General features: G+C 33.9%; 61 protein-coding genes and 16 tRNA genes. 7 read left to right on the top strand and 70 right to left on the bottom strand.

Annotation, left to right across the window (positions count from 1 at the left end):
- A partial coding sequence (locus CRN97_RS13545; RefSeq protein ID WP_179670766.1) for a Y-family DNA polymerase occupies positions 1–1175 on the bottom strand: 1175 nt, incomplete at its 3' end.
- A 332-nt stretch (positions 1176–1507) separates the two neighbouring features.
- Here CRN97_RS13545 and CRN97_RS13550 point away from each other — a divergent pair.
- The 5 genes from CRN97_RS13550 (at position 1508) to CRN97_RS13570 (ending at position 4150) form a co-directional block, all read left to right on the top strand.
- Entirely contained in the window at positions 1508–1831 is a 324-nt protein-coding gene (locus CRN97_RS13550) for a helix-turn-helix domain-containing protein (protein ID WP_097077249.1), read from the top strand.
- Positions 1831–2421, top strand: a complete 591-nt coding sequence (locus CRN97_RS13555) for an ImmA/IrrE family metallo-endopeptidase (RefSeq protein WP_097077250.1) — start codon at positions 1831–1833, stop codon at positions 2419–2421. The genes CRN97_RS13550 and CRN97_RS13555 overlap by 1 nt, the downstream gene beginning before the upstream one ends.
- 226 nt (positions 2422–2647) lie before the next feature.
- Positions 2648–3136, top strand: a complete 489-nt coding sequence (locus CRN97_RS13560) for an EndoU domain-containing protein (RefSeq protein WP_097077251.1) — start codon at positions 2648–2650, stop codon at positions 3134–3136.
- Complete coding sequence (locus tag CRN97_RS13565; RefSeq protein ID WP_097077252.1) at positions 3133–3492, top strand: hypothetical protein; 360 nt, start codon at positions 3133–3135, stop codon at positions 3490–3492. Before CRN97_RS13560 ends, CRN97_RS13565 begins: the two co-directional genes overlap by 4 nt.
- A complete protein-coding gene (locus tag CRN97_RS13570) occupies positions 3476–4150 on the top strand; it encodes a DUF4417 domain-containing protein (protein WP_097077253.1) in 675 nt (224 codons plus the stop codon). Before CRN97_RS13565 ends, CRN97_RS13570 begins: the two co-directional genes overlap by 17 nt.
- Positions 4151–4247: 97 nt before the next feature.
- Here the strand turns inward: CRN97_RS13570 and CRN97_RS13575 are convergent, their stop codons facing one another.
- The 8 genes from CRN97_RS13575 to CRN97_RS13610 form a co-directional block, all read right to left on the bottom strand.
- Complete coding sequence (locus CRN97_RS13575) at positions 4248–5276, bottom strand: tyrosine-type recombinase/integrase (protein ID WP_097077254.1); 1029 nt, start codon at positions 5274–5276, stop codon at positions 4248–4250.
- Between the two features lie 35 nt (positions 5277–5311).
- Positions 5312–5725, bottom strand: coding sequence for an SseB family protein (locus CRN97_RS13580; RefSeq protein ID WP_097077255.1), 414 nt, complete (start codon positions 5723–5725; stop codon positions 5312–5314).
- Positions 5726–5952: 227 nt separating this feature from the next.
- Positions 5953–6186: a toxin-antitoxin system HicB family antitoxin gene (locus CRN97_RS13585; protein WP_097077256.1), complete on the bottom strand. Its 234-nt coding sequence runs from the start codon at positions 6184–6186 to the stop codon at positions 5953–5955.
- A 3-nt stretch (positions 6187–6189) separates the two neighbouring features.
- On the bottom strand, positions 6190–6612 hold the full coding sequence (locus tag CRN97_RS13590; protein ID WP_097077303.1) for a putative toxin-antitoxin system toxin component, PIN family: 423 nt from the start codon (positions 6610–6612) through the stop codon (positions 6190–6192).
- A 177-nt stretch (positions 6613–6789) separates the two neighbouring features.
- Positions 6790–9540 (bottom strand): NUMOD1 domain-containing DNA-binding protein, encoded by a 2751-nt coding sequence (locus CRN97_RS13595; RefSeq protein WP_097077257.1) that lies wholly within the window; start codon positions 9538–9540, stop codon positions 6790–6792.
- Between the two features lie 33 nt (positions 9541–9573).
- Complete coding sequence (locus tag CRN97_RS13600) at positions 9574–9729, bottom strand: DUF4186 family protein (protein ID WP_143483274.1); 156 nt, start codon at positions 9727–9729, stop codon at positions 9574–9576.
- Between the two features lie 7 nt (positions 9730–9736).
- The gene (locus CRN97_RS13605) at positions 9737–9949 is read right to left on the bottom strand and encodes a hypothetical protein (RefSeq protein ID WP_097077258.1); all 213 of its coding nucleotides are present in this window, start codon (positions 9947–9949) and stop codon (positions 9737–9739) included.
- 27 nt (positions 9950–9976) lie between these two features.
- Positions 9977–10279 carry a Dabb family protein gene (locus CRN97_RS13610; RefSeq protein ID WP_097077259.1) on the bottom strand — a complete coding sequence of 101 codons (303 nt, stop codon included), beginning with the start codon at positions 10277–10279 and terminating at the stop codon, positions 9977–9979.
- A 210-nt stretch (positions 10280–10489) separates the two neighbouring features.
- Between CRN97_RS13610 and CRN97_RS13615 the strand changes: the two genes are divergently transcribed.
- Positions 10490–11299, top strand: a complete 810-nt coding sequence (locus CRN97_RS13615; protein ID WP_097077260.1) for a PIN domain-containing protein — start codon at positions 10490–10492, stop codon at positions 11297–11299.
- Between the two features lie 163 nt (positions 11300–11462).
- On the opposite strand, the gene CRN97_RS13620 is transcribed toward CRN97_RS13615, so the two are convergent.
- From CRN97_RS13620 to CRN97_RS13735, 26 genes are all read right to left on the bottom strand, one after another.
- Positions 11463–11831 carry a zinc ribbon domain-containing protein gene (locus CRN97_RS13620; protein ID WP_097077261.1) on the bottom strand — a complete coding sequence of 123 codons (369 nt, stop codon included), beginning with the start codon at positions 11829–11831 and terminating at the stop codon, positions 11463–11465.
- A 13-nt stretch (positions 11832–11844) separates the two neighbouring features.
- Positions 11845–12060: an aspartate dehydrogenase gene (locus tag CRN97_RS13625; RefSeq protein ID WP_097077262.1), complete on the bottom strand. Its 216-nt coding sequence runs from the start codon at positions 12058–12060 to the stop codon at positions 11845–11847.
- Positions 12061–12069: 9 nt separating this feature from the next.
- The gene (locus tag CRN97_RS13630) at positions 12070–12510 is read right to left on the bottom strand and encodes a GNAT family N-acetyltransferase (RefSeq protein WP_097077263.1); all 441 of its coding nucleotides are present in this window, start codon (positions 12508–12510) and stop codon (positions 12070–12072) included.
- Between the two features lie 43 nt (positions 12511–12553).
- Positions 12554–13240 carry a hypothetical protein gene (locus CRN97_RS13635; RefSeq protein ID WP_097077264.1) on the bottom strand — a complete coding sequence of 229 codons (687 nt, stop codon included), beginning with the start codon at positions 13238–13240 and terminating at the stop codon, positions 12554–12556.
- Between the two features lie 27 nt (positions 13241–13267).
- Complete coding sequence (locus CRN97_RS13640; RefSeq protein WP_097077265.1) at positions 13268–13915, bottom strand: MBL fold metallo-hydrolase; 648 nt, start codon at positions 13913–13915, stop codon at positions 13268–13270.
- A gap of 178 nt (positions 13916–14093) precedes the next feature.
- Positions 14094–14453, bottom strand: a complete 360-nt coding sequence (locus tag CRN97_RS13645; RefSeq protein ID WP_097077266.1) for a helix-turn-helix transcriptional regulator — start codon at positions 14451–14453, stop codon at positions 14094–14096.
- Between the two features lie 8 nt (positions 14454–14461).
- Positions 14462–14701: a hypothetical protein gene (locus tag CRN97_RS13650; protein WP_097077267.1), complete on the bottom strand. Its 240-nt coding sequence runs from the start codon at positions 14699–14701 to the stop codon at positions 14462–14464.
- 20 nt (positions 14702–14721) lie between these two features.
- Positions 14722–14792 (bottom strand) — tRNA-Gly (locus CRN97_RS13655).
- 82 nt (positions 14793–14874) lie between these two features.
- Entirely contained in the window at positions 14875–15516 is a 642-nt protein-coding gene (locus CRN97_RS13660) for a hypothetical protein (protein ID WP_097077268.1), read from the bottom strand.
- A 113-nt stretch (positions 15517–15629) separates the two neighbouring features.
- Positions 15630–15803 carry a hypothetical protein gene (locus CRN97_RS14200; RefSeq protein WP_179670767.1) on the bottom strand — a complete coding sequence of 58 codons (174 nt, stop codon included), beginning with the start codon at positions 15801–15803 and terminating at the stop codon, positions 15630–15632.
- A 191-nt stretch (positions 15804–15994) separates the two neighbouring features.
- Positions 15995–17515, bottom strand: a complete 1521-nt coding sequence (locus CRN97_RS13665; protein WP_097077269.1) for an RNase H family protein — start codon at positions 17513–17515, stop codon at positions 15995–15997.
- Between the two features lie 206 nt (positions 17516–17721).
- Positions 17722–18936, bottom strand: a complete 1215-nt coding sequence (locus CRN97_RS13670; RefSeq protein WP_097077270.1) for an IS256 family transposase — start codon at positions 18934–18936, stop codon at positions 17722–17724.
- Between the two features lie 107 nt (positions 18937–19043).
- Entirely contained in the window at positions 19044–19181 is a 138-nt protein-coding gene (locus CRN97_RS14205; RefSeq protein WP_179670768.1) for a hypothetical protein, read from the bottom strand.
- A gap of 102 nt (positions 19182–19283) precedes the next feature.
- Positions 19284–19709 (bottom strand): hypothetical protein, encoded by a 426-nt coding sequence (locus CRN97_RS13675; RefSeq protein WP_179670769.1) that lies wholly within the window; start codon positions 19707–19709, stop codon positions 19284–19286.
- A 10-nt stretch (positions 19710–19719) separates the two neighbouring features.
- On the bottom strand, positions 19720–20013 hold the full coding sequence (locus CRN97_RS13680) for a hypothetical protein (protein WP_097077272.1): 294 nt from the start codon (positions 20011–20013) through the stop codon (positions 19720–19722).
- A 1-nt stretch (position 20014) separates the two neighbouring features.
- Positions 20015–20206 (bottom strand): hypothetical protein, encoded by a 192-nt coding sequence (locus CRN97_RS13685; protein WP_097077273.1) that lies wholly within the window; start codon positions 20204–20206, stop codon positions 20015–20017.
- Positions 20207–20415: 209 nt separating this feature from the next.
- Positions 20416–20874, bottom strand: coding sequence for a DUF4357 domain-containing protein (locus tag CRN97_RS13690; protein ID WP_097077274.1), 459 nt, complete (start codon positions 20872–20874; stop codon positions 20416–20418).
- Between the two features lie 374 nt (positions 20875–21248).
- Positions 21249–21932 carry a hypothetical protein gene (locus CRN97_RS13695; RefSeq protein ID WP_097077275.1) on the bottom strand — a complete coding sequence of 228 codons (684 nt, stop codon included), beginning with the start codon at positions 21930–21932 and terminating at the stop codon, positions 21249–21251.
- Complete coding sequence (locus CRN97_RS13700) at positions 21929–22567, bottom strand: hypothetical protein (protein WP_097077276.1); 639 nt, start codon at positions 22565–22567, stop codon at positions 21929–21931. Before CRN97_RS13700 ends, CRN97_RS13695 begins: the two co-directional genes overlap by 4 nt.
- Positions 22568–22581: 14 nt before the next feature.
- A complete protein-coding gene (locus CRN97_RS13705) occupies positions 22582–23163 on the bottom strand; it encodes an adaptor protein MecA (RefSeq protein ID WP_179670770.1) in 582 nt (193 codons plus the stop codon).
- Positions 23164–23169: 6 nt separating this feature from the next.
- Positions 23170–23382 carry a hypothetical protein gene (locus CRN97_RS13710; protein ID WP_097077278.1) on the bottom strand — a complete coding sequence of 71 codons (213 nt, stop codon included), beginning with the start codon at positions 23380–23382 and terminating at the stop codon, positions 23170–23172.
- A 183-nt stretch (positions 23383–23565) separates the two neighbouring features.
- Positions 23566–24264 (bottom strand): hypothetical protein, encoded by a 699-nt coding sequence (locus CRN97_RS13715; RefSeq protein ID WP_097077279.1) that lies wholly within the window; start codon positions 24262–24264, stop codon positions 23566–23568.
- A 27-nt stretch (positions 24265–24291) separates the two neighbouring features.
- Positions 24292–25110, bottom strand: coding sequence for a hypothetical protein (locus tag CRN97_RS13720; protein ID WP_097077280.1), 819 nt, complete (start codon positions 25108–25110; stop codon positions 24292–24294).
- Positions 25111–25124: 14 nt separating this feature from the next.
- Positions 25125–26501, bottom strand: coding sequence for a VirD4-like conjugal transfer protein, CD1115 family (locus tag CRN97_RS13725; RefSeq protein WP_097077281.1), 1377 nt, complete (start codon positions 26499–26501; stop codon positions 25125–25127).
- Positions 26494–26907, bottom strand: a complete 414-nt coding sequence (locus tag CRN97_RS13730; protein WP_179670771.1) for a response regulator — start codon at positions 26905–26907, stop codon at positions 26494–26496. Before CRN97_RS13730 ends, CRN97_RS13725 begins: the two co-directional genes overlap by 8 nt.
- Positions 26908–26926: 19 nt before the next feature.
- The gene (locus CRN97_RS13735) at positions 26927–27541 is read right to left on the bottom strand and encodes a ClpP family protease (protein ID WP_097077283.1); all 615 of its coding nucleotides are present in this window, start codon (positions 27539–27541) and stop codon (positions 26927–26929) included.
- Between the two features lie 257 nt (positions 27542–27798).
- On the opposite strand from CRN97_RS13735, the gene CRN97_RS13740 reads away from it, so the two are divergent.
- Positions 27799–29940 (top strand): RecQ family ATP-dependent DNA helicase, encoded by a 2142-nt coding sequence (locus tag CRN97_RS13740; protein ID WP_097077284.1) that lies wholly within the window; start codon positions 27799–27801, stop codon positions 29938–29940.
- An 18-nt stretch (positions 29941–29958) separates the two neighbouring features.
- Here the strand turns inward: CRN97_RS13740 and CRN97_RS13745 are convergent, their stop codons facing one another.
- From CRN97_RS13745 to CRN97_RS13905, 35 genes are all read right to left on the bottom strand, one after another.
- Positions 29959–30876 carry a hypothetical protein gene (locus CRN97_RS13745; protein ID WP_097077285.1) on the bottom strand — a complete coding sequence of 306 codons (918 nt, stop codon included), beginning with the start codon at positions 30874–30876 and terminating at the stop codon, positions 29959–29961.
- A gap of 136 nt (positions 30877–31012) precedes the next feature.
- Positions 31013–32389 (bottom strand): McrC family protein, encoded by a 1377-nt coding sequence (locus CRN97_RS13750; protein WP_097077286.1) that lies wholly within the window; start codon positions 32387–32389, stop codon positions 31013–31015.
- The gene (locus CRN97_RS13755; RefSeq protein WP_097077287.1) at positions 32376–34202 is read right to left on the bottom strand and encodes an McrB family protein; all 1827 of its coding nucleotides are present in this window, start codon (positions 34200–34202) and stop codon (positions 32376–32378) included. The genes CRN97_RS13750 and CRN97_RS13755 overlap by 14 nt, the downstream gene beginning before the upstream one ends.
- A gap of 78 nt (positions 34203–34280) precedes the next feature.
- Positions 34281–36140 (bottom strand): Z1 domain-containing protein, encoded by a 1860-nt coding sequence (locus CRN97_RS13760; RefSeq protein WP_097077288.1) that lies wholly within the window; start codon positions 36138–36140, stop codon positions 34281–34283.
- Between the two features lie 14 nt (positions 36141–36154).
- Positions 36155–37330, bottom strand: a complete 1176-nt coding sequence (locus tag CRN97_RS13765) for a restriction endonuclease PLD domain-containing protein (protein ID WP_097077289.1) — start codon at positions 37328–37330, stop codon at positions 36155–36157.
- Positions 37331–37338: 8 nt separating this feature from the next.
- Positions 37339–37587, bottom strand: coding sequence for a helix-turn-helix domain-containing protein (locus CRN97_RS13770; protein WP_097077290.1), 249 nt, complete (start codon positions 37585–37587; stop codon positions 37339–37341).
- 183 nt (positions 37588–37770) lie between these two features.
- Positions 37771–38505, bottom strand: a complete 735-nt coding sequence (locus CRN97_RS13775) for a hypothetical protein (protein WP_097077291.1) — start codon at positions 38503–38505, stop codon at positions 37771–37773.
- A gap of 86 nt (positions 38506–38591) precedes the next feature.
- The gene (locus tag CRN97_RS14070) at positions 38592–38777 is read right to left on the bottom strand and encodes a hypothetical protein (protein ID WP_143483276.1); all 186 of its coding nucleotides are present in this window, start codon (positions 38775–38777) and stop codon (positions 38592–38594) included.
- Between the two features lie 24 nt (positions 38778–38801).
- Positions 38802–39833, bottom strand: coding sequence for a DNA cytosine methyltransferase (gene dcm, locus CRN97_RS13780; RefSeq protein WP_097077292.1), 1032 nt, complete (start codon positions 39831–39833; stop codon positions 38802–38804).
- 286 nt (positions 39834–40119) lie between these two features.
- A complete protein-coding gene (locus tag CRN97_RS13785; protein WP_179670772.1) occupies positions 40120–40386 on the bottom strand; it encodes a DUF4177 domain-containing protein in 267 nt (88 codons plus the stop codon).
- Positions 40387–40389: 3 nt separating this feature from the next.
- The gene (locus CRN97_RS13790) at positions 40390–40728 is read right to left on the bottom strand and encodes an HIRAN domain-containing protein (RefSeq protein ID WP_097077293.1); all 339 of its coding nucleotides are present in this window, start codon (positions 40726–40728) and stop codon (positions 40390–40392) included.
- Positions 40729–40999: 271 nt separating this feature from the next.
- On the bottom strand, positions 41000–41923 hold the full coding sequence (locus CRN97_RS13795) for a hypothetical protein (protein WP_097077294.1): 924 nt from the start codon (positions 41921–41923) through the stop codon (positions 41000–41002).
- 49 nt (positions 41924–41972) lie between these two features.
- A complete protein-coding gene (locus CRN97_RS13800; RefSeq protein ID WP_097077295.1) occupies positions 41973–44159 on the bottom strand; it encodes an HNH endonuclease in 2187 nt (728 codons plus the stop codon).
- 32 nt (positions 44160–44191) lie between these two features.
- Positions 44192–46957 carry an AAA family ATPase gene (locus CRN97_RS13805; RefSeq protein WP_097077296.1) on the bottom strand — a complete coding sequence of 922 codons (2766 nt, stop codon included), beginning with the start codon at positions 46955–46957 and terminating at the stop codon, positions 44192–44194.
- Between the two features lies 1 nt (position 46958).
- Entirely contained in the window at positions 46959–48089 is a 1131-nt protein-coding gene (locus CRN97_RS13810; RefSeq protein WP_097077297.1) for an exonuclease SbcCD subunit D, read from the bottom strand.
- A gap of 271 nt (positions 48090–48360) precedes the next feature.
- Positions 48361–48419: transfer RNA gene (locus tag CRN97_RS14210), tRNA-Arg, on the bottom strand.
- 117 nt (positions 48420–48536) lie between these two features.
- A tRNA-Pro gene (locus CRN97_RS13815) sits at positions 48537–48609 on the bottom strand.
- 49 nt (positions 48610–48658) lie between these two features.
- Positions 48659–48931, bottom strand: coding sequence for a hypothetical protein (locus CRN97_RS13820; RefSeq protein WP_097077298.1), 273 nt, complete (start codon positions 48929–48931; stop codon positions 48659–48661).
- 42 nt (positions 48932–48973) lie between these two features.
- Positions 48974–49558 (bottom strand): SEL1-like repeat protein, encoded by a 585-nt coding sequence (locus CRN97_RS13825; protein WP_097077299.1) that lies wholly within the window; start codon positions 49556–49558, stop codon positions 48974–48976.
- A gap of 146 nt (positions 49559–49704) precedes the next feature.
- Positions 49705–50079: a hypothetical protein gene (locus tag CRN97_RS13830; protein WP_097077300.1), complete on the bottom strand. Its 375-nt coding sequence runs from the start codon at positions 50077–50079 to the stop codon at positions 49705–49707.
- 13 nt (positions 50080–50092) lie between these two features.
- Positions 50093–50308: a hypothetical protein gene (locus tag CRN97_RS13835; protein WP_097077301.1), complete on the bottom strand. Its 216-nt coding sequence runs from the start codon at positions 50306–50308 to the stop codon at positions 50093–50095.
- Positions 50309–50501: 193 nt separating this feature from the next.
- Positions 50502–51767 (bottom strand): leucine-rich repeat domain-containing protein, encoded by a 1266-nt coding sequence (locus CRN97_RS13840; protein WP_097077302.1) that lies wholly within the window; start codon positions 51765–51767, stop codon positions 50502–50504.
- A gap of 91 nt (positions 51768–51858) precedes the next feature.
- Positions 51859–51932 (bottom strand) — tRNA-Arg (locus CRN97_RS13845).
- Positions 51933–51949: 17 nt separating this feature from the next.
- A tRNA-Phe gene (locus tag CRN97_RS13850) sits at positions 51950–52022 on the bottom strand.
- 6 nt (positions 52023–52028) lie between these two features.
- Positions 52029–52102 (bottom strand) — tRNA-Met (locus tag CRN97_RS13855).
- 12 nt (positions 52103–52114) lie between these two features.
- Positions 52115–52188: transfer RNA gene (locus tag CRN97_RS13860), tRNA-Met, on the bottom strand.
- Positions 52189–52198: 10 nt separating this feature from the next.
- Positions 52199–52280 (bottom strand) — tRNA-Tyr (locus CRN97_RS13865).
- 11 nt (positions 52281–52291) lie between these two features.
- A tRNA-Lys gene (locus CRN97_RS13870) sits at positions 52292–52364 on the bottom strand.
- Between the two features lie 31 nt (positions 52365–52395).
- Positions 52396–52469: transfer RNA gene (locus CRN97_RS13875), tRNA-His, on the bottom strand.
- A gap of 13 nt (positions 52470–52482) precedes the next feature.
- Positions 52483–52556: transfer RNA gene (locus CRN97_RS13880), tRNA-Arg, on the bottom strand.
- A 26-nt stretch (positions 52557–52582) separates the two neighbouring features.
- Positions 52583–52653, bottom strand: a tRNA-Gly gene (locus tag CRN97_RS13885).
- A gap of 24 nt (positions 52654–52677) precedes the next feature.
- Positions 52678–52752, bottom strand: a tRNA-Pro gene (locus CRN97_RS13890).
- A gap of 22 nt (positions 52753–52774) precedes the next feature.
- A tRNA-Leu gene (locus CRN97_RS13895) sits at positions 52775–52858 on the bottom strand.
- A gap of 24 nt (positions 52859–52882) precedes the next feature.
- A tRNA-Val gene (locus CRN97_RS13900) sits at positions 52883–52955 on the bottom strand.
- A 32-nt stretch (positions 52956–52987) separates the two neighbouring features.
- Positions 52988–53061, bottom strand: a tRNA-Asp gene (locus CRN97_RS13905).
- Between the last annotated feature and the right edge of the window lie 32 nt (positions 53062–53093).

Below are 53093 nucleotides of genomic sequence, written 5' to 3' on the forward strand. Positions count from 1 at the left end.
ACATTACAAGCACATATGCCAAGTCGGCGGAATAGTATTCTATGGTCAGTTTTCTTTATCACATCATTCATGATTGCTTCAATTACAAGCTTAGAAGTGTTTGTCGCATTACGAAGGTTTACTGTGCCATTAGAATGTGCTGGATGGAGTCTACCATACCAATCTATAGCTAGTGGCCCATCGTAGTGAGGGCAGTATTCAAGACTTTTGTAGTCGTAGCTTACCCACCAGGTAAACTTTGACGATACTAGATTCTTCTTGTACATGTCACAACAGAGGATATCAATCATCTCTTTTAGAACAATACATGCTTCTTCGTACTTATATGGTCTAGGCAATACTTGTCCGTTGGAAAGAGAGTGGTTATCGGATTTATAGTTTTTAATATCATGCATTGTAACAGGCTCGATTCCCCAGGCATGATCTATTAGTATCTCTGCATCAATGCCAAAGGTTTTATAAAACCACTCCTCATCTAGTTGAGATCGTTCTGCAACATCGCCCATGGTGTACATCATATTTCGTTCCAAGCGACGGGCTTTACCATTACCTATTTGCCAGAAGTCTGTGAGGGGTTTATGTGGCCATAGTAAAGTCTTATATGAGTCTTCTGTTAGAGCAGCAATACGTACGCCGTCTTTATCGGCAGGAGCTTTTTTAGCTACGATATCCATTGCAACCTTTGCAAGATATAGATTAGTTCCAATGCCAACTGTGGCTGTAATGCCAGTCTGCTTGAGTACATCTCTAATCATTGTCATAGCCATGATGTGAGCGGGGCTTTGGCCAGATTTCATAGCTGCAGTTTCATAAAGATGTAAGTAGGGTGTGCAATCAATGAAACTCTCATCGATACTGTAAACATGGATGTCCTCAGGGGCTACATATTTTAGAAAAATACCGTAAATCTTGGCTGATACTTTCTCATATTCAAGCATACGAGGAACAGCAGTAATATAAAGTACCTTAGTATGGTGGATTCTTTCGTATTTCTCTATGGCTTGTTTTGCCTCAAATAGTCTAGGCCTACTTGGAACGCCTATAGCTTTAAGGGCGGGAGAGACTGCCAAGCAGATGGTTTGGTCGGTTCTACTACCATCAGCGACTAGAAGGTTAGCTTTAAGTGGATCAAGACCTCTGGCAACGCATTCTACAGATGCATAGAATGACTTCATATCTATAGCTATGTAGCATTTGGAGATTAGTAAATGCTTAGACATATCCAGTTGTCTTACCTCCTTGATAAATTACGAACATACTTTCCGAAAGTATGTTTGCTTTTTGTAAGTAGATAATACACCCGAACACGATTTTTTGTAAACCCGAACAAATTATAAAATTTAAATCAGCGATATAAACTTATTATTATTGGACTGTGAAGTATAAATGTCTGAGCATTCCAGAAGAATATAATTAATTTCAGAAAATAAACTTGACGAAGTGATAATTTGGATGTATTATAATTATCGAAATGTGATATCATTATTTCAAAATAGGAGGGAATGAAATGGCAAGAGGTATAACCGAAAGGCTTAGCGAGCTTTTAAGTAGTAGAGGAATGAGCCAAAAGGATTTATCAACTAAAACAGGCATAACAGAATCTGCGATATCTCATTATGTTAAAGGTGACCGAATTCCGAGGGGAGCTAATTTATCTAAAATTGCAGAAGCACTTGGAACGACAACTGATTATCTGTTAGATGGAAAGAGTGCAAATAAAGAAGACGATCTTGCAACGGCAAGGCTTCTTATAGCACGTAATGCAAATGATATGACGCAAGAGGAGCGTATGGAGTTAATGAAAATTTTGATACAGGGGGATAGTGATTGATGGCAACGAGATTATCGGACGAAGAATATGAGGAAATAAAAGAACAAATAGTTTCCCTGTTTTCTGAATATGACATTAAATGTGTGCCTATAAGCTCGTTCGAAATTGCTACAAAACTGGGGATAGCAATTTGGCCATACTCTGCACTTGGGAAAGAGCGACGTAGAGCTGCTAGACGAATTAGTGAAGATGGTTTTTCTGTAGAAACAGAAAAACATGAGTGGGTAATATTCTATAATGATTCTAAATGTTATGGAAGAATCAACAACACTATAATGCATGAAATAGCACATTTTTGGCTTGGGCATATTGAAGAGACTGTAAAGGAAGAGGCAGAAGCAAAATTTTTTGCAAAGTATGCGTTGGCTCCCCCACCATTGATTTATAATATGAGTGGAGAAATAAATGCAGAGACTATACATGATACATTTGATATCAGTTATGAGGCAGCATTAAATGCTTATAAATACTATCTTAAATGGAAGCGTAAAAAATGTAATGATAATGTCATAGATTATGCTATTTATGAGAAAAGAATGCTGAAGTGTTTTGATATTGAAGTGGGAGGTGGTCAAGTTGAATGTTCATAAATTGAAAAAACGCTTATATAATTGCTGGTAACAATTTAATAAGCGTTTCCTCATAAAGATGCGTTAAAAGCACCTTAAACTGTAAAAGCATTTTAACACATCTAAAACATGAGGACAATAGTAACTAATAATCATGTTTGACTGGTAAACCAGTAGAAAGGTAAGGTTAAAATGCATATAAGAATTGTATTAGTTTCTTGCCTGTCATTGACAGGAGGAAACGATTATGGGAACAACTAAGACAGGAAGAACATTAAATACTAAAGGAGCAGCAGGTGTAGCAAGTCAATATTCTGTAGTTCATTCTAATGAGGGTGGATATACGAAACCGCTTAAAGGCAATCAAATACGACTAAAAAGTGGCGGGCATGGTCAAGCAGGACTGAATGAACTGAATAGATATGGAATAAAGTACAATATTGTAAAGACATATTCTAATGGTGTTCGTGTGGGAAATATTCCAAGTCACAAGAATCCTAAAAAGCAAACCGGTACGGGACAAGCATGGTTTCCTAAAAATTGGACTAGTAAAGATATTAAGCATGCTGGTGAACATGTAGCAAATCTTAAATCGAATCGTCATAGTAAAGACGGAGTAGCTGTTTTCGGGATGTGGAAGGGTGTAAGAGTTGGTGTAATTCGAACTCATGGACAAATAGGAACTATCTTTCCAGATTCAAAGCAACCTACAAGTAGAGGGAGGAAAAGAAAATGAATATAGAGAAATTTAGAGAAGTAATTGCCCGTAGAATATATGTTGAAGAAATAAGTCAAGGTGAATGGGCTGATGGTATTGAAGAATGCCAGAAAAAAGAAATTGAACTTCTTACAGAAGATATTCCAACAACAATTGATTTTCTTAAAAATGAATGTACGGCAGATGAGTATTCATGGATAAGCGAAGTTATTGATGATGTCGTAAATATTGTTCCAAGCAAAGAATTTGTTCAGTGCTATAAGGATCTCATGATAAAGTTTCCAGAAGAATGCACTAAGTATAATATTGCTGGAAGTATTGAAAGTGCAGAGGCAATACTTAGATGGGAGGCTGAACATGGGGAAGAAAGTTGATAATTTAGTGGATGAAGGATTCAGAGTTGCACTTGTTGAAACAGCTTTTTTTGATGGTAAATTTGAAATCCCCCACATTGATGCTCCAAAGGAGATAATTATTCCTAATGGGCTAGTGCCATTTTCACTAAGAAATCGTAGCGAAAACAATATGGATTTTGTATGCTGCTATGAACATGACGTCAATTTCAGAGAATTGATTACGAACACTGAGTCTTTGGTAGATGATTTAAAAAGATTTCCAGGAATTATATCTCCAGATTGCTCTCTGTATTTGGATGCTCCTTTATGTGTACAAATTGCAGATATTTACTTGAATAGGGCAGTTGGACATTATTTACAAAAAATGGGATTATATGTTATCCCTAACATTCGTTGGGGTGACGAAAGAACATATACAGATGAATTTTTGGGAGAAAAAGTTGCTTTTCAAGGAGTAGATAAAAAAAGTATTGTTTCAATAGGTACTTATGGGCAGATTAAAAGTGCAGAGTCTAAAAGGTATTTTCGAGAAGGTTTGATAGCAATGCTTGAAGAGTTGGAACCTAACGTGGTACTTGTATATGGTGCTATGCCTGATAAAATATTTGGTGACTTAAAATCTAAGACTCAATTTATACAATACCCTGATTGGACAACAAGAATGAAAAGCAAATAATCTTTAGATAATATATATTCTAATTAAAATTTAAATAGTACATTAAATAATAGTTTTATTGGATAAATATCTACTCATTGGATAATTGCAATATCTATTAGCTAAAGAATGTACTAGCCGCCTCCGCTGCAGCGTCAATTCTAGCTTCCTTATCTGAAATATAATGCTTAGAAGTATCAATATTGCTATGATGAAGGGCATCTTTGATTGCATAGATGTCCTTTGTTTCTGCGTAGACTTTGGTAGCAAAAGTAGCTCTCATCTTGTGAGGAGAGTATTTATCAGAAAGGCCGGCAGCCTTACAGTATTTTTTAAGCATTTTTTGTACTGCATTTACGGACATTCTTTTTCCCTGGGTAGAGATAAAAAGAGCGTTTTTTTCAGTAGAAGAGAGTAGTAGTGGCCTAGAAAATTCTATGTAATCGGCCACAGCATTGTATACAGGCTCAATTACTCTAACCTTGTCATAATCCCCACCTTTTCTAATGATACTAAAATACACTTTGTTTTCTTCTGTAGTATCTATATCTGAAAGATTAAGGCCAACAAGCTCAGAAACACGCATGCCAGTGCCTAAAAGTAACATGATTATAGCGACATCACGGTCAACCATGCGCTTATTGTAGGCTTTGGCATGCTCTGAAATTCCATCTTGTTCTTGTATACAATCTAAAAGAGCTGAAACTTCAGCAGCACTTAACTTAATTACATTATGTTCGTGAAGCTTTGGCCCTTCTACAAGAAGAGTAGGGTTCTTTTGGATAGAACCAATATTTAGATAATACTTGTATAAGGTTTTAAGAGCAGAAAGCTTTCTACGTCGTGCACTTGCACTTAAACTGATTCCATCTTCAGAAATAGAAATGTATTTTTCAATCTGAGTCATTCTGATTCTATCAAGATCCTTAACAACAATATCTTTAATAGACTCTTTTTTTAGTGTTGTAGCCATGAACCTAAGGAATACGTTTATTTCATACATATAGCCAAGAATAGTGTTTGTAGAGCGTTTTCTAGACTCTAAATGGGTATGAAAGTCCTCTAAAAATTCTGGCATAGCATTTAAGAGTTCATTTATTTTTGCATTATTCTTGATGTCTTGTTCATTTCTATATTCGTTACTCATGACTTTATAACCTTATTTGTTAAAATATTATCAAACTATGCAAATTGATTTATATCAAGGATTTTTTGGTATGGTGTTCCAGGACAAACTACAATACCATCAAGATTATCTGATTTGGAGAATTTAAGGGCTGTATCAAAGCTTGTCATGCATAATCGAATGTTTTTGCCGAAAATTTTAGTTATAACTTCATATGAATCAAAAAGCGGAAAAAATCTTTTTCCATCAGGACTCTTAATAGTTTCATAATGCATTGTTTTAGTTGAGGCTGTAGGACTTGTATCAAAGCCTTCTGGTAGATCTTTCATAGCAAAATAATAGCCACCTGCATCGATAATATCAGCCTCAGTTTGACCACCATGTAAGAACATATCAGGTTCACTTAGTGGGCCTTCTTGATCATAGCCAAAAGGCGTAATAAAAATTGCTTTTCTAATGTCGATTTCCATAATTAATTATCCTCCCAATTTTGCCTTTAATGTAAGTTTAGCAAGTATAATCCGTATACTGTTAACGGAAAAACTTAACGGAAAAATGCCTCATGTATATTATATATTAAAACGCATCTTTACGCAAAACAATTATTTAACGGAAAGATAGATATATATGAATAACACCGCCCTAAGTCGCGTTCTAAGGCGGTGTATATCACAATTTGTGCATTTTATTCAGTTGATTATTTATCAAAATCGTTAGCAGGAACGTCGGGTACTAAATCAAGCATTGTTTTAAAGGCATTTGCATCGCCCTTTTGTGCGCGTTTAGATAAATAATCCTCTGTCTCTAAGGCGGTAATTTTTTCCATAATTGCAGAGGATATAAATTGATTAATTGAAATATTATCTTCTGCCGCAAGGCCTTTTACAGCTTCATGTACTGAATTTGGTATTCTAATACTCAATGTACTCATAGGCTATTCCTCCTTTAATATAATTTCTATAAATGCTCCTGGCGTGATAGCTTTGATTCCAAGCTCCTCAGCTCGCTTAAAGTCTTTTAGATTATAAGTGACAATATAATCGCACTCTGATGCAAGAGCAAGCTCTAGCACATGATCATCAAATGCATCTTTTAAATACGGTCTCCAAAGATAATATATTTTAATATGACGTCCTATTTTACACAGATAGTCTATGAATGCTTCAATATGAGAATCCGAAAAGATATTTCTATCAAGTTTTTTCTTTAACAACGCCTCATATTCAAGAATCAATGGAACTGAAATTGAAATTTCGAATCGCTTCTCATACAAAAGCTGTAGTAATCTATAAGATTGACCACGTTTACTTTGTAGGCCCGCAATTAATACATTCGTATCAATAATAATGTTCTTCATATTGGTATTATATATCATACCATTTTTCTTGTCAATTTATGCAAATAACTTAAATTATACGCATAGATATAGATGCAAAGATGATGGCGCCATCTTTGCATCTTGCGTAGAGAACGTGCGCCATCACTAAAAAGTTTTTAATTACCGTAAAATATAAAGCTTTCCATCTATACTTTTCTACTCCTCATATTTCCAGCAAAAACCACCTGCATGTTTCTGTGAACCTTTTGCACATAGCCTTATACTTTTAGCATTTACGCCAAGTGTTTGAGATGCTTCTGTAACAGAGTTATATTTCTTAATAATCACGCCATTATCATCCAATTGTATTACAGGCCTTTTTTCACCATTAGGTTTTTGTTGTGCTTCTACATTAATAACTTCTATTGGTGTTTTTGCGGTATTAAGTAATACTTTTCGCCAATAAAAACCAGCTGCCATTTTTTGTTGGCCATTAATTACTTTACCAACTCCTGTTGTATTTGTAGCTTTATTAGCATTAATAATGCTATCGTATTCATTTACGAAAATTCCATCGCTATCATACTGGTAAATAACATATTGAGGCTCAGACTTTTTTTCTCTATCTTTTATTATATTTTCTATATAAACTTCTTTCCTTTTCGGCAATTTTATGCCGTTATCCCCAAATAGTTTTTGTAAATTCATATCGGTTACATTAACATCATATTTCCATTCAATAAGATACACACCATTTTGTTTACATTTTTCTCGTTTGTCTGTATCTAATTTCTTTCGGTATTCAAAGTTTTCTTCCCCGCCAAAATAGTCAATAGCTTCATAATGTTGCATTCCTTGATATTCGACACCAACATGAATGCTAGGAACAAATATATCTAGTGATTGTGTACCCAGCCATTGTTCTCTATATTGATAAATTGCATCTTCATAATAGCTTTTAATAAGTAAATAAAGCGAAAACTCGCTTTTCCATCTTGGATTTATTGCACCATCTTCAGCTAGCTTTATTAAGGCATCTTGATATTTACGAGCATAATCTTTTTGATGATGGAACATATGAAAGAAATATCTTTTATCAAATTCTGGAGATAATCCTTCTGCATATGTGTGAATGGCCTCTTCATCTAATAAAACTTTACTTGGATAGTTTTGTTCTATCTTTTTATATACGCGATCAAAATCTCTAATATTTCTTATTTTCAAAGAGTCAATAGCATCTTTAAAGCGCATAGAGGTATCTGCAATATGTCCATTGAATGAATATCTGTAAATATCAACCACACGAATACCATTGATTTTAGGTAATTCAAGTTTTCGTATATACATCAAGTATAGGATGAAACATATTTCTTCTTTGTTTTCTTTTGGAACACTGAATCTGTAGTTACATGTAGAATCATTTTTATATGGATTATCAATTAATGTACAATCTTCATAATTAGTTTTTATAAATAATTCTGCAATTGGATCCTCGATTGAAGCATAAAAGAAAAATCTATTACCTTGAATAATTTTATCTTGCTCTTTTAAGCTGCAATTATATTTCTCGATTATTTTCCAATTTTCGTTTTTTTCAAGCTCTTCGGTTACACTTGATTTTACATTCTCATCAGAATAGTATTTGGCAAAACCATTATGAATCTTTATGTATTTGGAATCACTATCAACACATAGAAAACCTTTTGCTCCATGTTCAACTATGTAACTTGACGCTGGATATTTCTCTTTTATGACAATAGCACACTCATTGTTATAGTCAGTATATTTTTCAGTAGTTGCAATGCTATTCGAATATAAATACTTATACTCTCCTACAGGTAATTCAGCTACGCTTCTATATATATGATTTGGTTTTAATTCATCTTCTTCAGAAAATCTATACTCTATATTATCAATTCTTGTAAAGAAGCCATTTTCTACAGAGATTCGTTTGCCAGATTTTAGGTTTAAATAAAAATCTACTGAATCTTCCTCATCGTTGATTTGATCACCATTCTTATCTAGAGCGGCGATATTGTCTCCCCCAAAATAGTATTCACCTGGGTCTAAATTCTCCCCAATAATATATGACCCATCCTTATAAACCTTAGCTACATTAAGTATATTTATGAACTCGTTAACTTGTGTTCCTATATATGTCTTATTTTGATTACTGATCTTTTTAGGCAAATAATATTCCTTATACTTTTCAATAATATAATCCCACTCTTTTGGGCTCATATTATTGTAAGCGTCCTCAGATTCAGGAGAGTAAATTTTCCAAGGAAAAGAGGTATTAAGATTAATTTCGGGAAACTTTTTAATTATTTTTTTTGCATTTACTGTAGGAACATAAAATCTTATATTAGTAGATGAACGCAAATCATCTTCTGTCATCTGGTGGCGAATAGCTTTTCTTATTTCAAAAGAGTCCTGAGATGCTAACTCTAACTTATTCTTTTTAGCAATACTTCTTAGAGTATTATTATTTAACTTTTCTAAATCATCAAAAGATAAAGAATATTCAACTAGACCTCTACTCTGCAAAGACTTAATCCCGTTTTTTATATTTTTAATATCGGGGCTTATGGTAAGACGTGTATTTCCTATTTCTGATAAAGTAATTCTTGATAAGAAATACAATAGAGCAATTTCATGTGGAAACACTCCATCACTAGGTTCAAAATAGATACATCTTTCAAAAACCTCTTTATTATCGATATAAGTACCTAATTCATTTAATCTTAAAACTTTATTGTCTATGTCTTTATATCTCATATTAGCATTGGGATATTGCGTTGTAATATTCTTTTTTTCAGCATTCGTATCACTAATTGATTCCGATACACCAACGTTATCATTAGTGTAATCTGTATTAGCACTATCAACGTTTGACGCAACATTATTATTGGTTTCAGTAAATTTATTATTTCTATTTACGTGTTTAAAAAGACTATCAAATAGCATTTAATATTCCACCCCTTCAACATGAGTTATAGCTTAATTTACAATTAAATCAGCTGCATGTTCCCTAATAGTTTCTAGTCCCTTTTCTTCTATATAGTCTAAATCCTTTTGTTTTAAATGAAAACTTGTCCTAAATTTAGAATTGCCCAGCCGTGTAAACAGCTGAGCAAACCACTCTTCTCTTGTCATGTTCCTATTACTTAAATATTCCTCCAGCGATATCCTTGATTTCTTTCATATCAATCTTTCCATCTGCTAGAGCATCTTTTACTTTTTTTACGTCTGCTTCATCAACCTTTACACCAGCTTTGTCTAATAGCTCTTTTGCCTGATTAACATCTGCAGACTTAAGCTTGTCTAAAAGGTCCTCGTTACCTGCTACCTTAGTAATAATATCCTTAACATCCATTTCAAAAACCCCCTTTTTAAAATGATTTTATAGTTCATATTCCACATGAGTTGTTGTATCCACGAAAGGTACAATAGCATCCTTTGTGGCAGCGAGACGAAGCTCGTGCTTTTGATATTGTTTTAAAGCCTCTTCACTCTCAAAGATGGCTTCTGCTGTTACATCGCCATTTGATGAGCTAAGACATTCTGTGCACACTACAATGCTTTCAAGTCCTGGAATATTACCATTTAATTCTTCAAGCTTTGTCTTAATGTTTGCCTTAATAGCCCCTAAGTTTGGGCCAAAGCACTTGTCCTGTAACTTCCAGATTATAACTTGTTTTATCATTTAAATAACTCTCTCCAATTTCTATCTCTAATGGCTATTAGTTTATCACTTAAGTGACTTTTGTTCCACCTAGTACACCAGCCTATAAATATTTACTATAACAAATGGAATTATAAATTTTTTGGGTATGAGTATGCGATTATACAAAAAATTTTTACACAAAGCTGTGATACAATAGGTCTGTTAACTATAGAAATATGCGAGGTTAATATGGGATTATTTAATAAGGATGTTAAGAACGAAAATAAAGCATTAGATACAAGCACTACAGCTGTTGAATCAAGAGTCAATAAGAGATTATATCTTGTGGACTATGAGAATGTTTCAGATGCTGGACTAATTGGTGTTGACCAATTAGCAGGTAATGATTTTGTTGTAATCTTTTATGGTTCGAAGGTAAAATCTGTTGCCTATGAATCGCTTATAGCTATAACTAGCTCCACAGCAAATATAGAGCATGTAAAAGCCGAAAAGACTGCAAAGAATTATTTGGATTTCCAACTAACAACATATCTTGGATATAAGTTGGGCCAAAATTCATATGATGAAATATATGTTATTAGTAAAGATTCTGGATTTGATGCTGTGGTAGATTTTTGGACAGAAAAAGGATATTCAATCAAACGCCAGGAGGCTATTGTAATAAAAGAAAAAGTGGTTGAAGAGAAATCTGAAGAACAGCCAAAGTCTAGATCAAGAAGAACTTATACAAGAAGGACAGGCAGTTCAGGAAGGACAACTACAAGAACAGGTAGACCTAAGGTGGTAACAAAAACTCAGACAAAGAAACCTAGAACTACTACTCGACCTACTGTTACAGAAAAGCAAAAAGCTGAACTCAGAGCTGCACTTAAGGGTGCTGAGCTAAGTGCACCAGACTATAAGAAAGTGTACGATGCATTTGCATCTTGCGAGAATGCATCTGCTTACAATAATAAACTTCAAAAATCACTTGGTAATGATAAGACTAGTGTAGTTTATAAGGCTACATCAAAGATTTTTGAAAACGCTAAGAAGTAAAATGGGCTGCCTTATTGGCAGCCTTTTTGGGGAGAATGACGTATGAAAAAGTTTTTATTAACGCTCTTGCGATGATGTTATATTAATCTTCCAGTGCGTTAGTGCGGTGGAAACTCTGTGAAATGTAGATGAAATCTATTCTAAGTTTTTCTACGGTGTGTTTTTAAAACCTCATTCCACACTTAGGGCAAAAATCAAAGTCTTCTGATGTCTCATAGCCACAGTTATTGCAGTGTTTAAAGAAGCCTCTACCATTGCCTACTTTAGTGAGATCTCGAGGCTTGATTTGTAGGTCTTCTCCTGAAGCTATTCGCTTACCTATTTCAGGATTAAGTTCGTATATACTGCCACAGCAGCTCATCTGAACATAATATCTTTTATTCCATTTAAAAGTTGGGATAAAGAAAAGAGATAGAACTGTATAGAGCATGAAGACCTGATATCTTCCATATTTTCCGCAACTATCGCATATGATGGTCTGACTAAAGTCAAAGTCTTTGCGGCCATCAGTTATTCCCATAATAAAAAACATAATTATTCTTCCTCTAGTAAATCTTTTCTATTTCTTCTTTAATATCATACATTGCCTTAAATGCAGCCAAATCTTCTTGGCTTTTAATAAGCATTATTTCCTCAAAGGCGCCTGTGGCAATACCCCTAAATCCAGCTACCTGCTCACCTGTACATATGCTAGCTTTAATAATAGGTTTCTTTGTGGTTTTATCATATGCTTTCTTTTCAATCTTTTTCTTGAAAAACATAGTATACCTCTAGATAATCTTTTCCATCTTTACGTGAGGGATTCCATCCTCTAGGAATGGCTCTGAAACAACCTCAAAACCCTCTCTAGCATAATAGCCTTTAGCGTATTCCTGGGCTTCTAGATAAATCTTCTTTGCCTTGAACAGGTTGATTGCAAGTTCTACTCCAGCATGAAGTAGTTTACCGCCAAGGCCAGTACCATGTTGTAATGTCACTACTCTTCCGATTTGAGTGACACCTTCATTTTCATCTTTCCAAAAGACTCTGAGGCAAGCTGCCACTCGATTATTATCATTCCAACAGAAGATATGAATTGCATCTTGGTCTTTATCGTCTAAATCCTGATATGGATAGTTCTGTTCGACTACAAAAATCTCTGCTCTTGTCTTTAATATTTCATATAGTTCTATGGTTGAAAGCTCGTTGAAATGCTTAACTATTAAATCCATTGGTCATCTCCGAGTAATCTTTATATATAAGTAATCTTATTATTTATTTCTTGTCCTTGGCATAGAGATTCTTTACAAATTCTCTCGCTTCTTTATAAGGGATGATAGAAAGAATTTCACCATTTTCGTCTGTAAAATAAGAGCTTTTTTCTTCATCTCTTATATGATATACAAACATACTCTCTTCTCTATTTGGATTGCGTTCTTTTATGATGCTGTATTTACCATCTATTGTTGTCTTCATCTTCGCGTCACCAGTAAATCTAACTTTGTCTGGTGAAGAAATCCTCTTTGACTTCTTTGGTTTATTTATTTTTTTCCAGTCAAAAACAGGATTGTTTTCTACTAAACGCTTATAAACCAAATAGTCATAATAGAACCAGAGGCTAGTCTTTCTACTAGACCGTATCGTTGAATTAGGACTTACTGGTTGAGCATACATTCTTTTTGGTTTACTTGGAGAAGATACGTATTTGTCCAATATTTCAGGGGTTAAATTTGACAAATGAACTAGTCCTATCGCTTTTATATCATCAATACCTAATTCGCTTGCTAATACCTGATAGAAAAGTCTTATGTTACGTATACATTCATAAATATAGCTAAGTTTCTTATGGTTTTCGAACTCCATATACTTAGCAAAATCCTCTACCGTATCCGGCAACTCTTTTACTATATTTGTTATTGTTCTACTTACTTTTGCTTCTGTATCTGAAAGATAATAACTCATAATAATCCCCCTGCATTCCATATTTCTTTAGAATGCTAGTTTTATTGCTACACTTATCGTAGGATTTACCTTGTCCTTAAATATGGTAGCATCATTTGCAGAGCCCACAATACTGCCATAATGAACAGGTATTACAACCTCTGGTTTTAATTCATTTATATACTCTGCAGCTTTCTTTGAATCCATAGTATATGTGCCGCCTATAGGAATAATAGCTATGTCGCAGTCTACCTCTTTAGCTTCTTTGGTGGCATCAGTATCTCCTGCTATATAGATTCTCTTTCCATCAATTTCTAGAACATATCCAACCCAGCCTGCAGACTTTGGATGAAATGGCTTAATAATATTGTAGGCAGGAATGGTTTCAAGCTTTAGACCTGAGAAAACAAATTGATTTTTGGGTAGTACAGTCTCAATATTGCCTAATTGAATACTAAGATTTTTAGCACTAGAAGCCATCTTTTCTGGAACGACCAAAATAGTATCATCTTTAGCCAGTTTACTTATGTCATCAACTGAGAAATGATCATAGTGGTCATGGGTTATTAGAATAAAATCAGCATCATGACTGGCTTCATTGATTTCTAAAGGATCAATATAGATAATACCAATGTTAGATGCGATTCTTACGCTATTCTGTGTGTTTACAGTTATTCTCTCTAATAATGATTCCATTAATCCCCCTCCCATTTTACGAAGATAGTTATTACTGTAACTTACGGACAGCGTTCCTACAACATTCGGGAAAATAACAGTCAGTCCTAATATACATATAATACTGTATTTACTAGTGTTTTTGTGGATATTTTAAAAGACCCCAAGGTTTTTATTACCTTGGGGTTAGTATCTTAGATTATGATGCATTCTTCTTATAATATCCGTGTTGCTCAGCTTCAATATTAACAAGTTCCTTTGCTCTAACAAGAAGCAAATGCCTATTATCTTCGCTTAATGAATCAAAGTACTCATTGAGCTTTTTCTTTTGTATATCCTTATCGCGGCCTGCATATCCAAAGCCTAAGAGTTCTTCTTTTCGGCAATGTAAGGCTACGCATAAACCTTCAATTATATCTGTGCTTGGGGCTGTTCTTCCTGATTCCCAGGTTGAGACAGTCACATATGAAACACCAAATATTTCTCCAAGCTCCGCCTGAGTTAAGCCTGCATGTTTACGATAAAACTTGATATTGTTTCCTATACTCTTTTTATCCATAAAATCTCCTATCTTAAAGCTTTACATCGTTCTAAAATATCTTCTTTTGATGGAATTTCTAGTCCTTCAGTAAGAGTCTTTATTGATGAATCAAACTCATGTAAAGTGATAATGTTGTTTTCATAGTCATTTTGAAGAGTTTTCTTTTTAGATTTCTTTTCTTCAATTTCATCTGGTGAAAGCATTCCCCAAGTATCTAGCTGTAGTAGCTTTAAATCGAAATCCTTGCAAATTCTCTTAAACTCCATATTATCCCCCTTATGAATAAAGCAGAGTACAGAAATCGGACCCGCCTCCTCAGCTTGGGAAGCTGACGTACTACCGATGTACTAACTCTGCAGTGAATATGTATCTTATTATAACCATTATACACATTGTTAAATGACATATTCAATAATATGAGCAATAAAGGAACTACATACTATAAGAGTTTATTATTTGATAAATAGTCAGATAGTCTGAGCCAGTCTATCACTACACGTCTTGAATTCCATTCGTTTGACAACGATTGAAATTCATCTGTAGTAATCTGATTATCAGACAGGTTTGCTTCCGAATCTATGTCGTCAAATGGATGGTCAATATGAATATAACTGTCCCAAACACCTAAAAATGCTTCATTCGAGAATCCAGTTTTTTCCCAACCATCCCAGTTACTGTCGATATTAGAAGAATTAAAGGTCAATTTCCAAGTTCCACTATTAGCAGCTCCGCTACTTCCGCTTTCATAAGTGTATCCGTCGTTTCCAAGCCAGAAAAGAACTCTGCTTCCTCCTTCTATAAATCTAACTGGTTTATTATCAATTAAAGTATAGGCTCTTTCAAAATAATCATAAGGAAATTCCCCATCGGGAACCTCATTCATGACACCGAATATGAGCTCAAATGAACCATCGCTATTAAGATCTACATAGGTGTAACCCACATTGTTTAGGTCGAAACCATAATCCATTTCAAAATATGAGCCCACATTAATAAATGCGGTGTTAGGTATTTCTTTAAAAGCAAGGTTAGTGACTGTGGCAGGCTTACTGAAATCATATCTTTGATTCTGGTAGGACATTACCTCTTCATAACTGGCTACTACTTCCTTGAATGCAGGAGCATAAAGCTCATTATATTTTTTGATCAGTTCCTCATCTAAAAGGCTGTATTTATAATATCCATCAACATCAGTTAGGTACGTTCTATTATATAAGCGTTGTAGCGTAATTGTTGTCCATTCTCACGCAATTCAATGACGATATCCTGCCAATAGTCTCCACTACTTACTGCATATCGAATTGTATTAGGAAATTTTTCATCAAGAATCTCATTTAATAATTCATTAAACTCATTTATATTTGCCATTTCTTCTACCTCCCAATAATGACCTAGCATTCATGATAGATTCATAATTTAATTATTCCAAGTATATTCTGTTCCAGAAAATGTTATTCAAAAACAAAAACCACCACTCCAAGACAATTATTAAAATTTATCTCAAAGTGGTGGTATTGTATATTTTATACGTTTAAAGCCAATGCTTTCATCAATATTATTTATTTTTTTGTCTTAAAACTATCAGAAAATATCCCTTCGTTGGCACACACTATTTTTCTCTTTTCAAAATATCCTGGAGCCACTTCGTCATCTTCGACCTCTGTATTTTCGACTTTGGCGATTCTATCAGCGAATTCATTTCCGAATATCTTACAATGTGCATCAAGGTGTTCAAATACTAATTTTATGCTAGGATGATTTTCTACAAATTTATCAAGAGTTTCTTTGTATGCTACAACATATTTATGCTCATCATCTTTTTTTTGTTCTTTCCAATCAAAGAGACCATGTGGGTAATATCCTACTGCTGTATTATCAAAGAAAATTCTAACTGTTGTATCTTCATCAGACATATTGCTTAGTTCTTTCAATAATTCAGTAACAGCTTGAACTTCCCCAATGAAATTTGACCCTTTAGCAGCGCCTTCACTATGGCAGAATCTAACAGTATTGTTTTGAGACAGTACTACACCTGTGCCATATGATTCTTTTTCTTTACCAGTTTTTAAGCTTGAGCCATCTACATAGGCAAATAGTCCATCAGATAATGCTGGTATAGGTAGATTCTTTGTATAACAAGAAAATTTGAATGTGTAATCCATCTGGCCATCATATAAATAGATAGTTTTAATGGATTCATCACTTTCGTCTGTAATCTGCAATTGATTGAAATCATCAATGGTCATATTGTTAAAGTTTACATATCCTTTTGAGTATGATGCATCCTTGTTAAATATCAGATAGATTTTTGTATCAATATCTGTAAGAAATCCCTTTTGCATTTCATCTAACTGCAAATATAGCATTCTTGTAGACATCTGGCTTGGTAAGACAAAGGAGATGTCATTACCTGAGTTATCTACAAATGTGTATGTAGTGTTTGTATCAGATTTATCTTCTCCAATATAAGGTAGAAAAGCATTAAAAACAGCACCTTTTTTCAGGTATTTTAAAACAACATTATCATCATATATTCTTTCAAATTGGATAATGATCTTTGTTCCATTTATGCGCACACTACTTTTATCTAGTTTAAACAGTGTAGGAATCACTGAACAATTCTGAGTTCTATTCTCCTTACCTGTAAAGGTTTTATTAGAAACGAAATTATCAAGCATATTTTTATCTTGATTTTTTGCTATTACAGCATTGCCATACTTTCGGATAAGATGAGAAAAGCTAGTGTGTAAAGATTCTATTTTCCCATACTCGCTTCGAACAATAATGTAATCATCGAGTTTTTCAACATTTTCAGCCAATGATGCTTCGGCCACATCATAGTCTTTTTCTTCAGAATCAATTACTACAAAGTCACAGTCAGAGATTAGTTTTTTAAAAATATCTAACTCTTCTTTTGATGTAGCTAATCCTCCGTAGACATATTCTTTGGATTCATTAACTTTTGTGCTATATGGATACACGCTAATTATTTGATTACTGTATTTTTTATTATTCTTTACGTTAGTTTCTACAATTGCCCATTCTGTTTTTGTAGTTGCCTTCCAAACAAAGTAGTTCATTATTGTTCCTCCGAGCTGTAGATTTTTTAATCAGAGATTATTGACATTTTCTTTAGTATAACATTATCAATAGTCACTTGTCCTATACAAAACAGGATATTCTGCTCTTCTAAGCGCCAGGAACCGATGACCATCCATAGAAATCATGTCTTTGAGTCAAGTCCATATTTGTGTGTAAATTCATCTTTCAGCTAAAATAATATTCCTCAGGCCGCTCTCATTTTTATGAGCTCCTTTTGTATTTTATTGAGGTTATCGTAATACTCCTGCATATCAAAAAGCCTGTGAGCTACGCTCCAGTCATTATGATCATCGTAAAGAATTGCTCCAATAAGACGAATGATTGATTCCGTATTAGGAAAAATTTGTATTACTCTTTCACGTCGCCTTATTTCTCTATTTTCACGCTCTATGATGTTACTAGTCCTTAAAGCAATGCGATATTTTGAAGGTAAGGCCATGATTGTTATACTGTCTTCAAACCCTTCATCTAAAATAGACATAGCTTCTGATGCAACATCTTGATATTCATCGTAAATGCTTGATTTTAAGCGCCTGGCTTCTTCAATTGTTGATGAATTAAACATATCTCTTAATTCAGAAGCTAAGCCGGTGCTATATTTCTTAGGGCATTTATCAATGATGTTTCTTGTAAAATGAGCTTGGCAGCGTTGCCATGATGATCCGGTAAAACATTCTTTTATTGCTTCTACAAGTCCAGCGTGTGCATCTGAGATAACGATATCAACGCCTCTTAATCCACGGCTTTTAAGGCCTTCAAAAAAGTCTCTCCAAGTGTTTGTTTTCTCTGAGTCATAGACTTCAAAACCAAGGACTTCTTTATGGCCTGTATTATTGATTCCTATAGCAATAAATAATGCTTTAGACTTAATCCTATGCTCTTCACGAGCTTTAAGATAAATAGCATCAACTATAATAAATGGATAGTGTTCAGGTAAAAGTCGCTCTTTGAAATGCTTGATTGGAACATCTAATTCCTTGCAAATCTCAGAGACAGTAGATTTTGAGAAAGATTCCCCGCATAATTCTTCAGTTACTTTCTTTACATTTCTAGTTGAAACACCTTGAATAACCATTTCCATCATAGTAGAAATCAAAGCTTGTTCATTGCGCTGATAGTTCTCAAATAAAGCTGTTTTAAAAGGCACATTTCTATGTCTTGGAACCTGTAATTCGATTTTTCCAATCCTTGTAGTTAAACTCCTAGTTCGAGTACCATTACGATAATCAGAACGATTAGAAGAACGTTCATAATTTTCCGCGCCTAGTTGTTCGGAAGATTCCGCTAAGAGTACCTGATTGAGCAAAGCTTCCATAAGCTTTCCAAAAGCTTCATCTTTGCTTTCAGAGAAAAGCCCTACAAAAAAATCGTAATCCAATGTAAAATGTAATTGAGCCATAGTGTTCATCCTTTCAATTATGTTTTGTGTGGTAACTTAATTTTAACTGAAAGATGAGCTCCTGGCTCTTTTTATTTAGTTTTTGAATTTACACCATTATATGGGCTTTATCTGTCTTTGAACACTATCCCCCTTTCTTCCTTATATTTTGCAAGAATATCCTCAATATATGTTTTTAATTCTTCATTGTTTACTTTTTCATCCCCCAAAATAATAAAGATTCTCAAAATCTTCCTTAAACTCATCCTTTATTTTTATAATCGCAACTTCGACTCCGATGTAACTCATTTCTTTCCTCTCTTTTAACCTTTATAAATTAAACTACCAATAATCGATGATCATGGCATCTAATACATCTTCGTAAACCTAACACCATCTTCATCAACAGTGCCCGCAAAAAAGATGCTAAAGTGCACACCTCTGTTGCTGGCCACGCGAAGATTTGCTACGAAGTTGCCTTCCTTACTCATATTAATATACGCCTCTTCCGTACTCAGTGCCAATTTCTGTGCATCTATGTGTCGTACGGTGTTGCCGTCTAGTGTAGATGTTGGTTCTGGCGGAAACAATTCTCCCCAGACTTCTTCATCGGCAAACTTAGGAAGATAATCTTCTCTCAGAGTGGCATAGGATTCTGAGCTATCAAAAGATATGCCCATTAAGGCATCTTCAATCATTTGATGATGAACTTTTGCCATATTAGCTTCGTGCCAAAACCAAAGACCTAAAATAAATGCCGACAGAATTATCCATATAAAAATAATATTAATCACTTTCAGTATCTTAGTCATTTTCGCCATTCACCATTTCCATTACTTTATTAACAATTTCATCCATTTCCTGTTTTTCTTTTTCTCTGGCAATTGCTTGCTGCTTACGTTCTTCCATCCTTTCGGCATAACGCTTCTCATCTAACATATCTAAAAGCTGCTGAGAATCGTACTGCGCATTGTATGCATCTATCTGCTTCACACAAAACTTTACAGATAATGGCATTGCTATGCAGAGTAGATATGTAATCAAAATTTGTCTAACCGAGCCTTTTTCAGTTTTATCACTTTTCTCAAACATCTTCATACTAGGCCACATCTCTTTTCATCAATTTGCTGAGGCAATCGGATACCTTAGTCACACACAAACCACCTTCAGCAATCTTCTTAATCTCATCAAACGATGTGATGTCGAAATATTCAGGTCTATCAGTCATACCAACAAGTTCCTTCGCCGTTTTGCCAGTTCTTTCTTCAATGCGCATTATATAATTTTCCATATTTATAGTTCCTTTCATAATTGGATTCTTAGTTTGCGTTCAACGATGCATTTTCTTCTTTATATCTTTTCAATTCATCAACCAATTCATCATAAATCACTAATACCTAATCAATAGAATCAGATAGAAGGTTCAATAAACCTAGATTAAACGGGGTCTCAGTTGCTTTTTCATTTAAGGCCTAAATATCACTCTCTTTACACTTGACCTTACTTACCGTATGTTCTTCCGTCGAGCAGCGTCCATTCTTTTCGACCATTTGCTACTCTACCAAGTACAACAGCAGCTGCAGCTGATGAACTTGAGAATAAATAATCTTTTACGAAAACACCATTAGAAATAGTGCCATCTTCCATTAAGGACTCTCTTAATTCCATGTATCCATCCTGAAATCCTTCGGTTACGTCCTTGGAAATTTTACTTCCAGCAACAACTACGAAGTTATCATCATCAAGCGGATAACCCGAAGCATTTCCTCCTCTACCCGATAGAATAAACTTATCATGTACTTTATTCTCTGTATCTTTATCAAGATCCAAATTCTCAGAAACCCTATTAGTTAAATCCTTTTCAAATTCCTTATCCCTTATCTGCTGTATGATAGAACTAAGTTCTGTGTCATCAACTGTAAATGCCTGACCACAATGTGGACATTTTAACTCTGCCATAATAATCCTCCTTTTATGACGCTAATATGAATAAACATGTTTCTTTATAATATGCTCAGCCAAAAGATTATTCCGCTAATTTCATATTATGAAACACCAAATAAACAACCAAACTATTATTTTTTTTACATAATTACTACCTCATTATTCATCAACCTGTAATATAAATCATTTTATCCCCTTTCTGATGCAGTTTTCTTTGGTAATGATTGTCCCGATTTTAATAGTCTAATCACATGACCATAGCCCGTTGATTCATCTACATAAAGAAGCTGCTTGATCAAATCATTGCAGGATGCAGCTCCTTATCTTTGATATATTCATTGTATCAGGGCAAAAAAAAGACTTCGTAATATTTACGAAGTCCCATGTAACTAATTTCTTTCCATTGCTTGTTGCACTATAGTCGTCCCCCTATTTTCAATATATTTCACATCTTTCTCTGCGGTTATTAAAGTTCCATTTTCCTCAAAGAACTTAATTGCCTTATCGATTTCATCTATATTATTCTTATAATCACTCTCACCACCACAAGCATTTTTAAAGGCATGTTGAATATCATGAAGGTCATTTCCTAGTACGTAGGTGTATTTCAGTGAGTATCCAGTTTCAGGCTTGCCGCTAAAATATATATAGAAATAGCCATTGGTTCCATCTCCGGCAAATAAATCATATTTCAATTCGCTAGGTTTTTCTTCATATCTCTTTTTATTTCTTCCCCAATTTTTGATAACATGTTCTACTGAATCTACCCCCAAATCAATGATTCCTTGATCCATGAAAACATCAAATGCCGTTTTAATCTCTGTTAGATTCGAAGTTCTTCCTGTTCTATAGTGGTCATATAAATCCAAGCTTGAATGATCAAATCTTTCCATAAAGTATCTCATGCCATAATATGCATGTTTTACTATTCCACTTTTTCCAGTAGCGTCATAGTGCTTTACTATTATTCCTTGTGTTTTTTCGCGTTCAGCTTCACCATCTTCATTCCAAAAATCCCATTTGAAGTCCCACTCATAATCATATAGAAAAACTACTGTTCCCCAGTCACTCATTCTTTCACCTCCGTATATTCTTCTTCATCAAAACCATCATCTTCATCCCAATAATCGTCTTCGTCAGAACATTCATCATCGAATGAGCAAACAGGGTATTCGTCCCATTCCTCATCAGGGTCATTTCCCCAATATCGATCACATGGAACCTCAAAAAGCTTATTCTCTAATTCCTTTGCTCGCTGAGGCTGGTCTAGAAGATTTACAAAATCATTTCCTGAAATCCAAAATTCTTCTGTATCACCAACACCAATCATTGTAATTGAATGCTTACAAACGACATTAGAACTTGAGTTATATAGAACCGAAAGTCCAATACATTGAATTCGTTTTATTAATTCGCTGTCCCTTACTTTCTCATTTAATACAACAAATATATCCCCAGCATATAGCGTCTCAAAGTCATAATAAACATCAAACTTTTTATCTTTAATAGCCTGAATAAATTCTTTGCTATCTACATCTGCTTCCCCATTAATAGGATCAACTGCAACTTGGGCCGCCAAGACACAGCTTTTTCCGCCATATGCATTCTTCTCAAATTCATCATACGCCGGATTTGCATGATGCCATGGTTCCAAATTATCCATTGGTTCCAAATCATAATCACTAAAAAGTTTATCAATAGCTTTCATAGTATCTTTCCTTTCTATATTTCAGCTAACATGAACAAATCGTTACATATTAATTTACCGTGCTCAGATAAATACTCTGGAGCAAAATTTACAAATTCCTGCACTCGGATTTGGTCGTAATCGCCGAGGTGAATCAAGGTTGCCTTTAATGTTTTTAATTGATTTGCATCACTTGGCAATGAAAAACCAACAGCATAATCTTTGGTCATCAGATTCTTGTAAACTGTAAGATTACGATTTTCAAAGACGCTTGCAATCGGCTTCATTTGCTTGGCTGTTGTTATTACAGCATCTAATGTGTCGCAAATGATGTACGATGTGTTCAGTGTTGTATCCCATTCGATGGATATCATCACGTTGTTATCATCTAGCTGACTTGATTGAAGATTTGTCACTTCAGCATCTGCTGGTATATATTCTTGGTTTTTCAATTGCCCCATCACCACATCAGCTAGACCATTTAGTGTTTTATCAATTGTTTCCTGGTTTGCAAATTCTTCTTCAAAAAGAACTGTTTTAATCTGAAATGTTCTTTGTCCTGTTCTTGCAACATTCATTTCCCTAGGTTTAATATTTTCCATATGTAAGTACCTCACTATATTTTATTCATTTAGTCTTTCGACTAGTTCTTCGTAACTATAAGCTTTAGCAAGCTTCGCATATGTTTCATCCATATGATTCATATGCCATGAGCTATAGTAGTCACAGTTTTCCATTAACAACTCGTTGATTCCCCAACCAGCTGTTTCAGCGTTGATTTCCTTTAAAACTTCAATCTTATTTTCTAAAGTGTCGTTCTTAAATGTATTTGTCATAATATTTTTCCCTTTCTTAATAGAAAAATAAGTTATCATTAAGCATGTACACATTATACATGGATACAAAAACGTCCTTCGTAAAATTTACGAAGGACGTTTTTACATTTTTCTTCAAACTTTCTTCTTCTAAAATCTATTATTTCAAAGTGTTCAAACATAATTGTTCTTCCTTTTTTCAAATCAAATATCACTAAGACCTATAAGGCTTGTATCGGCATAGCAATTAATTGCATCAAACCATTTAACCTTGTCCCACTGTCCTTCCGGTCTGCGCAGTACATTTCCTTCCATCAACTCATAGTTCCTACGTAGGCGCTTTAAGGCTTCGTATGGGGTTGCGCCCTTGGCATAGCATTTATCACTTGGAGGGGTTCCGAAATACCACGGAAATTTATAACCGTTCTCATCCTCACAAAGCACAATTACCATATTAATAAACGAGCCCTTACATTTCTTTTTAATAGTTTCATCCGCATGATGCTCAAAAGATAAGTTATGCATATCCATATGATATATAGACATACATCTGTACTCATCATTGTATTTTTCAAAATATAATTGCAATTTTCTTGAATATACAGGCCCACCAACTTCATCCAGCCTTCTTTCAATAAAGCTATTGATAAACTCTATTTCATACTCTGGTTCCTGATATACCTCAAATTCCTTCGAAAACTGGTCCATATCTGCCACAAGGTTTTCGTTGTTTTCTAGATTTGAAAAAATCACACATTCTTCAGGTAAAATCTCATAGCCCTTTGCCTTACCCTTGATTCTATATAAGTGCGCCAAAGGGCGCTGTTCTATTTCATCACGCGTCATTGAACTACGTGCACTGTGTTCTACAACCATTGGTGCATATATTTTCTTTTTATCCATATTTTTCGACCTCCAAAACCAATTTTATCAGCAAACTGTTTTTTTTTCATAAATTTTACTAAGTCCTTCGATGTCCTTGCAAGACTCTTCTGCAATCATTTGCCTGATAATGATCGCTATAAATGCCCACAGGCAATAATCATAATCCCTCACTGTACAGTTTTTATATACTTCATAGTCTTTGGATGCCATATTCATGGTATTCTTGTATAAATCTTCATCTCTGCTGCAAAGAGTCAACACTTTCATTCCAAAGGAGCGAAAGATGTAAACGTATCGGAAGTAATCATCCTTATCATTTGGTGAGACTGAAAGCGTCGATAAATCACCCACAACTATTTTAATAACCTTTAATTGCTCATCAGAAGTTAACCTTTCATTCATTGTTTTAACCTTTAAATTGGTCTTCCGAAATGTATGGCTAAATGGCTCGCAAATTTCAGTGCCTACTTTGATATACTTACTATAATCTGGTAGCAAGATTTCCAGAACTTCTTCAATAGTTTTTATTGCCATAGCTAACTGCTTTGAATTTATGTAGCAACAAAAGGTAAAGGTAATTACATATTCATAATCCCAATTCGGGTCTACTACAAAAAGAAATCTTCCTGATAGGAACTTCAAATAATAGTAAATCAACTCGAAGCCCACATCATCAATCTGCTTTGCTTTAACCGCCTCTTCGAGGTCTATGTATAGCTCCGTGCATACATTAGGGCGCCCCTGTTTTATGGCGCCATTTATTACCTTATTTCTTAGCCAGCTATACTTTTTAATAACCAGTTCGTTATCGTAATTGGTTAGTAACGAATCAAATATGTATTTCGCAGTCATTCTTTGTTCCATTTGAAACTTCCTTTCTATGCGCCAATTTCTATCTCAGATTCCTCCTCTGGACTAAAGCCATAAGAAGGAATCTTCTTAATAAGTCTGCCCAGCTTACCTGACTCTAGAAGATATTCAGATTCTCTATCCATACAAAGAATGGTCTCCGGAGCTTTGTTAACTCGGGTTCCAATAAATTGAGCCGACTCCAAATCATTGCTTCCAAGATAAACAATGTGGTCACAGTTATTGATAATTGTCTGTGCCTGAGTGTGTGAATACAACGACTCCAGCTGTGCAAAAGACTGAATGCACATGGTAAGCCAAATATCTCGGCTTCTGACTACCGAAATAATCTTGTCAAAATCAGGAATAACTGCTGATGAGGCAAAATCATCCATGATTATTCTTACAGGAACTTTAAGCTGTCCGTCAGGATTTGCATCTGCCTCTGATATAAGTGTCTGAAGCGCTTGTGTATAAAACAGATTTACAATATGATCCATACTGTGGTCACAATCAGAAATATTTAAAAACAATACTGTTTTCTCTCTGCCAAGAGAGGCTATGTCTACCACCTCATCACATAATGTAAGGATACCATCATCCTCTTCGTCGATTTTGTCCCACAAATCCTCATCTACATAATCCCATTCGTCGTCATCCTTATCATTTCCAAAATTTATTTTGTATTCATATCTTCTTTCATATCTATATTTAAATAATTCTTCATACTCAGCGTATTCAAAGGGCGCAAGTGCCATCGATACAAATGTCAGTATACTTGCCCTTGTTTTGTCTGCTGTTTTCTCCCCGCATATTTGTGCATGACGCTTGGCCACTAAAGAATTTTGGTGATGCCTTATAAATTTATTAACGTATTCACTATTATCACCACCGCCTACATAATAGGCATAAAACTTTGCAACCTCAGACATATTGTGTTGTGTTTCAGGCAGCTTCATAAGTACAAATGCAATAAAAAATTCCAAATATCTTCTGGCACTACGAGGCCAAAAAACTTCAGTATATGCAGAGTCCGGAATAAGTGCAGCAGCCACCTTGGCTATGTCCTGTTCTCGGTAACTTCCATCTTTATTTTTTCTGATGTAAGACAATGGATTATACTTACAGCTGTTTTCAGGATTTACAAAATCAAGTACCTTTACCTTATAACCTTTTTCCGTGAGCTCATCCCTAAACATCTTTTCCAAGCGTCCCTTCGTATCTACTACAATAAGGCTGGAATCCTGTAATGATTTAAGTTGAGGATAAACAAGAGAACCGGTCTTTGATGAGCCTGAACTTCCAACTATTAAATCATTATTATTTAAATGAGTGGCCCAAGTATCATTGCTTACACTAAATTCTTCCCCTAAATACCTTTTATTATATCTATCACTTCTATTCATTGTTTTCCCCTTTCGTTTTGTTGATGTTGTAAGCCTTCTTCACAAGGCTGATAAGTAATTCTTTATTCCAGTCTTCATTTTCTTTATATAAGACTTCACCTAAGGCATTTTCACATCTGTACTGTTGACTGGAGCAGATAATAACTGGGATATCGTAGCCACGCGCTTTAACAGTTTCAACAAGTTCCAACCCACACGGTTCCTCTAGACCAAGATCTTCTCTTGGATACCACATATCTGTGATAATTACACCATATTTATCATCTGATTTTACACTTGATTCAATGGTTTTTAGACCATCTTCAAGGTTCTTTTCACTATCAATTTCTATGAATCCTGCATTCTTTAAAACTCTACTGATTGAAGCAAATTTTAATGCAGTATCTTCTATAATTAGTATCTTCATTTTCATACCCCTTTCATATTTAGTTATCCTTCTTCAGTATTTCACTTAAACAATCTGAATCGATTATTCTAGAAGCTAGGCCAAACTCTATTGATTCTTCAGCATTAAAGTAACTATCTGACATCGTTACTTTGGAAACTTCCTCAATAGTCTTTCCTGTACGCTCCGCAATAATTGAAATAAGTCTTTCATTTGTCTTTTTAAGATCATTAAGTTCCTGTTCAATTTCAAATGGTTTCATTCCACCCATTTCACGCTTGCTCCAGCTACAATCATGAATCATTACTTTACTACTAGGTAACATTAATCTGTTGTCCTTATCACATGCTAGTAAAATGATGCTTCCCATGCTTGCTGCAATACCTGTTACAACAGCGCGAACTGGACTTTTAAGCAAACGGATTGTGTCATATACACCAAGACCAGCGCCAACACTACCGCCTGGAGAATTAATAAAAAGTGTAATAGGCTTTTTATTATCTTCTGCTTCCATAAATAAAAGTTGCTTGATGAGTTCATCACAAGACTGATCATTAACTTCGCCTACTAGGAAAACCTTTCGATCTCTCAAAAATACATCATCAATTGGTGCTAACTGAATGCCTCTTACTGATTCTGAAATAATGTTTGTCATAGTATTTCACCTTTCTGTTATTAGTATTAATCTTTCTAAAAAAAGATATGACTGCGCAAGCAGTCAAAAATTTAATATAGATTTTTTATCTATTCTAAAAATAAATTAACAGCGCAAGCTGTCTTATTATTTAATGACGTTTTTTTATTTTTTTGTGAACCCTTTGTAATTGCGCGATTACACGATATTAGTTAGAACATAATCCCCTTTTAAAATTTGATTTTGTGATATATACTTTTCTAAGAAGGAATTGAAATATGAAAAAACAAAAATTTACCGAAAAGCAAATATTAGAATTTCTAGATGAATATTTTCATTTTGAAGGTTTTAGAGAGCATCAATTAGACATTATTAAAGCAATACTAGATGGTAAGGATACTCTATCTGTTCTTGGGACAGGCTTTGGAAAATCACTATGTTACCAATTGCCTGCCCTTGTTATGGCTGAAAATGGATATTCCACTATTATTATCGAGCCTATCATCTCCTTAATGACTGACCAGTGTGTTCGAATAAATAAATATCTAAGTAATGCAAAAATCCAAGCAAAGGCAATAGCTTTACATAGCCAGTCAGACGGGGAAGCAATTAAGACTTTTAAAGAACATCCAGAAAATTATAAAATCATATTTATTTCTCCAGAAGGATTTACTAGCCCATTGGCAAAAGACCTTTTTGTAGATAGAGAGGTTTCTTTCATTGTTATAGATGAAGCTCACTGTGTTTCTTTATGGGGACATGATTTTAGACCTACTTACAGTATGATTAGGACAACAATAGATACCTATTGTAAAGTTGCACCTATTATAGCTGCTTTTACTGCTACTGCTACTGTCCATGTTATTAAAGATATAATTAAGCTTCTTGGGTTAAACATTTCTATTGATAATAAAGACAATAACTTATTTGTTGGGAAAATGATTAGAGATAATTTAAATCTCTTAACCCATAGATGCAGTGAGACAAAGAAGCCAGAGTATATTTATAAATATGTTTTAGAGCATAAAGAAGAGCTTGGCATTATATACTGCAATACCAAGAAAAATGTTAGAGATTTATACGATAATTTGTCTTCAAAAGGGATTATCTGTGGTAAATACTATGGTATTTCAAAAGATGAGGCTGAAGAAAAAGACTCGTTAAGTCAACGTAAGGAGAACGCTACCACATTAAGCAAGTTCTTCAATGATGAAAGCAAACTATCATGTGTTATTGCAACTTCTGCCTTTGGAATGGGTATAGATAAGCCAAATGGCAGGGATGTAACATATGTAATTCACTATAGTCTTCCACGTTCTATAGAAAACTACTATCAGGAAGTAGGCCGTGCTGGGAGACATGGTGATTCTGTGGCAAATTGTATTCTGCTTTATAGCGAAACAGATTTATTCTTGCTTAAAGCCTGGATAAACGCCAATCCTGAATATACAGCTGATTCTACAGAGTATTTACTTGCCATGGACCGCGTAAATATGATGATAGAATATACTCATCTTAAAACAGTTCAGGAAAGAAACCAGTTTATAGATGATTATTTTAGAAACTACGAGCCTACTATAAAACAAGTAGACCCTACAGCATATATATATCTTAATAGATCCGTTTATGGCTGGTTTTTAATAAAGAGCAAAAATCTTAGAAATGAGACCATGCCAGACTTTTTTGATGTAATGGTCTTGGATGCATTAAGTTCGTTCGTTTTAAGCGGTAAGTATAACATTACATATTTGGATATTCTTAGACTTCTATCTGGAAAGGACTATTTTGATTCAAAATCACCTTTGAAAAAAGAGGTAATAGAGACAATAGATAGTTTGATTAACAGGGAAATAGTTTTTCCTTTTGAAGATGATAAGGAATCTCACTTTTTGCTTAAAGAAGATACTTTTGAAAAAGTGATGATAAAAAATGGAGTTTCGCTTAAGTTTAATCAAAATGCTTCATCATTTTACTTTAATCAGGCAAGCCGATTCTCCAAAATGGCAACTCCTCTACTGGCGTTACCTAATAAGGAACAGCAAAAACAGCTGGATCTTTTGCCTATGCCGCATACTAAAGAGGGATTAATGATTAAATACTACCTTCTTTCTAAGATACACTATTGTAGATCCATGTATCTAAATGGTAAGAAAATCAATTGGAGTATTAATCTAAGCGACATGATGTATGATTTAAAAATCTCATTTCCTGCTACTGAAAAGGGAAAAATTGCAAAAGAAAAAAGGCTTATGAGATATATCGAAGACTATCTCAAAGCCCTTGTTGATTCTAAATATATAAAAACCTATAAATTCGATAATACTAAACGTGCATCTGCAAAAACAATATTTTTACAGGATGCTTCTGGAAAAAAATATAATCGAGTTAATGTGATTTATTTTAATACACGAAATGTTTAAGAACTCTTTTGGGAAAGGCTATAGCTCAATTGGTTCTTTATAGCCACAATCACATTCCCAGTATTCTATGAAAGAACTATTTTTTTGATGCAACTTTTTACCACATTCTGGGCATTCACGTTCAAACAAATCGCTAGAATGCTCAGTTTCGGTTCTTTCAGTTAAAGTAAAACTATCGCTTAGTGGATGCATTTTGCCGGTTTGATAATAATAATTTTCTGCATCCATCTTTGTACTTCCATTAAGCATAGCTTCCTTTGGAAGTATTTGCTTATCTCTTATCATTTTTACCAATTCTGTGTAAAAGATAAATCCAGGGAAATCATAAGTCCAGTTTACATTTCTTATTTTTTCAATCAGAATGTCTTTTATATCTTCAGGTATTTCTTCGTCCTTTTGGTATAATAGTTTGTTCTGCTTCATTAAATCTTCGCCATCCGGTTTAAAACGAACTAATACTGTATAATCGTATTTTGATGCACCACTCTCTTTATTAGGTTTATATTCACCTTCATCATTCCAATCTGCAGTTTCCAATAGTAATAAATTCCCATATGATTTGGTAGATTTGACTGATATATGTTTACCTTGACATTCTAAATCAAAACTATCCCATTGCCCTAGCTTAAATACCGATGTATCTGGTTTTTTCATATAGATATTCTTTTTTTCATAATAGCGATATAAAGCATATTCAGCTAGTTTTCCCTGAAATGCATTTATAAATATTTCACCCATGGCTCGTACATTCGAACCACCTGATCGATGGGCTCTATGCGCACCTTTTTTCCCATAAGACATGTCATATGCAAACTCAAAAGATTCAAATTTGTCAACATTAGAAATAGTTCCATAAGGAACAAAATCTCTGGGATAATTAACATAATAACTATTTGTTTCAGGTGTAAGAGCCAATAGATTATCGTTATTAGCCATTTATAAACCTCCTATAAGGCAAAAATATCCCTTATTTTAAATAATAATTGTCTACACTTTTCAGTGCCACCTCAAGTTAGAATAATAAACTATTTTTATATATTCACCACGGATTATTATATCAAATATACAAAAATCACATTAACTTCAATTCTTTTTTTAATATTTTCCTTAAATCTTCTTCTGTTTTTTCTTTTGAGTTTTGATAAATAAATGGCAATCTAATGAAATGTATATTTATTGTTTCTCCGTCTCCTTCACTATAAGCGATGGGATACGATGACTCAGGTTCCTCATTCATATACATCGGATATAATAAATATACATCTGAAACTTTTCTTTTCCGCGCATACTCACAGATTTGATATAAATCATTTTGACTAATAGCTTTTGTAAGCATCTGTCCAAATTTATTTATATCTTTACAGTTTTCAAACCTTGGAATAACTTTGTATTTTGTATCAAGTATATAAGTTAAACCATCGATTTCGATAAATATATCATGCTTCATAACAAAAGCAGATTGATTCAGCTTTACACCATTATAAGCAATATTATTTATAAGGCTCATATCACTTTTTTGTAAGTGAGTTTTTCCTTTATACTCCTTAACTAATTCCTTTATAAATCCACCAATAAATCCTTCAAACAAAACGTCTGCAGGGAATAAGAAACAATAATTACTCATATTTCCATCATTCGTTGAGGAAGAAGCATTAGATAATAATAGCTTACTTAGATTAATGATATATCTATATTTGTTATGTATCTCATTAATATGTACGGTATCACAATCATATGGAGTACATTTAATATCGTCTACTTCAGAATATTTTGCCAAGATAATATTTAATTTATTCTTATTTTTTCGTGAAGCAGACGGATATATTGATCTGCATGTGTATTTAATGATTTGATTAACACGGTTATTGCATTTATATTCTGAATAAGTGCATTTTACTGTGTTTATGTCTCCCCTTGGTAGCTGATGAAGATAATAATCTACTAAATCAGGTCTTCCTTTTATAAATTTACAAGTATTTGTTTCATCTTCATATTGATAATACAAACCATAGTCTATTTCTGACTTAACAATATTAATGTAAAGAGTCTCTAGTAAATCTTTTATATTGGTTGATTCTTCTGATGCTGACTCAATAGAAATAAAAGGATAGTCAGCTTTCTTACAATAACCCAGCCACCAAATCAGGTTTTTCATTAGGTGTCTGAAATCCATTGTATCGCCTAATGATTTATAAACTTTAGGGTATATATTTAGTTGCTCACCATTAAACATTATTGTTCCAATATATTGATTTGTTCTTACATTATTATGACTCAAGAAGGTTAAGAACTGTTGCTTTGTATTTTTGTCATCTTGGTAAAAAAGTTTACGTTGCTCCCAATTATATTCAAGAAATGTTTCTAAATCTAACAGCGCTTCTTCACTTCTCCAAGAAAATGGTAATTGTTCATTTTTTATTACAGATTCTTCATGTTTATTTATTATCATCTTTTAATTCAATTTTTAATCTACCCATTTTTTTATCTATAATAGTTACCTTATCATCCAAAACCTTTAAAGATTCTTCTAAAGCCTTTTTTACTTTGGATTTTTGATCATAAAAATATTCATATAGTAATGGAATAATAGAATTATTAAAAATACGTGGGAGATCTTCCTCTGTCTTATCTATAAAGAAGGAATGTCCAACTAATAAATCAGAACTTTTAAGCTGTTCTTCTAAATACTTATTTAGGTTATATAGAACATCTTTTATTACTTCATCATGAATCAAATCCAAATCCGGTGTTAGTTCAATAAAGTCAAATCTGCGTCGTAATGCTACATCTATTAACGAAATAGATTTATCTGCAGTATTCATTGTTCCAACAATATATAGATTGTTAGGTATTGTGAAAAGTTCATTATTTTCAGGGAGTTTTACACACATTTGATACTTTTCGCCCCATCTTTTATCTTCCTCAATGAGAGTAATCAATTCCCCAAAAACTTTTGAAATATTTGCTCTATTTATTTCATCAATAATAAATACATATCTTTGCTCAGGATGAGATAAAGCATCATCTGCAATCATTTTAAAACATCCATCAACTGGAATAAATGCAAGTGTATCTGAATCAACATCAGGTCGTAATCCCTGTATAAATTCTTCATAACTATAATTCTGATGAAATGTTGTAAATACGATTTGGTCATGCTTTAAGTATGTTTCATACTTTTTTAATGTATCATCATAATCTCCAAGCTCTTCTATTGCAATATCTTCAATTATTGCAACAGCATATTCAGGGGTAGAATATGTTTTTCCTGTCCCAGGTGCTCCATATAAAATAAAATTTAATGGGTAGCGTTTGGTATTTCTTGGAGACAGTTTTATATCAACACAAGTTTTTTTCTCCTGTTTCACAGAAAAAGAATCTAGATATTCGCTGTATTTAAGAATGGCATTCCTAAATGTATTATTATTCTTTTCATCAACTTCTTTATAATTAGGACAGCTTTCTATTATGGCTTTAATATCTTTAAATTCTGCATATATAATATAATGAAATAAATTTGTGTTTTCGATATTTAACATTTCTAATTTTGAAGCGTCATTTGCTAATGAAGAAGCATAATTTCCAGCTGTTTTTGTTGTGTAATGTTTACCTGTATCTGGTCTTATCTGATGTACCATCCATTCTTGGAAATATTTTCTTCTTTGCTCAAGAGAAGCTTCTTTATATGTTGATATATCTGCTAATTTATTTGTTTGAAAATCATCATAGCTTATCGACTTTTCAAAAAACATTGGTATATCACCAAATATCTCAGCACACACATCTTCATCAAATATATTATGTATTGTATCTGCTATATCGATTTGTCTATCTGCCATAGCTCTTAATAAAGTATATGCATGCTTTGTATTTAATGATTTAATTGGTTGATTAGGTTCACCTTTTGTATTTGGACCTATACCTCCTGCATCGTAAGCATTAGGATAATATACAAAGTCAGACCTTTTTATAGCATTGTTTAAACGAAGAATCATTTTAACATCTATTTCAAAATACTTGGGATCTGATTTATCATAACCTTCATTATGTGGACCTTTTGTTATAGATGCTAGACCTATTAAACCTTTATCCCAAGATACTTTATCTCCACCTAACTGTATAAATAGATACGTCCCTACCGTTAATTCATCTTTAAATTGATATATTTGTGATATTGTTATGTCTTCATCACTATTTTTTAATTTATTAACTACGCCTGAGCTTGTTGGATCTGAAATTCGTAATGCAAAAAATTTATTCATAGTTGTTTGTCTCCTAACAATACCAATTTACCTAGTCTAAAAAAAATAATTAATTATATTCAATAAATATTGGATTAATTAGATGTCATAATAATTAAGATTTCCAGGTAATTTAATGTTTGGTACCCATACATTGTCCTGTGCCCATCCGTGAGCCCCAGATATTTGGTACATTGTTAATACTACTTTGTCATTAAATTGTTCACCAAGCTCTCTATCATTAGGTGATAAAAGAGAACCCGTTCCTTGTGTAACTTCACGATTTGTTCTGACTATTAATATTCCCTGAGCTGATGGGTTATTTGCTAATTGGGCTTTGATTACAGCGATAAAACCTTTTAGATTAAAGTCATCAGAAGGAATAATATGGTCTAATAATTGATTTATAAATATTAGACCGACTTGAGAATATGATTCTCCTACGAATGGAGACAACATTGTAGTTATAGCTTCCACTGAATCATTGGTAGGATTATCAGCATAGTAGTTTGAACCACCTGTCAATAATGAAATGCTCCTATTGTCGATAACGTTTTTTCTTGTTGGGTTTAATCCTTCAGGATATATGATTTGAATATTATCGATGCCCTTTTCAATCTGTCTAATCATCGAATTATTACCTTCATTTATATCCATAAATAGTTTATATAAATGCTCAGTGATAAATACGGCCATCATGCCTGGGTCACGATCATAGCCAAACATTCTGGAATGTTGCCACATTGTGTCGGCTTGAGGTTTTTTTGCAACACGAGTGTAATATATAGTTTGCAATTTAGGGAATGTGACTCCTCTACCTAAAATATTGCCACCTATAATTATATTGTAGCCACTTTTATATTCAGTATCTTCCACTGTTGCGTGGCTACCATTCATTACTAGTATTTTTAAATCTTCACTTTCAAGAATTTCTTTTGTTTTATCTAATATCTGTTCAAACGGCTGTTTTGGACCGTTTGCTGGCAAAAGCTTATCATATTCAATTTTTATTATTTCTTTATACTCTGCAGAATCTTTTATACTTCTACATTTAGAGATAATACTTGTAATTTGTTTTTTGGCGTTTGAATGAGATTCATTTCTAACACCTGGATGTATCACAAAATTGCACACTTTTTTGCCGGTTAGATTAAATTGAGCTGAGCATAGTAGGTGATGAATGAATGCATCAAACATATCATCCGCATCATCGTCAGTAGCACTACTCTTTTCATTAATAAATCTTATAGACTTTTTATCATCTCCAAAAAAGAAATCTCCACCTAAGTATTTTTTACCAGGCTTAAAAAATTTTGTGAATGCAGGTTTAAAGCCCGAAACCTTTGTCTGCAGAAATACTGCCTGTGGAGTACCAGTTACTTGTAAATAAATGCTGCCAATAGATGCGTCTCTGATAGTTGTAATTCTTTTATTGATAGTGGATACCCGATTACTATTTACTAATGTGTTCAATGATGCTGCATCTGCCTCGTCATCTATTATTAATAATGCATTGCCCTTTACAAAAGATGAAGAAGCCAAAGCATTGCTCCATTGTAATAAGACTTTAGAGTTTTTCTTTAAAACAATTACTGCAGGTTGCGCTAAAGCATTATCGATAAATTTTTGTATATCAGCCTCTCCACATATGCAAAATTCGCATGGTGCTAAGTCTTTGACAATTCGATCATAAGTCTGTTTTTGTAGTGCAACATTGTCAGTTGTAAGAACAATAAATACTGGGAAGCTTCTATCTGCAGCTGCACATAGTATACCTAACATTTGACCTGTTTTTCCCGCTTGGACATTTCCAAATAGTAGTCCAACTTCATGTTCAGTAAATGTAAATTTATCAAGATAATCTACTGCAAAATCATTAGCTGTATCGCTAACAGAATCAGCAATATCTTCATCTCCTCTATTTTTTAGATTTTCAATATATTTTTCTAAATATCCCATTTTGTATGTCCTCTTTAGTTAGGTAAAAAAGATAATAGCCATACATCTCTCAAATTTCCTTCGCGATCTTCTTTTTGAATAGATGTCTTTTGCAATGTTAAAGTTGTTTTTCCATAATCTAACAATTTTTGATAAGTAATAACACCTTTACACAAATCATATTGTCCTGGCTTATCTACTATTTTCTCTAAGTCTTTGCTAGGACTATCTACAGGTGAAACTATTCCTGCAGCTACCAAACGGCCTTTTAGCCAATAGCCCAATATTTTCAGGTCATAATGTGATTCAAAATTCTTTTTGTGATCACCGCTAGCGTGCATCGTAAGTTGCCAGCCATCATCTGTAATTGCAATAAATGGTGTGTCTTTTTCAGGATAGTTAATATCGTTAGTTATTCCTGTCCCAACGATTACTTCTGTTTCCCACCAACCACGCTCTTTTATTGCTCCTGTTCTTTTATTTTCTCTTCCCTTTGCGTAGCATTTATTAATGTTTGAACCCATGAATTCTTGTGATGTGTTTGGCATGCCAGGAACCTTTAGTGGCAATTCAAATTTTATATTTACCAATGAATCTTTTGTCTTCTGTACTTCTAACTCTGATACTTTGCTTACAAATTCCACATTATCCAGCTTATGGTTTTTCTCCCTAATAATATTAATATCAGTCATATCCTGAATATTAAAAGATATAGGTTCATCTATTAAACCTCTAACATGTTCATATATTTCATCACACTCAATACCATCATCCGTAAAACAAGACAACTCATATTGACGTCGATTATTTGCATCAATTGCTAGGGCGCTCATATTATGGGAGCCAATAATAGCTGCAAAAGGTTTATCATCTTTTATAAAAACGTAGACTTTTCCGTGGTATTTTAAAGATTTAACTAAACGAATTTCACCAATATTATCTTTCATCCATATAGAATTTATTCGCCTAGAAATGTTATATATATTTTCAGGTATTCCTTCTATACCATACATTCCAAGCACAACGACTATGTGTTTTAGGCAAGATGCTTCTACTAATTCCCCAAGTTTTTCAATTCCTCCTTGAGAACCATATCCAGAAGCAATAATAACTTCATCCGCTTTCTCAATATTTTCATTAAACAATTCTATTAAAGATTTTGCTCCAGGTATCCTCTTTATAGGTGGAACATCTGAATAGACTACCCTCATAATAATTCTTACTCCTTTTTCATATCCATTAGTTTTGATGGATTGATTTTTAATGCATCTGCAATATCAAAAATAACTTCAACAGAAACCGACTTTGTTGCATTTGGAGCCTCAATATTACTCATGTGAGTTCTACTTATTCCTATAGCATCAGCAAGCTCTGCTTGAGTCATATTTTTTTGTTTTCTTTCATACGCAATGTTTAAACCTAATGTTTTTAGTTTATCTTGGTGTTTTTTTCCCTTTTCCACACTCATATTAAAGCCTCCTAAAAGCCCTTTTAAATAATATTAGTTGAAAAAATTGCTTGAATAAACAATCTGTAATTTTGCATTTGCATATATATAGGGTATGTTTACAAATTTACAGTTTGCAAAAAAGGGATTCACCTTCAGAGATGAATCCCTTCTATTCATAATTTTAGCGAGCATTAAAACATACTAAAAAACACGAGTAAGAATTTGAGTATTAATTATATAATTGTCTTTTTGGAGCCATTTTTTGTCATTTTCAATGAAATCCGGTCGCATAGCAAGAAAATTGCCACCCCATACTTCATTTAAATCACTCAAATTGGCATAAATCCCACGATTGGCTTTCTTTTTTAATCTCCAGAAATCTTCATGAGATATAAAACCTTTCAAGTAACACCAAAATACTTTTCTTTTTTCTGGTACATCCTGCCATGTAGAATTTCTGTCATTAACCCCCATGAACGCTATTCCATCAGTATATTCGGTATATCCCGTTTCGTCCTCGTCTCCTATGCCTATATTTAGGAACGCATAATAGTCTACCTTAATTTCGCTACCATCATGATTTTTGTAACTATAAGTACCGTCGGCGTTAAAGCGATGTGTCTCTATCATTAAATAATTAGCTTTTAATCCTGATGATTTAACACTAATGTTTATATTCTCATCAATTATTAGATCATTCTTATCCCATTCGCCTCTATCATATATTTCAAAATCTATATTACTTACAATATGCCTTTTTCTTTCAAGATATCTTTTTAACGCAATTTCTGCCAGTTTGCCCCTAAAATCATCTATAAATATTTGGCGATCTCCACGTTGTCGCACCATATTATCATTATGATGTCCCTTCATATCTCTAGCAAATTCATAAGCTGTGACTATATCAGCTACATATAAATTTAATCTTTCTTTCATCAATATTCCCCCATTGAAATTCAATCTCAATAATAAAGTACAAAAAAATAAGAGCTATTTCAATATGAAATAGCTCCTATTATATATCATTCATCATCTTCTGTATCTGATTCAGAAATTTCAACCATCGCCCACCCAGGACTTTTATGAGATATTCGGCTTGAAACTGTTTCAGGTGTTGTGCCAACCATTTTTGCTAAAATCGTTCTTGATTCGGCAACAGCAACAGGCAGTTCATATTCGTCATTGGTAACTTTCATGTATATTTTCACTTACAACACCCTACTATTTTTTTACTATGCATTATCTGCTAAAGGTATTTGATTATGCTCTTCTGCAATAATTACGTCCCTTTCACCAATTGCTATAGCTATATTTTCTGCAATACGTCTAATAACTGGAACACATACAGAATTCCCTGCTTGTTTATACAGTTTTGCATCACTTAAATCATTAGGTAAAACAAAATCTTCTGGAAATCCTTGAGTATTAAAACATTCTCTTGGGGTCATCTTTCTAATTCCAGTTCTCGTTTTTACAAGACAAACGTTATGTCCTCCTTCACCTTGATTTGCAGTAAGTGTTGGAACAACACCGCTCTTATTCTGTCTAACGTACTTTCTACGCCATTGATAAATTGCTGGATTATTTATATCATCGTTTTGCGTTGCTATAACTAATTCGTGATATATATTTCCTTTATATTTACCTTCTGTATAATAATATTTTTCATCAACAGGATTATCAAAATCAATTATATCACGTACGCTTGTTTCTAATGGAACTGGTAATGGCCAATGAAATCTTGCGTAATCTTCCTCATCCCTAAATGCAACTATATATATTCTTTCTCTATTTTGAGCCATATTGCCATAATTCATTGCATTCAGCACTTGATACGTATAGTGATACCCCAATAAATCTAACTGCTCGCATATAACTCTAAACGTATTGCCATTATCATGACTAACTAGATTCTTTACATTTTCGAAAAACGCTACCCTTGGTCTATGACTTTCAACCATTCGTATAAGCTCGAAAAATAATTCTCCACGTCCTTTTTCATCATCGAATCCCTGCCTATATCCAGCAATAGAAAAAGCCTGGCATGGAAAGCCACCAACAATTACATCTACATCCGGCACTTCATTATTTTGTACTTCATGAATATCTCTTACATCAACATGTATATTGGGAAAATTTGCCTCGAATGTATGGGCTGGGTATTTGTCAAATTCGTTTGCATATACAGTTTCAAAAACACCCGTTTGTGCAAAACCTAAATCAATACCGCCTACACCGGCAAAAAAAGATGCTACATATGCCATATTCTATATTCCTCCCTTTCACTAATAATTATAATAAAAAAAGCGGCGCGCCGCAATTTATATTTCATATACTTCTAAACTAGTTAATAAGAAAAAATATTATAGATTTTTGCTAACCTATTTTAGAAATTTAGCAATTGTCACCTTTACTGTTTCTAAAAAATACCGTCGTTTTTACATTCTTTGAAATACGGACAAGTCATGCAACACTGTCCACATGACCTTTTCGCTATCCTCTTTTTTCGTTGTAACCAGTATATGATTCTACTCATAAGCCATCTCCCTTTTAGAGTACCTTCTCAAATACCATAGTCGCCTGAATCTTGTCTCCACCCATGAAACCTTTAGTACCAGAAGATGTAGTAGAGATTGTATGAAGTCTATAACCCTTTGCTGCCTGCTCATTAATTGTTTTCTGTAAATTTGTAAGACTAGATACTCCTGATCCTGTTCCAATAAACTTCTCAGTAAGAACTACCTGCACAACTACGTACATGTCTCCTGCCTGTCCTGCTGCTCTAAGAGCTCCTGCATCAAATCCAAATCCTGCCATTTCTTATTCCTCCTCGTTGTCTATAGTTTCATCTGTATTTTCTTTCTTCTCTTTAACAATTTTGCATACAGCCCCATTAGGCAGTACATATACGATTTTAGCCTTAGCTTTCTTTCCAATTTTGTCGTAAAGTCTACCAGCGCTCATTGTATCGCCCTGAATTGTATATGGGCTGTTTCCTACATATCCAATCTTTCCAATGGCTTTTGCCTTTACCATAATGGCTTCAGAATCATATTCATTCTTTGGCTCTTTCTTAAGAGTAAGTTTCATCCCCTTTTCTAAGAACTCTGTACCAAAATAGTGATTACAACCTACAAGTGTGAAATACATCTTACCCATAATGCTTCCTCCTTCTACGTCTCCCTTGCTGATTATAATTCTACTCGAGACTATGGTTATAAAATGGACACCTCGGAGCCCTTAATTTTACAGTGTTTGGCACTCACAAAGCGCTAAAAAAGCACTGAACCATAATAATGATCCAGTGCTTAGGAATTAATATTTTGAACCTTTAGTATATAAGTATTAGTCTCTTATAATTTTCTCCTCTTACCCAAATGGTAAGATGCGTATAAATGACAATTTGAATCTGAACTACCCGAGGCTACTTTCAGATTGAAGCCAATATCAAATCTTTAATCTCCTTTTTTGTAACATGCATATACCCCCTCTTCCCCTCGGGTTCAACTATATCATAATAGTAAGCCACTTTATCATTTAGTTTCGATCCCTTTATGTTAGGGTCAATATTGTCTGATTTTAACATTTCTTCAATAAGTGCCATTGAATCTTTATGGTGAGCAATTCCGTTTATCTTATTCTTGTCAGGCAAATTCAAAGACATTCTAAATTCTGTTAGGGCTCTATGGAATTTCATTTTAGCCCTTCGAACTTCCGATTCTTTATACTTTTCCCTATCAGTCATTCCTGATAAATAGAAATTGCCCTCGTCATCATATTCTCTATCACCTTTAATACTTTCTTCACCTATAGAATATATATAGTATGTTCCATTATCTTCAAAATAAAGCATTATAGCATACCCATCATTTTTTGTGTATGGAATAAATGGTTTTGCTTTAGAAGGTAATGATCTATTAACCAAATCTACCATCTTGTTTAGAGTAGTTAATGTCTCATCTAGAGTCTTTTCACAAAATTCATTAAAAGACTGTTGCATTACGATTTTTTCATCTTTAGGAATATAATCATAAATCGAAGAAGGATCTATATCTATAACAGAAGCCTCATCTGAACTTAATATATCCTCTTTTTTACAATACTCTACAGGTGATATATCGTCTAATTTCATAGGAGTATAATCAACATGTATTCTATAATATTCTTCTTCTGTTATAGGTTCAGCCCACGTATAAGAATATAATGTATGACCTTTTCCCTTACTACAAAACTCATCTGCATCTTCTATATCAATTCGATAATCAAATATTTCATCAACATCTATTTCTTGTTCAATAGGTGTGCCCAACTGCCTTTGAATTTTTGCAAATATCTCTTGTTCTTCTTTGTTCATATATATGCCTCTCCACTCAATATATTTTTTCGAATTGCACCATCTATGATTAATATCCTGACGTTTTGTATATGTCACGCAGAAGTTGCTCCTCAGATATGTCTAAACCTGCATCATGAAGCAAACTTTTTCTTTTTTCAAACAGTTGTTTTATCAATACGTCATTATCAATACCATAATGAATCTTGTTGTGACAATTACTACATAAACAAACTATATTTTCTTCTACATCTAACGAACTATTAAAATCCTCATGAAATTCCATAGGAATCAAATGATGTGACTCCACGTATTGTCTATTAGTACTTCTACTTATAAATGTTTCATGTGTAGGATCAATTTCGCATTTAAAATCAGCTAATACCATAGCATTTAATCTCTTCCTAGGATCTCGCTTTGGTATATACCTTCCCGCGTTGTCTTTTTCTTCTACGTACTCCTTGGGTTGTGGTGTCCGTTTATATGAGACTTCATCAGGTATACTTTTTAATTTAGAAATCTCTTTTTCATCAGATGTATCTAATGATTCATATTCATCTATAACATCTGGTTCTAATGCATGAATAACCGTATTATTTCCTTTATTAGTTATGTTTAGAGTAAAAGAATCTCCTATCATATCTTTTACAGCTCTAACAAATATGTAATTCTGCATGTATGGATTTTTTGTATATAATCCAAGTTTTTCACCCACCCAGTTCTTCACCTGTCGTTGTCTCAACAAAAGATTATGCCCTTCTATTGACGGGATAGATAACTCATCTATAATGAAATCTAATGTTTCTTCGTCGGAAACCGCAACATATTCGTCTGGATAATATAAAGCTAGTATTCTTGATATAACCTCTCTTAAGTTTTCAAATCCTTCTACAACTTGCTTTCCGAGAATTAAGTTCATGGTATAAAATGCTAAATCATTTTTTTCATAGTTTGATATTGATGAAAAATCAATATTTTCACCATCTATACAATTTAGGCATTCTATATTTCTATAGAATAGCAATATACCATCATTATTAAAACCTGCCTTCAATGAATTAATATTTAATGGATATGCCGCCAAAAAAGCATCTATTTCTTCTTTGTAAGAACTGAACTCTGCTTCGTACCTCTCATAGTTATTTTCTATGATTTCATTTAATTCATTATTGCTAGTATAAATACTATAAAATCGTTTATATATTAAAACCAATATTTCAGGCTTACTTATCGCCTTTTTTCTGCTTCCTGTATAATTGATTTTGTCATCTTTTAAAAAACATGCATGCCATTTCCCATATCGTATTTCCGTTTTTTTTGAATCTTTTTTATAATCTAATGAATCAAAAATTCCTAAAGGAGTATCTTGATCCATTACAACAAATAAATGATTTTTTTCATCATCTTCACTAGTTTTAGCGCTGAATCTAGGATTATCCCATAAATCATAAAAATCATTTATGTTTATCTCTACATTACTTCCTGGCACCCAATTTTTTATCTTTTCTAATGCCTCTTCACGAGCATTTACTAAATATACTTCGGAACGTCCTACACCAGGAAAATTTTTATACATTACCTGGGCAAACAAATAATAATCATCTATATTTGTTCTTTTCTTGATTTCATAAAGTTGACCAGCCATACCATAGAATGAATCATTAGGCACTATACCTAATGCACATAATATGTCTCGCTTAAATTCTGATGAATGAAACTGAGAAAACTTATCTGGAAAAAACATATGTAGATATTTGTGAACCCACATTTGTTTACCTCTTCCATCAAGATTATCTTCAAGAATCTCTCCAAGCTTTTCAAAATCCTCTACTGATTCAAGTGTACTATTTTCAACATATGTTATACACTGTATAAACTTATTTCTGTATTTCTCACCGTATGCAAGAGCTTCTTTTTGCCCAATAATTTCATTATTTTTTCCAGCATAATAGTTTCCTTCTTTAGTTTGATGCATAGGCAGTCCGTGTGTATCCTGACTCTGAGCAGAACCAAAACATCTAAATTTATCATCATTTCTAAGAGCATAAATCATTCCACCTGGACCATGCTGCCATACCTTATTCCATACTTCTATTCCGTTATATTTTTTCAACTCACCAGGATTATATAATTTTTTAAAGAGATTCCTATAGCTGACTTGATCTTGAGCCTCCTTTTCTCCTTCATTAATTCCATTTTTTAAATACAAAAAATCTATTTTTTTAGCAGCTTCTTCAAATTCAATAAATGAACTCATTTTAGTAAATCTCCTCTATAAAAACATATATATTAAATAATCATCTTGATATGACTTCCGCCACTTTTTTCCTTAGTAACAACAACTTGTTTATCAATTCTTTCTTTCAAATCAGCAACATGCGATATGATTCCAACAAGTCTATTACCTTCTGTTAATCCAGCAAGCGCCTTATATGCCATATCTAAAGCCTCGGGATCAAGTGAACCAAATCCCTCATCAACAAACATAGTATCAATCTGAATGCCACCAGCAGAAGATTGCACTTCGTCGGAAAGCCCTAGTGCTAAAGATAATGATGCCATAAAAGACTCTCCTCCAGAAAGCGTTTTAACACTTCTCTCACTTCCGTTATAATGATCCTTTACACCTAAATCTAGCCCACTTTGGCTTTTTGCATTAGCAGCTTCTTTCATTCTCATGAGCTCATACTGCCCGCCCGACATAGTTAATAATCGTAGATTTGCTCGGTTAATTATCCTGTCAAAATATGTCGTTTGTATATAAGTTTCTAGTTTGACTTTGTCTTTACCTGATAATTGTCCATTAGCGGTTTCAGAAAGTGCTCTCACCCACTGTAATTTCTGTTCAATCTCAGCAATACTACTTGCCTCATTTTTAATATTTTTTCTTGCTCTTTCATTATTTTCGAGACGACCTGCAACAATTTCTTTTTTGTTATAACAGTCAGTTTGCGATTCCTTTAACTCTGCTTGTTTTTCTAGTTCTGCTTGCAGGTCTGTTGCCTTTGTGGACTTAATTGTGCTTTCATTTTCAGCAATAGCAGCCTTTATACCAGCCACAATCTGCTTCTGGGAAGATAAGTCTTTACTCAAATCATCAAAAGCCTTTTGAATAATACTAGACTGATCCATTAAAGACTTTCTTTCTTTTATAGCTGCTTCTTTACTTTCAAATTTAAGACTCTTCTTTAGAGAATTAAGCTCTTTCTCATTCTCTTTAACTTTTGCTTCTCCAGAAGATACTATCCCGTTCAAATGCTCAATTTCTTTGCCTAATTCAGATATCTCAGTCTCTAATTGTGGTACTAATTTATCTAATTCTTCCTTCCTCTTAATCTTTGCATTCTCATCTTTTAGTTTTTTCTCCTCAGATAATTTCTTTGTCTTATTATCGGAAATAATAGATGTTATTTTCTGGTTAGCGTCAATTAAGCTCTCTATCTTTAAATGCTTTTTGCATTTTTTATTAAGTTCTTTTTCAACAGCCTCAAGCCCTTTAATCTTTCCGCTTATATCATTTGCAGAATTATCGCGGATCTTTCGTGCATCATCAGCCTTCTTTTTTGCATCTTTCAATTGTTTATCTGTTGGAACTTTGTCAGAAAGCATTGCAGGTTGAGGATGAGAGGTAGAGCCACATACTGGACATCTTTCACCATCTACTAACTGTTTAGCGAGGAGGCCAGCTTGTCCAGCTCTGTAATGACGATCCATTTCCTCATAAAGATGATTTAATTCTGTAAATTTTTTTTCATCTTCCTTATATTGATTCTGAGAATCTTCTAATTCTTCATTAGAAACAAAAAAAGCTTCTAGTTCATTTGAGAGTTCATCAAGAATATCAGCTTTCTCTTTAAGTTTCTCTATATTACTCGATATTTTTTGAATACGTACGCTGGTATCTGTAAACGAAGATTGCTCCTCCTTATCCTTCTTTAACTGAGATTCCTTTTTTGCTCTATCTTTCTTTTTTTCTTCTAGTTCCTCTCTAAATAGCTTATTTTGCTCTTTCGTATTATCTATATCATTCTGTTTATTTATAGCTATATCATAATTAGGCAATTCAGCATCTATTTTGCTAGCCGTATCGTCTAATTTCTTTCTTTTTGACAAATCCTTCTTTGCTAATTTGAGTTTTCCCTCTAAATCCTTTACTTTAGGCTCCTCAACTTTTAGTTTATCTTTTGAACTTTCCAATGCTTCCCGTGCAGTCTTTACAGTTTGTGCCACTCCTATTCTAGTAGAAACTTCCTGTAGTTTATCACTAATCACTTTAAGATCATTTTCCAATTTGGTATTAAATTCGCCATCTTGTTCTATAAGTTTATCTAGTAATAAAATAACTTCCTCTGTTGTCATCCTATCTGAAACAGCCTTTTCAACTTCAATAGAGAGAACATCGTCTTTATCAACTTGAATTCCCTTTATATACGCGCCTACCTTAGTTCTTCCAGCAATAACTGATTTAAGCAAATCATGCTGCTTTGAATCTAAGTTTTTTTGCAATATAAGATAGTTTTCTGTCTTAAAAATATCTCTAAAAATCTTAATTCTTTCTTCCGTTGTAGCTAAGAGTAATTTTAAAAAATCACCTTGTGCAAGCATTGAAATCTGAGAAAACTGCTCTCTATTTACGCCAAGAATACTTTCGACAGTTGCAGTTACCTCTTTCACTTTTGTTATTACGCGACCATCAGGCATATGTAGTTCGGCTTCCGCAATTTGTTTTGTTGTACCACCGCCCTTTTTAGCAGGTCGCTCGTAAGCTGGATTACGCTTAACGGTATATATTTCACCCTTATGCGAAAAGACAAGTTCAACTTCCGTAGGTGTATCAGGCGCTGCATATTTTGATCTAAACATGTCAACTGTCCTATTTTGACCACTTGCTTCACCAAATAATGCAAAGCAAATTGCATCAAAAAGAGTTGTTTTACCCGCACCTGTATCTCCAGTAATTAGGTATAATCCCTGATTTCCCAAATCATCCATATTGACTTCTGTATATCCTGCATATGGACCAAAAGCAGAAATTCTTAGTTTTAATGGTCTCATATTATACCTCCCAAATACTCTCTATTTGATCTTGAACAAATTTTCTTTGTTCATCTGTCATTGATTGGTTATTTTGCAGTTCAAAGAATTCTTCAAATAATTCTAAAGGTGTCTTATTGTCAATATCCTCAACATCTGAAACAGTCTGTTGGGTCTGCGTACGCTTATTGTCGTAACTTAGCTTCATCAAATTCGGATATATTATTCGAAGCTTTGCAATCGCATCTAAAACGTCATTTTCATCAGTTAAGATTGCATGAATATAATCATCTGTATCCGTATTCTCATAATTCTTCTTTAAAGAGAGTTCATCATATGTTCCTTTGATTTCTCTCATATCGTGTAAAGGAGTTAATGGGATTTCTGAAATATTTACCTTCGATTTCCCATTTATTTCCACAACAGTTATAGATTTTTCATGATCTTTCTCTGAAAAAGAATATTTTATAGGTGTTCCACTATATCTAACTGTATCTCTCTTTATTTTTTGCTTACCATGGAGATGCCCTAAGGCTACATAATCAAAATCATCAAAAACAGAAACATCTACAGCATCAAGTCCACCAACAGATACTTCCTCTGAATCACATCTTTCCGACCCTATTATCATTTGATGAGCGACAAGAACATTTATTTCTTCCTTATTAATTTCCATGTGACTAATAGCCACTCTACAAGCATCTGTATAATCTAATATTTCTTCATCCGGAAAATAGTTTCTAACAGTTGAAGGTTTAATAAAAGGTAAAAGATATATATTAACAGTATTCTTTTTGTCATTAAGCTGATAACATTTTGCTTTTCCTTCATAAACAGGTGAAAGATGTATCCCTGAAGCCTCAACAAGTTCACCATGATCAGCAAATCTAATAGCAGAATCATGATTACCGCTAATAGCAAAAACTGGAATCTTCTTTTCTGCAAGACTAATTAAAAACTCATCCCATAATTTCATTGCTTCTTCTGAAGGAATAGATCTATCATATACATCTCCTGCGATAAGGATACCATCTGGTTTTTCTTTTTTTACACAAGTTAGAATCGATTTAAGAATATATTTTTGATCTTCAATCATCGAAAATTCATTTACTTTTTTTCCAAGATGAAGATCTGAAATGTGAAATAATTTCATGAGATACCCCCTCGTTTATACTAGTTATATTTTATGTTCTCATATTACAAAAGAAGCTGTCCAATAAAATGTCAGCAATTAAATTCATTTTTATCAGGAGTTTTTTAATGAGATTTTAGATATAAATAACAGAAATCGCCCCATTCCCCTCTAAAAAATTATAGCATATCTAATACCAATGCAAATTATAAGAATACTTCTATTTTCTTACTAATATTTACATAAAAAAAGCACTAAACCATAATGATTCAGTGCTTACTTTAGCGTGCGTGAGAAGATTCGAACTCCCGACACCTTGGACCGTAGCCAAGTGCTCTATCCAGCTGAGCTATCTGGTCACGATATTTCAAGGGCAGCCGTTTTCATTTCTTAATGTTTCTACTATTTCTTTTAATCTGTCGATTTCTGCTATGATTACCTCTATTAATTATGAAATATTTATAATAATCGGAGTGACGCGATTTGAACGCGCGACTTCTACATCCCGAATGTAGCGCTCTACCATCTGAGCCACACCCCGTTTCTATATACTTTAGCATATCTCTTTATATAGGCACAGATTTACATGATTATAATCCTAAAATCAACTTGGCCCTTTCTTCATATGGGACTTCTCGATTCCAAAGAATTTCATATATCTTATTAATAGATTCATCCTCTCCGTTATAAAGAGGAGAGAATCGCTCTATTAACCTATATAATTGATAAACCTTTCCCATAGCAGTATCTTCTGTAGGTTCTTCAGATAAATACTGTTTTCCAAATACTCCTCTAGCAGAATCCAAAAATTCTTCATATCCATCAATTGCTTCTATAATTATTGTCATTGCCTCTAAATCCATATGCTTATCCTCCTTTAGAATATTATTTAATAAATTATTAGACTAACTTGCTCTCATTTCATAAAGCTCATTTGCAGCAATTAATGCATAATCATCAATTATCCCATGATCGCTCCCAACTGATATTGCTTTTGAAAAGAATTCTTCTGCCGTCTCTAAATTGAGTTCACCATGATATCCATACTTATACATCTGCCCTATTCTGCAAAGACTCATAGGATTAAGTGTATTTGCATGTTTCATTCCTAGATGAAAGAACACAAAAGACATATCAAAATCTCTTTCAACATAATCACCTTTAAAATATAATTCTCCAATGCAATCAAAACCCATATTGTCGCCAAGCGCTGCGGCTTTAAGATAGCATTTAAGTGCTTCATATACGAAGTATTCATCCCCTTGAGTCCTTAGAAGCTCGTCCCCTTTGTATACCCATGCATAAGCTTCACCCTCATCAATTAACTTATCAATATAAGCCTGGCGTAATAGTTTTATTAGCCCTGGATCATTATCATCATCTAGATTTACTAAGAGATGATTAAGCATATTTCTAACAGCTGTGATATCTCCTTCTCCTGCTTTTTCAAAGGCTTCACTAAATTCTTCATAATCATTAAAAATTTTCATGTGATTACCTCCTGCGAATTTTTTCAGAATACACATTTCACGTTTTTCTAATTATAAGTATACTCAAATAGCTAACTATAAAATGGACACCTCGGAAACCGTGATTTTACTTGGTTGTTTGAGCTGTTTGAGCTGGTTTGAGCCATTTAAATACAAATAAAAAATAAAAAAAGCCCACTTAGGGCTTCATTAAAATAAATTTTGAAGTTACTTTTTTTTACAGTACAATTTGTCAGCTTGATAAAGTCACCCTTTTTTAACTCTATTGTCGTTGGCTTATTAATATAGTGAGCCTCTGTTGTTTCTTCTATACTCATTGATGAATCCATGGCAATCTGATACCCACAAAAGCTGTTGTTCTCTACGGGTGTAACTATATATCTACCCTCAGGTAAACCTTGTTCTCCCACTTTATATAGCTTATTATCTACCGAGTTTACTTGGCTTAGTGAGATTGGTCTAAAACAATAAGCAATCATAAGAGTTAAAACTAATAAAAACCTTAGTACTTTCTTCTTCATGTTGTCTCCCTCTCTAGTTATGTACAAAAATACTATATAGAATTAGCAATACAAATAGGAAAATTTTAAACTTATCTTCTCCTGTTAGACTATTTGATTTTTTGTAATCACTTGAAGAATAACCACTTCCACAAGCGCCACATTCGTTCTCATCATCTCCCGTTACCATATCATAGAATAATGCCTCTTCAGCAGCATCAATATGTCCATCACCGTCAAAATCTATCATTGTATTTACCTCCTTAGCTGTTTCTGATTTTAAGTATAAAAATAAAGGTGCCTATAAAAAGTACACCTTTATTGCTTAATGATTATTCTATTTTGCTTGCATATTGTAAAAGGGTTTAAAAGGGTTTAAAAGCGGTTTAAAAGGTTTAAAATGTTGTAAAATGTTTTAGCGTATCTTTACTATATGATTTAATCTATAAACCACGTGTTCTTCTGCCTTTTCTTGTAATTTGCTCTACAATTTTGCGCGGATAATCATTAAGCTTAAGATTTTCAATATATTCTCTATCCTTTTCCCATTTATTAATTGCTACCGCATATTTCTTTGAATTATATCCGCGGTTATTTATTAACCAGTCTAAATGACTACATATTTCAACTTTAGTTAAAACACCAGTCTCAATAAGTAACGCAAGTATCGACTGTCTCTGAATATCCGAAAGATTATTTTGTTGATTAACATTGTATCCATATTGTTTTATTACAGACTCTTCCTTTAAATCTGCAAACATATTGCCCGTAAACTTGCTATTATTACTTATATAAGAATAATCTACAACTCTACATAAAATTGTATAAAACTTTGTTAATCTCTCATATTCACGTTCTAAAATATAATATTGATTACAAGTCTGACAGTACCCAGCCATTACTTTCTGCTCAATAATATTACCTTTTCTATCCATGCAGAAAACTACTGCTGTAACTTCTTTTAGCACATGCCCATTATTCTTGCAATTATAAACATTAGTTTTAACTATAAAATCATCGAATGTAATAATGTTATTTCCTGAATAAGTACTCTTATCTATATTCTTTTGTTTCTCTGGTTTCTTTTTAGTTTCTTTTACTATAATCTTTCGTTCAGTAATTTTATCTGTACCGATAGTTCCATAACACTTTTCCCTTGCCTTATTTAAAGTTGATGTTATATCGGTACATGTTTCTTTTTGTATATCAGTTCTTAAATTATACTTATTATTTTCTGCTACTTTCTTTGGTTTATTAGAAGCAAAATTATTTATCGAACTATAATTAATTCCAATTTTCGTAGCGAATATCTCAGCAACAGAGCCTTTGTCACAATATATTGTAAATCCATGTATCTGCCCAAAAGCATTATTTGCTATAGAGGTTATTGTCGAGGGAATAATAACCTTCTCCAAATTAGAGCACATCGAATAACAGTCATTTTCTATACTAGTAATATTTATACCTCTAACTGCACATGGCACTTTAAGCTCAGTTATAGATTCAGACTCTAAGTACTTTATAAGGCTTGCGTGTTGAGGAGTTGCAAAATTAAAGATGCGATATTTATAATATCCGTCGTCATAAATATAACTTTTTGAAGATAATGGCTCATAGCCAGAATATTTCTTGGTAGGAACAGAGCTTATTCCGTCTGATATATATGCCCAAATCAACATGATGATTCCTATAAATCCTAAAAGTCCCATTTTTTATCTCCCGAAAAGCTTTATTGCTGATAACCTATTAATTACTTCATAGAAAAAGCACTGAACCCATATGATTCAGTGCTTACTTTAGTGTGCGTGAGAAGATTCGAACTCCCGACACCTTGGTCCGTAGCCAAGTGCTCTATCCAGCTGAGCTACACACACATAGTAATATATTTAAGTGCCCAGAGTCGGAATCGAACCAACGACACGAGGATTTTCAGTCCTCTGCTCTACCAACTGAGCTATCTGGGCACAGAGTTGCGGGAGGTGGATTTGAACCACCGACCTCCGGGTTATGAGCCCGGCGAGCTTCCAGACTGCTCCATCCCGCGATAATAATAAAGTAGCGAGAGGGGGATTCGAACCCTCGACACCGCGGGTATGAACCGCGTGCTCTAGCCAACTGAGCTATCTCGCCAAATTAAAAATGGGTGGTGGTGGATTCGAACCACCGAAGCAATTAGCAGCAGATTTACAGTCTGTCCCCTTTGGCCACTCGGGAAACCACCCATATAGAAAAATGCGCGACCAGGGGTTCGAACCCTGGACACCCTGATTAAGAGTCAGGTGCTCTGCCAGCTGAGCTAGTCGCGCAAGTTACAAAATAAAATATTTAGTTGTATAGGGTGGGTAGAGGGGTTCGAACCCTCGACCTTCGGAACCACAATCCGACGCGCTAACCAGCTGTGCCACACCCACCATATTAAAAACATGTGCCAGAAGGGATTCGAACCCCCGACCCACGGCTTAGAAGGCCGTTGCTCTATCCAGCTGAGCTACTGACACATATTCAGCTGTAATTGGATGAAAAAAGCGGGTGATGGGAATCGAACCCACGTATTCAGCTTGGAAGGCTGATGTTCTACCATTGAACCACACCCGCAATAGGTTTTATTTAGATATAAAGTCGGGGTGACAGGATTCGAACCTGCGACCCCCTGGTCCCAAACCAGGTGCTCTAGCCAAACTGAGCCACACCCCGAAGTATTTCGATTTTTAAAGAATGCCGTAGACCGGAATCGAACCGGTACGATGTCGCCACCACGGGATTTTAAGTCCCGCGCGTCTGCCAGTTCCGCCACTACGGCACGTTATCAATAAAGATAACAAAGTGGGACCTACAGGGCTCGAACCTGTGACCCCCTGCTTGTAAGGCAGATGCTCTCCCAGCTGAGCTAAGATCCCACAATTATAATAGTAATATATTAGAAGTTAAACGACCCCAGAGGGACTTGAACCCTCGACCTCCGCCGTGACAGGGCGGCGCTCTAACCAACTGAGCCATGAGGCCAAAACGCAGAGGGTGGGATTCGAACCCACGCG

The organism is Pseudobutyrivibrio ruminis DSM 9787, from assembly GCF_900218035.1.
GTDB classification, from domain to species: domain Bacteria; phylum Bacillota; class Clostridia; order Lachnospirales; family Lachnospiraceae; genus Pseudobutyrivibrio; species Pseudobutyrivibrio ruminis.

Bases quoted from the DNA above. Each gene is read 5' to 3' on its own strand.
- CRN97_RS13550 (WP_097077249.1), top strand. From the start codon at position 1,508: ATGGCAAGAGGTATAACCGAAAGGCTTAGCGAGCTTTTAAGTAGTAGA.
- CRN97_RS13555 (WP_097077250.1), top strand. From the start codon at position 1,831: ATGGCAACGAGATTATCGGACGAAGAATATGAGGAAATAAAAGAACAA.
- CRN97_RS13560 (WP_097077251.1), top strand. From the start codon at position 2,648: ATGGGAACAACTAAGACAGGAAGAACATTAAATACTAAAGGAGCAGCA.
- CRN97_RS13565 (WP_097077252.1), top strand. From the start codon at position 3,133: ATGAATATAGAGAAATTTAGAGAAGTAATTGCCCGTAGAATATATGTT.
- CRN97_RS13570 (WP_097077253.1), top strand. From the start codon at position 3,476: ATGGGGAAGAAAGTTGATAATTTAGTGGATGAAGGATTCAGAGTTGCA.
- CRN97_RS13575 (WP_097077254.1), bottom strand. From the start codon at position 5,276: ATGAGTAACGAATATAGAAATGAACAAGACATCAAGAATAATGCAAAA.
- CRN97_RS13580 (WP_097077255.1), bottom strand. From the start codon at position 5,725: ATGGAAATCGACATTAGAAAAGCAATTTTTATTACGCCTTTTGGCTAT.
- CRN97_RS13585 (WP_097077256.1), bottom strand. From the start codon at position 6,186: ATGAGTACATTGAGTATTAGAATACCAAATTCAGTACATGAAGCTGTA.
- CRN97_RS13590 (WP_097077303.1), bottom strand. From the start codon at position 6,612: ATGAAGAACATTATTATTGATACGAATGTATTAATTGCGGGCCTACAA.
- CRN97_RS13595 (WP_097077257.1), bottom strand. From the start codon at position 9,540: ATGCTATTTGATAGTCTTTTTAAACACGTAAATAGAAATAATAAATTT.
- CRN97_RS13600 (WP_143483274.1), bottom strand. From the start codon at position 9,729: ATGACAAGAGAAGAGTGGTTTGCTCAGCTGTTTACACGGCTGGGCAAT.
- CRN97_RS13605 (WP_097077258.1), bottom strand. From the start codon at position 9,949: ATGGATGTTAAGGATATTATTACTAAGGTAGCAGGTAACGAGGACCTT.
- CRN97_RS13610 (WP_097077259.1), bottom strand. From the start codon at position 10,279: ATGATAAAACAAGTTATAATCTGGAAGTTACAGGACAAGTGCTTTGGC.
- CRN97_RS13615 (WP_097077260.1), top strand. From the start codon at position 10,490: ATGGGATTATTTAATAAGGATGTTAAGAACGAAAATAAAGCATTAGAT.
- CRN97_RS13620 (WP_097077261.1), bottom strand. From the start codon at position 11,831: ATGTTTTTTATTATGGGAATAACTGATGGCCGCAAAGACTTTGACTTT.
- CRN97_RS13625 (WP_097077262.1), bottom strand. From the start codon at position 12,060: ATGTTTTTCAAGAAAAAGATTGAAAAGAAAGCATATGATAAAACCACA.
- CRN97_RS13630 (WP_097077263.1), bottom strand. From the start codon at position 12,510: ATGGATTTAATAGTTAAGCATTTCAACGAGCTTTCAACCATAGAACTA.
- CRN97_RS13635 (WP_097077264.1), bottom strand. From the start codon at position 13,240: ATGAGTTATTATCTTTCAGATACAGAAGCAAAAGTAAGTAGAACAATA.
- CRN97_RS13640 (WP_097077265.1), bottom strand. From the start codon at position 13,915: ATGGAATCATTATTAGAGAGAATAACTGTAAACACACAGAATAGCGTA.
- CRN97_RS13645 (WP_097077266.1), bottom strand. From the start codon at position 14,453: ATGGATAAAAAGAGTATAGGAAACAATATCAAGTTTTATCGTAAACAT.
- CRN97_RS13650 (WP_097077267.1), bottom strand. From the start codon at position 14,701: ATGGAGTTTAAGAGAATTTGCAAGGATTTCGATTTAAAGCTACTACAG.
- CRN97_RS13660 (WP_097077268.1), bottom strand. From the start codon at position 15,516: ATGTCCTACCAGAATCAAAGATATGATTTCAGTAAGCCTGCCACAGTC.
- CRN97_RS14200 (WP_179670767.1), bottom strand. From the start codon at position 15,803: ATGGCAAATATAAATGAGTTTAATGAATTATTAAATGAGATTCTTGAT.
- CRN97_RS13665 (WP_097077269.1), bottom strand. From the start codon at position 17,515: ATGAACTACTTTGTTTGGAAGGCAACTACAAAAACAGAATGGGCAATT.
- CRN97_RS13670 (WP_097077270.1), bottom strand. From the start codon at position 18,936: ATGGCTCAATTACATTTTACATTGGATTACGATTTTTTTGTAGGGCTT.
- CRN97_RS14205 (WP_179670768.1), bottom strand. From the start codon at position 19,181: ATGAGTTTAAGGAAGATTTTGAGAATCTTTATTATTTTGGGGGATGAA.
- CRN97_RS13680 (WP_097077272.1), bottom strand. From the start codon at position 20,013: ATGAAGATGTTTGAGAAAAGTGATAAAACTGAAAAAGGCTCGGTTAGA.
- CRN97_RS13685 (WP_097077273.1), bottom strand. From the start codon at position 20,206: ATGGAAAATTATATAATGCGCATTGAAGAAAGAACTGGCAAAACGGCG.
- CRN97_RS13690 (WP_097077274.1), bottom strand. From the start codon at position 20,874: ATGGCAGAGTTAAAATGTCCACATTGTGGTCAGGCATTTACAGTTGAT.
- CRN97_RS13695 (WP_097077275.1), bottom strand. From the start codon at position 21,932: ATGAGTGACTGGGGAACAGTAGTTTTTCTATATGATTATGAGTGGGAC.
- CRN97_RS13700 (WP_097077276.1), bottom strand. From the start codon at position 22,567: ATGAAAGCTATTGATAAACTTTTTAGTGATTATGATTTGGAACCAATG.
- CRN97_RS13710 (WP_097077278.1), bottom strand. From the start codon at position 23,382: ATGACAAATACATTTAAGAACGACACTTTAGAAAATAAGATTGAAGTT.
- CRN97_RS13715 (WP_097077279.1), bottom strand. From the start codon at position 24,264: ATGGATAAAAAGAAAATATATGCACCAATGGTTGTAGAACACAGTGCA.
- CRN97_RS13720 (WP_097077280.1), bottom strand. From the start codon at position 25,110: ATGGAACAAAGAATGACTGCGAAATACATATTTGATTCGTTACTAACC.
- CRN97_RS13725 (WP_097077281.1), bottom strand. From the start codon at position 26,501: ATGAATAGAAGTGATAGATATAATAAAAGGTATTTAGGGGAAGAATTT.
- CRN97_RS13730 (WP_179670771.1), bottom strand. From the start codon at position 26,907: ATGAAGATACTAATTATAGAAGATACTGCATTAAAATTTGCTTCAATC.
- CRN97_RS13735 (WP_097077283.1), bottom strand. From the start codon at position 27,541: ATGACAAACATTATTTCAGAATCAGTAAGAGGCATTCAGTTAGCACCA.
- CRN97_RS13740 (WP_097077284.1), top strand. From the start codon at position 27,799: ATGAAAAAACAAAAATTTACCGAAAAGCAAATATTAGAATTTCTAGAT.
- CRN97_RS13745 (WP_097077285.1), bottom strand. From the start codon at position 30,876: ATGGCTAATAACGATAATCTATTGGCTCTTACACCTGAAACAAATAGT.
- CRN97_RS13750 (WP_097077286.1), bottom strand. From the start codon at position 32,389: ATGATAATAAATAAACATGAAGAATCTGTAATAAAAAATGAACAATTA.
- CRN97_RS13755 (WP_097077287.1), bottom strand. From the start codon at position 34,202: ATGAATAAATTTTTTGCATTACGAATTTCAGATCCAACAAGCTCAGGC.
- CRN97_RS13760 (WP_097077288.1), bottom strand. From the start codon at position 36,140: ATGGGATATTTAGAAAAATATATTGAAAATCTAAAAAATAGAGGAGAT.
- CRN97_RS13765 (WP_097077289.1), bottom strand. From the start codon at position 37,330: ATGAGGGTAGTCTATTCAGATGTTCCACCTATAAAGAGGATACCTGGA.
- CRN97_RS13770 (WP_097077290.1), bottom strand. From the start codon at position 37,587: ATGAGTGTGGAAAAGGGAAAAAAACACCAAGATAAACTAAAAACATTA.
- CRN97_RS13775 (WP_097077291.1), bottom strand. From the start codon at position 38,505: ATGAAAGAAAGATTAAATTTATATGTAGCTGATATAGTCACAGCTTAT.
- dcm (WP_097077292.1), bottom strand. From the start codon at position 39,833: ATGGCATATGTAGCATCTTTTTTTGCCGGTGTAGGCGGTATTGATTTA.
- CRN97_RS13785 (WP_179670772.1), bottom strand. From the start codon at position 40,386: ATGGCAGGATTTGGATTTGATGCAGGAGCTCTTAGAGCAGCAGGACAG.
- CRN97_RS13790 (WP_097077293.1), bottom strand. From the start codon at position 40,728: ATGGGTAAGATGTATTTCACACTTGTAGGTTGTAATCACTATTTTGGT.
- CRN97_RS13795 (WP_097077294.1), bottom strand. From the start codon at position 41,923: ATGAACAAAGAAGAACAAGAGATATTTGCAAAAATTCAAAGGCAGTTG.
- CRN97_RS13800 (WP_097077295.1), bottom strand. From the start codon at position 44,159: ATGAGTTCATTTATTGAATTTGAAGAAGCTGCTAAAAAAATAGATTTT.
- CRN97_RS13805 (WP_097077296.1), bottom strand. From the start codon at position 46,957: ATGAGACCATTAAAACTAAGAATTTCTGCTTTTGGTCCATATGCAGGA.
- CRN97_RS13810 (WP_097077297.1), bottom strand. From the start codon at position 48,089: ATGAAATTATTTCACATTTCAGATCTTCATCTTGGAAAAAAAGTAAAT.
- CRN97_RS13820 (WP_097077298.1), bottom strand. From the start codon at position 48,931: ATGGATTTAGAGGCAATGACAATAATTATAGAAGCAATTGATGGATAT.
- CRN97_RS13825 (WP_097077299.1), bottom strand. From the start codon at position 49,558: ATGAAAATTTTTAATGATTATGAAGAATTTAGTGAAGCCTTTGAAAAA.
- CRN97_RS13830 (WP_097077300.1), bottom strand. From the start codon at position 50,079: ATGAAGAAGAAAGTACTAAGGTTTTTATTAGTTTTAACTCTTATGATT.
- CRN97_RS13835 (WP_097077301.1), bottom strand. From the start codon at position 50,308: ATGATAGATTTTGACGGTGATGGACATATTGATGCTGCTGAAGAGGCA.
- CRN97_RS13840 (WP_097077302.1), bottom strand. From the start codon at position 51,767: ATGGGACTTTTAGGATTTATAGGAATCATCATGTTGATTTGGGCATAT.